Source organism: Halorussus litoreus (genome assembly GCF_003382685.1).
GTDB lineage: Archaea > Halobacteriota > Halobacteria > Halobacteriales > Haladaptataceae > Halorussus > Halorussus litoreus.
In genome coordinates this window covers 1-55298 of record NZ_QLVG01000017.1, presented here as the reverse complement: position 1 = coordinate 55298, position 55298 = coordinate 1, and the positions used below count along the sequence as shown (strand labels likewise).

53 protein-coding genes and 2 pseudogenes (1 of these 55 running past the window's edge) are annotated in these 55298 nt (G+C 67.5%); 27 read left to right on the top strand and 28 right to left on the bottom strand.

From position 1 onward, the window contains the following. Window positions 1–89: the end of a DUF2391 domain-containing protein gene (locus tag DPQ64_RS10755; protein ID WP_232820558.1), read on the top strand. 508 nt of this gene lie to the left of the window's left edge; the window shows 89 of its 597 coding nt (coding positions 509–597); the start codon falls outside the window, past its left edge; the stop codon is at window positions 87–89. A gap of 385 nt (window positions 90–474) precedes the next feature. Here DPQ64_RS10755 and DPQ64_RS10750 read toward each other — a convergent pair whose 3' ends face one another. From DPQ64_RS10750 to DPQ64_RS10725, 6 genes are all read right to left on the bottom strand, one after another. Then, window positions 475–900: an RNA-binding protein gene (locus DPQ64_RS10750; protein WP_115864348.1), complete on the bottom strand. Its 426-nt coding sequence runs from the start codon at window positions 898–900 to the stop codon at window positions 475–477. A gap of 744 nt (window positions 901–1644) precedes the next feature. After that, on the bottom strand, window positions 1645–2712 hold the full coding sequence (locus DPQ64_RS10745) for a methionine synthase (protein WP_115864347.1): 1068 nt from the start codon (window positions 2710–2712) through the stop codon (window positions 1645–1647). Next, window positions 2709–3719 carry a 5-methyltetrahydropteroyltriglutamate--homocysteine methyltransferase gene (locus DPQ64_RS10740; RefSeq protein ID WP_115864346.1) on the bottom strand — a complete coding sequence of 337 codons (1011 nt, stop codon included), beginning with the start codon at window positions 3717–3719 and terminating at the stop codon, window positions 2709–2711. The genes DPQ64_RS10745 and DPQ64_RS10740 overlap by 4 nt, the downstream gene beginning before the upstream one ends. A 126-nt stretch (window positions 3720–3845) precedes the next feature. Beyond that, on the bottom strand, window positions 3846–4427 hold the full coding sequence (locus tag DPQ64_RS10735; RefSeq protein WP_115864345.1) for a HemK2/MTQ2 family protein methyltransferase: 582 nt from the start codon (window positions 4425–4427) through the stop codon (window positions 3846–3848). Further along, window positions 4424–5626 carry a mechanosensitive ion channel family protein gene (locus DPQ64_RS10730; protein ID WP_115864344.1) on the bottom strand — a complete coding sequence of 401 codons (1203 nt, stop codon included), beginning with the start codon at window positions 5624–5626 and terminating at the stop codon, window positions 4424–4426. The genes DPQ64_RS10735 and DPQ64_RS10730 overlap by 4 nt, the downstream gene beginning before the upstream one ends. Continuing rightward, window positions 5623–6576 carry a 16S ribosomal RNA methyltransferase A gene (locus DPQ64_RS10725; RefSeq protein ID WP_115864343.1) on the bottom strand — a complete coding sequence of 318 codons (954 nt, stop codon included), beginning with the start codon at window positions 6574–6576 and terminating at the stop codon, window positions 5623–5625. Before DPQ64_RS10725 ends, DPQ64_RS10730 begins: the two co-directional genes overlap by 4 nt. A 334-nt stretch (window positions 6577–6910) precedes the next feature. On the opposite strand from DPQ64_RS10725, the gene DPQ64_RS10720 reads away from it, so the two are divergent. Then, window positions 6911–7105 carry a zf-TFIIB domain-containing protein gene (locus DPQ64_RS10720; RefSeq protein ID WP_115864342.1) on the top strand — a complete coding sequence of 65 codons (195 nt, stop codon included), beginning with the start codon at window positions 6911–6913 and terminating at the stop codon, window positions 7103–7105. Window positions 7106–7205: 100 nt separating this feature from the next. Here the strand turns inward: DPQ64_RS10720 and DPQ64_RS10715 are convergent, their stop codons facing one another. From DPQ64_RS10715 to DPQ64_RS10700, 4 genes are all read right to left on the bottom strand, one after another. After that, window positions 7206–8333, bottom strand: a complete 1128-nt coding sequence (locus DPQ64_RS10715) for a DUF63 family protein (RefSeq protein ID WP_115864341.1) — start codon at window positions 8331–8333, stop codon at window positions 7206–7208. Window positions 8334–8514: 181 nt separating this feature from the next. Beyond that, window positions 8515–8979, bottom strand: coding sequence for an Lrp/AsnC family transcriptional regulator (locus tag DPQ64_RS10710; RefSeq protein WP_115864340.1), 465 nt, complete (start codon window positions 8977–8979; stop codon window positions 8515–8517). A gap of 93 nt (window positions 8980–9072) precedes the next feature. Next, window positions 9073–9876: an inositol monophosphatase family protein gene (locus DPQ64_RS10705; RefSeq protein ID WP_115864339.1), complete on the bottom strand. Its 804-nt coding sequence runs from the start codon at window positions 9874–9876 to the stop codon at window positions 9073–9075. A 436-nt stretch (window positions 9877–10312) separates the two neighbouring features. After that, window positions 10313–12037 (bottom strand): glutamate--tRNA ligase, encoded by a 1725-nt coding sequence (locus DPQ64_RS10700; protein ID WP_115864338.1) that lies wholly within the window; start codon window positions 12035–12037, stop codon window positions 10313–10315. Between the two features lie 145 nt (window positions 12038–12182). Here DPQ64_RS10700 and DPQ64_RS10695 point away from each other — a divergent pair, with 145 nt between their 5' ends. From DPQ64_RS10695 to DPQ64_RS10685, 3 genes are all read left to right on the top strand, one after another. Further along, entirely contained in the window at window positions 12183–14255 is a 2073-nt protein-coding gene (locus DPQ64_RS10695) for a bacterio-opsin activator domain-containing protein (protein ID WP_115864337.1), read from the top strand. Between the two features lie 148 nt (window positions 14256–14403). Continuing rightward, on the top strand, window positions 14404–14805 hold the full coding sequence (locus tag DPQ64_RS10690) for a DUF7344 domain-containing protein (RefSeq protein WP_198662095.1): 402 nt from the start codon (window positions 14404–14406) through the stop codon (window positions 14803–14805). A gap of 275 nt (window positions 14806–15080) precedes the next feature. Beyond that, window positions 15081–16646, top strand: coding sequence for an MBL fold metallo-hydrolase (locus DPQ64_RS10685; protein WP_115864336.1), 1566 nt, complete (start codon window positions 15081–15083; stop codon window positions 16644–16646). Between the two features lie 451 nt (window positions 16647–17097). On the opposite strand, the gene DPQ64_RS19240 is transcribed toward DPQ64_RS10685, so the two are convergent. The 3 genes and pseudogenes from DPQ64_RS19240 to DPQ64_RS18775 all read right to left on the bottom strand — a co-directional run bounded on the left by DPQ64_RS19240 (window position 17098) and on the right by DPQ64_RS18775 (window position 20268). Further along, window positions 17098–17259: a hypothetical protein gene (locus tag DPQ64_RS19240; protein WP_198662094.1), complete on the bottom strand. Its 162-nt coding sequence runs from the start codon at window positions 17257–17259 to the stop codon at window positions 17098–17100. 70 nt (window positions 17260–17329) lie between these two features. After that, window positions 17330–19802, bottom strand: a pseudogene (gene tmcA / locus DPQ64_RS10680) (tRNA(Met) cytidine acetyltransferase TmcA). 52 nt (window positions 19803–19854) lie between these two features. Beyond that, window positions 19855–20268, bottom strand: coding sequence for a hypothetical protein (locus DPQ64_RS18775; protein ID WP_157971668.1), 414 nt, complete (start codon window positions 20266–20268; stop codon window positions 19855–19857). A gap of 57 nt (window positions 20269–20325) precedes the next feature. Here DPQ64_RS18775 and pyrB point away from each other — a divergent pair, with 57 nt between their 5' ends. From pyrB to DPQ64_RS10655, 4 genes are all read left to right on the top strand, one after another. Next, entirely contained in the window at window positions 20326–21240 is a 915-nt protein-coding gene (pyrB, locus tag DPQ64_RS10670; protein ID WP_115864333.1) for an aspartate carbamoyltransferase, read from the top strand. Beyond that, on the top strand, window positions 21237–21698 hold the full coding sequence (gene pyrI, locus DPQ64_RS10665) for an aspartate carbamoyltransferase regulatory subunit (protein WP_115864332.1): 462 nt from the start codon (window positions 21237–21239) through the stop codon (window positions 21696–21698). Before pyrB ends, pyrI begins: the two co-directional genes overlap by 4 nt. A 122-nt stretch (window positions 21699–21820) precedes the next feature. After that, window positions 21821–22555: a hypothetical protein gene (locus DPQ64_RS10660; RefSeq protein WP_115864331.1), complete on the top strand. Its 735-nt coding sequence runs from the start codon at window positions 21821–21823 to the stop codon at window positions 22553–22555. Window positions 22556–22619: 64 nt separating this feature from the next. Then, complete coding sequence (locus DPQ64_RS10655; RefSeq protein WP_115864330.1) at window positions 22620–23441, top strand: hypothetical protein; 822 nt, start codon at window positions 22620–22622, stop codon at window positions 23439–23441. Between the two features lie 444 nt (window positions 23442–23885). Here DPQ64_RS10655 and DPQ64_RS10645 read toward each other — a convergent pair whose 3' ends face one another. After that, the gene (locus tag DPQ64_RS10645) at window positions 23886–24449 is read right to left on the bottom strand and encodes an NUDIX domain-containing protein (protein WP_115864329.1); all 564 of its coding nucleotides are present in this window, start codon (window positions 24447–24449) and stop codon (window positions 23886–23888) included. A gap of 247 nt (window positions 24450–24696) precedes the next feature. Here DPQ64_RS10645 and DPQ64_RS10640 point away from each other — a divergent pair, with 247 nt between their 5' ends. Further along, a complete protein-coding gene (locus DPQ64_RS10640) occupies window positions 24697–24918 on the top strand; it encodes a DUF1918 domain-containing protein (protein ID WP_115864328.1) in 222 nt (73 codons plus the stop codon). 114 nt (window positions 24919–25032) lie between these two features. Here the strand turns inward: DPQ64_RS10640 and DPQ64_RS10635 are convergent, their stop codons facing one another. From DPQ64_RS10635 to DPQ64_RS10625, 3 genes are read right to left on the bottom strand one after another with little or no spacing between them, the layout of a single operon-like run. Further along, window positions 25033–25614, bottom strand: coding sequence for a DUF655 domain-containing protein (locus DPQ64_RS10635; RefSeq protein WP_115864327.1), 582 nt, complete (start codon window positions 25612–25614; stop codon window positions 25033–25035). A 58-nt stretch (window positions 25615–25672) separates the two neighbouring features. Then, window positions 25673–26029, bottom strand: a complete 357-nt coding sequence (locus DPQ64_RS10630; RefSeq protein ID WP_115864326.1) for an RNA polymerase Rpb4 family protein — start codon at window positions 26027–26029, stop codon at window positions 25673–25675. 1 nt (window position 26030) lies between these two features. Beyond that, window positions 26031–26321 carry a 50S ribosomal protein L21e gene (locus DPQ64_RS10625; protein WP_115864325.1) on the bottom strand — a complete coding sequence of 97 codons (291 nt, stop codon included), beginning with the start codon at window positions 26319–26321 and terminating at the stop codon, window positions 26031–26033. Window positions 26322–26463: 142 nt separating this feature from the next. Between DPQ64_RS10625 and DPQ64_RS10620 the strand changes: the two genes are divergently transcribed. Both DPQ64_RS10620 and DPQ64_RS10615 read left to right on the top strand, forming a co-directional pair. Next, complete coding sequence (locus tag DPQ64_RS10620; protein ID WP_115864324.1) at window positions 26464–27024, top strand: metal-dependent hydrolase; 561 nt, start codon at window positions 26464–26466, stop codon at window positions 27022–27024. A gap of 107 nt (window positions 27025–27131) precedes the next feature. Further along, the gene (locus DPQ64_RS10615) at window positions 27132–28328 is read left to right on the top strand and encodes a cystathionine gamma-synthase (protein ID WP_115864323.1); all 1197 of its coding nucleotides are present in this window, start codon (window positions 27132–27134) and stop codon (window positions 28326–28328) included. A gap of 26 nt (window positions 28329–28354) precedes the next feature. Here the strand turns inward: DPQ64_RS10615 and DPQ64_RS10610 are convergent, their stop codons facing one another. Further along, on the bottom strand, window positions 28355–28648 hold the full coding sequence (locus tag DPQ64_RS10610; RefSeq protein WP_115864322.1) for a hypothetical protein: 294 nt from the start codon (window positions 28646–28648) through the stop codon (window positions 28355–28357). A 136-nt stretch (window positions 28649–28784) separates the two neighbouring features. Here DPQ64_RS10610 and DPQ64_RS10605 point away from each other — a divergent pair, with 136 nt between their 5' ends. Continuing rightward, window positions 28785–29414, top strand: a complete 630-nt coding sequence (locus DPQ64_RS10605) for a VOC family protein (protein ID WP_115864321.1) — start codon at window positions 28785–28787, stop codon at window positions 29412–29414. Between the two features lie 337 nt (window positions 29415–29751). On the opposite strand, the gene DPQ64_RS10600 is transcribed toward DPQ64_RS10605, so the two are convergent. Then, the gene (locus DPQ64_RS10600) at window positions 29752–30081 is read right to left on the bottom strand and encodes a hypothetical protein (RefSeq protein ID WP_115864320.1); all 330 of its coding nucleotides are present in this window, start codon (window positions 30079–30081) and stop codon (window positions 29752–29754) included. Window positions 30082–30597: 516 nt separating this feature from the next. On the opposite strand from DPQ64_RS10600, the gene DPQ64_RS10595 reads away from it, so the two are divergent. Continuing rightward, window positions 30598–31761 (top strand): thiolase C-terminal domain-containing protein, encoded by a 1164-nt coding sequence (locus tag DPQ64_RS10595; RefSeq protein WP_115864319.1) that lies wholly within the window; start codon window positions 30598–30600, stop codon window positions 31759–31761. Next, window positions 31758–32174, top strand: coding sequence for a Zn-ribbon domain-containing OB-fold protein (locus DPQ64_RS10590; protein WP_115864318.1), 417 nt, complete (start codon window positions 31758–31760; stop codon window positions 32172–32174). The genes DPQ64_RS10595 and DPQ64_RS10590 overlap by 4 nt, the downstream gene beginning before the upstream one ends. 96 nt (window positions 32175–32270) lie before the next feature. Here DPQ64_RS10590 and DPQ64_RS10585 read toward each other — a convergent pair whose 3' ends face one another. Continuing rightward, complete coding sequence (locus DPQ64_RS10585; protein WP_157971667.1) at window positions 32271–33581, bottom strand: aspartate aminotransferase family protein; 1311 nt, start codon at window positions 33579–33581, stop codon at window positions 32271–32273. A 217-nt stretch (window positions 33582–33798) separates the two neighbouring features. Here DPQ64_RS10585 and DPQ64_RS10580 point away from each other — a divergent pair, with 217 nt between their 5' ends. The 6 genes from DPQ64_RS10580 (at window position 33799) to DPQ64_RS10555 (ending at window position 40903) form a co-directional block, all read left to right on the top strand. Continuing rightward, window positions 33799–34911 carry an ABC transporter ATP-binding protein gene (locus DPQ64_RS10580; RefSeq protein ID WP_115864316.1) on the top strand — a complete coding sequence of 371 codons (1113 nt, stop codon included), beginning with the start codon at window positions 33799–33801 and terminating at the stop codon, window positions 34909–34911. A 4-nt stretch (window positions 34912–34915) separates the two neighbouring features. Next, window positions 34916–35824 carry an ABC transporter permease gene (locus tag DPQ64_RS10575; protein WP_157971666.1) on the top strand — a complete coding sequence of 303 codons (909 nt, stop codon included), beginning with the start codon at window positions 34916–34918 and terminating at the stop codon, window positions 35822–35824. Next, complete coding sequence (locus tag DPQ64_RS10570; protein ID WP_115864314.1) at window positions 35824–36624, top strand: ABC transporter permease; 801 nt, start codon at window positions 35824–35826, stop codon at window positions 36622–36624. Before DPQ64_RS10575 ends, DPQ64_RS10570 begins: the two co-directional genes overlap by 1 nt. Before the next feature lie 210 nt (window positions 36625–36834). Next, window positions 36835–38106: an ABC transporter substrate-binding protein gene (locus DPQ64_RS10565; protein ID WP_157971665.1), complete on the top strand. Its 1272-nt coding sequence runs from the start codon at window positions 36835–36837 to the stop codon at window positions 38104–38106. A 183-nt stretch (window positions 38107–38289) separates the two neighbouring features. Beyond that, window positions 38290–39261 (top strand): DUF6885 family protein, encoded by a 972-nt coding sequence (locus tag DPQ64_RS10560; protein WP_115864312.1) that lies wholly within the window; start codon window positions 38290–38292, stop codon window positions 39259–39261. A gap of 76 nt (window positions 39262–39337) precedes the next feature. Beyond that, a complete protein-coding gene (locus DPQ64_RS10555; RefSeq protein ID WP_115864311.1) occupies window positions 39338–40903 on the top strand; it encodes a M20 family metallopeptidase in 1566 nt (521 codons plus the stop codon). A gap of 48 nt (window positions 40904–40951) precedes the next feature. On the opposite strand, the gene DPQ64_RS10550 is transcribed toward DPQ64_RS10555, so the two are convergent. Then, on the bottom strand, window positions 40952–42064 hold the full coding sequence (locus DPQ64_RS10550; protein ID WP_115864310.1) for an amidohydrolase family protein: 1113 nt from the start codon (window positions 42062–42064) through the stop codon (window positions 40952–40954). An 86-nt stretch (window positions 42065–42150) separates the two neighbouring features. On the opposite strand from DPQ64_RS10550, the gene DPQ64_RS10545 reads away from it, so the two are divergent. Next, a complete protein-coding gene (locus DPQ64_RS10545) occupies window positions 42151–42927 on the top strand; it encodes a M14 family metallopeptidase (protein WP_115864309.1) in 777 nt (258 codons plus the stop codon). A 39-nt stretch (window positions 42928–42966) separates the two neighbouring features. On the opposite strand, the gene glnA2 is transcribed toward DPQ64_RS10545, so the two are convergent. Then, entirely contained in the window at window positions 42967–44316 is a 1350-nt protein-coding gene (gene glnA2, locus DPQ64_RS10540; protein WP_115864308.1) for a gamma-glutamylputrescine synthetase, read from the bottom strand. Window positions 44317–44583: 267 nt separating this feature from the next. On the opposite strand from glnA2, the gene DPQ64_RS19235 reads away from it, so the two are divergent. Together DPQ64_RS19235 and DPQ64_RS10530 are read left to right on the top strand one after the other, a co-directional pair. Then, window positions 44584–45318 carry a DUF7344 domain-containing protein gene (locus DPQ64_RS19235; RefSeq protein ID WP_198662093.1) on the top strand — a complete coding sequence of 245 codons (735 nt, stop codon included), beginning with the start codon at window positions 44584–44586 and terminating at the stop codon, window positions 45316–45318. A gap of 67 nt (window positions 45319–45385) precedes the next feature. Continuing rightward, the gene (locus DPQ64_RS10530) at window positions 45386–46183 is read left to right on the top strand and encodes a M14 family metallopeptidase (RefSeq protein WP_115864307.1); all 798 of its coding nucleotides are present in this window, start codon (window positions 45386–45388) and stop codon (window positions 46181–46183) included. Between the two features lie 661 nt (window positions 46184–46844). Here DPQ64_RS10530 and psmA read toward each other — a convergent pair. The 5 genes from psmA to DPQ64_RS10505 form a co-directional block, all read right to left on the bottom strand. Next, window positions 46845–47609, bottom strand: coding sequence for an archaeal proteasome endopeptidase complex subunit alpha (psmA, locus tag DPQ64_RS10525; RefSeq protein ID WP_115864306.1), 765 nt, complete (start codon window positions 47607–47609; stop codon window positions 46845–46847). A 4-nt stretch (window positions 47610–47613) separates the two neighbouring features. Next, the gene (locus tag DPQ64_RS10520) at window positions 47614–48093 is read right to left on the bottom strand and encodes an Rpp14/Pop5 family protein (protein WP_115864305.1); all 480 of its coding nucleotides are present in this window, start codon (window positions 48091–48093) and stop codon (window positions 47614–47616) included. A gap of 76 nt (window positions 48094–48169) precedes the next feature. Then, a complete protein-coding gene (gene purM, locus DPQ64_RS10515) occupies window positions 48170–49141 on the bottom strand; it encodes a phosphoribosylformylglycinamidine cyclo-ligase (protein WP_115864304.1) in 972 nt (323 codons plus the stop codon). A 587-nt stretch (window positions 49142–49728) separates the two neighbouring features. Continuing rightward, a complete protein-coding gene (locus DPQ64_RS10510; protein ID WP_115864303.1) occupies window positions 49729–51264 on the bottom strand; it encodes an RtcB family protein in 1536 nt (511 codons plus the stop codon). A 94-nt stretch (window positions 51265–51358) separates the two neighbouring features. Next, window positions 51359–51796, bottom strand: a complete 438-nt coding sequence (locus DPQ64_RS10505) for an archease (protein WP_115864302.1) — start codon at window positions 51794–51796, stop codon at window positions 51359–51361. Window positions 51797–51937: 141 nt separating this feature from the next. On the opposite strand from DPQ64_RS10505, the gene DPQ64_RS10500 reads away from it, so the two are divergent. After that, on the top strand, window positions 51938–52441 hold the full coding sequence (locus DPQ64_RS10500) for a GNAT family N-acetyltransferase (protein WP_115864301.1): 504 nt from the start codon (window positions 51938–51940) through the stop codon (window positions 52439–52441). Window positions 52442–52531: 90 nt separating this feature from the next. Here DPQ64_RS10500 and DPQ64_RS10495 read toward each other — a convergent pair whose 3' ends face one another. Further along, on the bottom strand, window positions 52532–53287 hold the full coding sequence (locus DPQ64_RS10495) for a CPBP family intramembrane glutamic endopeptidase (protein WP_157971664.1): 756 nt from the start codon (window positions 53285–53287) through the stop codon (window positions 52532–52534). A 131-nt stretch (window positions 53288–53418) separates the two neighbouring features. On the opposite strand from DPQ64_RS10495, the gene priS reads away from it, so the two are divergent. Next, window positions 53419–54576: a DNA primase small subunit PriS gene (priS, locus tag DPQ64_RS10490; RefSeq protein WP_115864299.1), complete on the top strand. Its 1158-nt coding sequence runs from the start codon at window positions 53419–53421 to the stop codon at window positions 54574–54576. Between the two features lie 43 nt (window positions 54577–54619). Beyond that, window positions 54620–55298: pseudogene (locus tag DPQ64_RS19590) on the top strand (hypothetical protein); the annotation flags it as partial.

Sequence of the window (55298 nt, the reverse complement as noted above, 5' to 3'; positions counted from 1 at the left end):
ACCCGTGGCTGGCGCTCTGCCAGATATCGGTGACGTTCGCGGCGATGTCGCTCGGAGCCGCTCTCGGGGACATCCTTCCAGGGTCGTGAGGGGCCAGCGGCAACGATTTCGAGACGCCCCAGAACTCTACTCGGGGCAATCGTGTAGGAAATAATATTTTAGAGCACAAAGTATATGCGTGTAGTGCGGGTAATGATAGCTGTTGTCACGGAACGTCCGGTGAGAGCTATGATAGAATGTCCACATTGCGGTTCAGATCTGGATCGACGAACGAGTTCTCAGGTGCAGCGCAACGGCGACCCGCTCGGCGGCAAGTCCACCGGCTCGGAGATGGTCGCGTGTCCGGACTGCGACGAGGTAATCGACGGCTTCACCGCCCACTGACCGGCCCAAGTCCTCCAGAACCGATCCGGCTTCGGAATTGACCTGTCTCGTTTTCGTCGGCGACGAAGCAGTTTCAGAGCCGTGCGACGCTCAGAGTCCCGACAGCGCCTCGCGGGCGTTCTCGACCGCCTTCGGCTTCTTCGAGGGGTAGGCCTCGACCTTCGCGCGGAAGGTGATGCCGTCGCCGAGCGCGACTTCGCCGCGGGTGGCCGCCTGCTTGTCGAACCGGAGGAACAGCGAGCAGTTGTCGTCGACGCGCTCGTCGAGTTCGTCTACCAACCGGTCGACGTCCGGGAGTTCGGCCACCTGCGAGAGCACGTGGCGCATCTCGTCGGCGTTCTCGACTCGGGCGGACAGCACCAAAATGCGATTGCCGAAGTGGCCCTCGCTCTCGGCGCGCTCGATCTCGAACTCCTCGGGGAGGAACGTGCGGAGCGCGTCCTCGACGCGCTTGTCGTCCTCGGTCGCGTAGCAGAACGCCCGCAGGTCGATGTAATGGAACGGAACCTCGGCCATTTGCCGGGAGTACGGGCCGGGAACGGAAAACCCGTTTCGTTCGGACCGGGCGAGTAATTACGAATCGAGACGAACAGCGGGATTCTCGGACTGGCGGGTTTTCCGATCTTTCGACAGTGACTGACCATCCCCGTATCGCTGTCTCGTCGTTCTCCCTCTGCGCGCGGGTCGTCCTTCAGCGGGCGCGCGATGATTTACCCTTCTGCCCGGCGCGCGTTTGGGCGCGGCGCGTTCGCGCGCCGCGCCCTAGCGCGCGAGGGAGCCGACCGCTTTCATGCGGTCGGCGAGGCTGGGGAGGGCTGAGAGGCTCTCGCGGTCGCGGTGCAGTTGCTGTGCGGTATCTCCGAGGCTCAAGCAGTAGGTCGCGTTTAGATAAGCCAGTCGAACTTCGAGAAATCCTCGAAAGCCCTCGGGCGGTTCGGCTCCCGCGACTCGCTGCGCACTCCGCTCCCTGCGGTCGCTGCAGTGCTTGTGTCGTCGGGGTTCGCCGAACCGCCCTCGCCCTTTCAGTCCGCCAGGATTGTGGATCGATTCACTGCTCGAAACGGGGAGTTAGTTGCACTTATTTGAACTCTACCGGAACTTCACGCAAAGATTCAAATACGAGAGCGGGACGAAACCGGCCCGTGACGTGAGCAGGGCCGGAACGCGTCCGCGGTTGTGCGGCGCGCAGCGTTTCGGTTGCGAGTTAGCGCGCCGCCTGTCAGCCCTTCCGACGAGCGCCAGTACTGGGATTTCGTCCGGTCAGTCGTCGGCGGTCGCGGCCGACCGGTCGACCTCGATCTCGCCTGCGTCCAGTTCCTGCTCGACCTCGCGGGCGGCGCGCACGAGGTTCGCCATCTTCTCGTAGGCCACCTCGCGCGGGAGGAGCTTCACGCCGCAGTCCGGGCTGACCGTCAACTGCTCGGGCGGCACGACTTCGAGGCCCTTCCGAATGTTCGTCTTGATTTGCTCGACCGACTCCACGTCGGCGTCGTGGGCGTCGACCACGCCGAGCGCGAGGTCCGCGGTGAACTCCGGCTCCGTGAACACGTCGAGCTGGTCGTAGTCGCCGTTCGCGAGTTCGAGGTCGAACTCGTCGACCGGGAATTCCAGGATCTCCGGGTAGATGCGCGAGTAGTCGCCGTAGCAGACGTGGAGCCCGATGCGAACGTCCTCGGGAATCCCGTCCGCGATGCGCTCCAGACAGTCGCCCACGATAGCGTGGTCGTCGGGTGTGGTCGCCAGCGCGGGCTCGTCGATCTGGACGTAGCGCGCGCCGGCCTCGACCAGCTTCTCGACCTCGGTGTTGACCAGATCCGCGAGGTCGTGGGACAGCGACTCGGTGTCGTCGTACGCCTCGTTGAAGCTCCAGTTCGCCAGCGTGTACGGCCCCGTGATGGGTACCTTGACCGGTCGGTCCGTCACACTCGCGGTGAACTCGTACTCGTCGACCAGCCACGTCTCGTCGTATTCGACGTCCGAGACGACCGACGGCTTGTCGAAGGTGTTGTGACCCCACACCTTCACTGGCCCGTTGAACTCGTAGCCGTCGATGCGGTGGGCGAAGTACTCGACCATCTCGTTGCGTCGCATCTCGCCGTCGACCACCACGTCGAGGCCGGCTCGCTCGTGCTCCCCGGTGATGAGCCGCGCGGCGTCGTCCTTGGCCTCCTGCCACGCCGCGTCGTCGAAATCTGCCTCGTCGTCCTCGTACAGATCCCGAGCCCGGTCGACCCACTTCGGCTTCGGATACGAGCCGACTACCGTCGTCAGCAGGAAGTGGTCGTTCGGGTGTCCTTCGGGTCGGAACTGCTCGCGATTCCGACTCACGCTTTCACCTCCGCGATCTCGGTGGCCTCACCCAGCGCGGCGAGCTTCTGCTCGAACGTCGAGTACGGTAGGTAGAACAGCTCGGTGTTCGTCGTCAGGTAGATCGACTCGAAGTCGGCCGCGGGCGTGTTCTCCTCCAGCCAGTCGGCGCGCTCGGCGATCTGCCCGGCGTCCTCGACCAGCGTGTTCTGCCCGTCGACGACCCCGGCCGCGATGGACTCCTTGGTGCCGTACTCGTTGATGTTGTAGAGGTTGTCCTCGTGGTTCGCCACGAAGTCGTACCCCAGCGCATCGAAGTCGGCGTCGAGCAGGTGAGCGTGGACCTTCTCGTCCAGCGCGCCCCAGTAGGTGTGGACGACGACGTCAGTCTCCGCGACAGCAGCGCTCGCAACGGTGTCGATGGCTTCGCTGGCGCGCTCGTCCTCGCCGTCCGCGGGCGGGTTCTCCACTAGCGAGGGTTCGAGGACGAACAGCGTCTCGACCTCGGGGAACGCCTCGACTTCGCCCGCGAGGAACTCCGCGATGGCGTCGAGGAACGCGTCGTCGTCGCCGTAGTACTCGTCGGTGGCGAGGTCCGCGAGCGAGTACGGCCCGGGGACGACCGCCTGAAGCTCGTCGGCGTCGTCCACCAGTTCGCTCGCGGCGTCGAGTTCGGTCGCCACGTCGCCGTCGAACGCGAGGTCGCCGGTCACGACGGGCTCACGGTAGAAGTTGTTGTTGTCGTAGTACCGGACGATGCCCCGCGTCTCGACCGAATCGTGGACCGCCAGCGGGTGGGCCAGCATGTCGTCCCAACGGAGCTGGCCCTCCACGACGCGGTCGAGACCCGCGTTCTGCTGGCGGTCGAGTACCTCGGCACGAGCCTCCTCGTACACGGCCGTGGTCTCCTCGCCCTCGTCGCCGTCGACGAGGTCGTGCTTCTGATGGCCTTTCAGGTCGGCGAGGTCCCCCTTCGCCCAGTCCGGGAGCGGGTAGACCCCCGGCGTCGTCGCGATGCGCTCGGTCATGTGTCACGACCTACGGAATGCTGAGGCTTAATATTTTCTTCTTAGGAAATTACTCGCATTCATGGCGGTGTGGTGTCACACCCCACGAAATCGAGTGATGGAACCCCGAGATGTAGCGACAGGCCGCTAGCGGACGAGTTTCAGCACGGTCAGCGTCTCGAACGGGAACGACTCGTCGCGGAGCGCGACCGCCGAGAATCCCCGAGCGGCCGCGCGCTCGACTACTTCGTCGACATCCGCGAGGCTGCTGACCAGCAGGTAGACGACCCCCTCGGGCGTCAGCACCCGACCGACCGCGTCGAGGAACGGCTCCACGACCGCGAGTCCGTCCTCGCCGCCCGAGAGCGCGACCTCCATCCAGTCGTCGCGCTCGACTTCGGGGTCGGTCGGCAGATAGGGCGGGTTGAACAGCACCGCGTCGAAGACCCCATCGCGGAACGGCGTGACGAGGTCGGCCCTGACGGCTTCGACGCCGCGCTCGCGGGCCTGCGCGCAGGCGTGGGGGTTCACGTCCGACCCAAGCACGCGCGCGCCGGTCTCCTCGGCGACGCGGTCGGCGACGTAGCCCGACCCGGTGCCGACCTCCAGCGCGAGTTCGACGGAGTCCCGTTTCATGTCCGCTATCGCGGCGTCGGCGAGCAGGCCGGAGTCCTCCGCGGGCTGGTACACCGCCGTTTCGGCGTCCCGGCGGTCTGCGAGATCGGTCACTCTTCGACGACCTCCTCGCTAATCCCGTCGCTACCACCTTCGCCAACCCCCTCGCTCTTCGAGCGCGGCCCGTCACCCGTCGGCGCGGGCGCGGCCGACTCCTCGGTGAGGTGGAAACCGCCCGACTCCTCGCGGCCGGTGAGTTCGCGCTGCGGGAAGGGGATCTTGATGCCTTCGCTGTCGAATGCGGCCTTGACCGATCCGATGACCGCGGTGCGGGCCCGCCACTGTCGACGGGCGCTCGGCTTGTCGATCCACACCCGGAGGCCCAGCGTCACCGCGGAGTCGCCGAACTCCTTGAGCACGACCTTCGGGGTCGGCACCTTCATGATCTCGTCGAGGTCCTTGGTCGCGGCCTTGGCGACCTCGGCGGCGCGCTCGACGTCCGACTCGTAGTCGACGCCCACCTCTATTTCGAGGCGGAGACGCCCCTTCCGGCTCTTGTTGACGATCTTGCGCCCGCTCACGATGTCGTTGGGGATCATCACGTACTCGCCGTCGAACGTCTGGATGCGGGTGTTGACGATGGAGATGTCGGTCACGATTCCCTCCTCGTCGTCGATCTGCACCCAGTCGCCGATCTCGAACGGCCGGGAGAACATCAACACGAACCCCGCGAGCAGCGACCCGAGCGTCTGGCGGGCGGCCATCCCGACCACGATGCCGAGGAACCCCGCGCCGACGAGCAGGCCGCTGAGGTCGACGTCCCACATCCCGAGGATGACCGCGACGGCCGCGACGTACACCGTCAGCTGGCAGACCCGGTAGACGATCTCGCTCTGGTGTTCCGTGATGGTGTCGTGGTCGTCGGCGAACCTGTCGATGGCGCGCTTGACGACCCCGTTCGCGACGTACGCGATTCCGAGGACGCTCAGCGCGAGCGCGACCGTGACCCCCTTGCTAATCGGGCCGCTGAACTCAGCCAGCACCTGCGACACGTCGTCACCGACGCCCCAGAGGACGAGAAGCGCGAGCACCCCGGCCGTCAGAACGAGGCCGACCGTAGCGGTGTACGCCACGTCCGCGACGTTGTCGTGGAACCGCTCGCGAAGGCGAAGTCGCACTCGGCGAGCGACGACGACGCTTCCCGCCCCGAGGAGGACGACGAACGCCGTCACGGCGAGCCGTAGGTCGGTCTCGGTGAACCCCGCGAGCCGGTCCACGATGGAGGCGAGCACGGCGAGGATCTCGCCGATCACCGATTCACACCTCCGCCGTACTCTGCCGCCGCGCTCGCCAGCGCCGCGAACGTCTCGGGGGCGACGTTGCCAGCGCGTTTGCCTAGCACGTCCGGGTCGAGGGGCGTCTCTCCCGCCGCGATGGCGTCGACCGCGGCGTCGGCGTCCGCCAGCCCGGAGATGTGGGCGGTGTTCCGGATGGCGTTCCGAATGGTCTTGCGCCGCTGGGTGAACACGGCTTTCACGAACCCGAGGAAGAACTCCTCGTCGTCGACCTCGTAGTCGGGGTCGCGCGGGACGGTCCGGACCACCGCGCTCTCGACCGCGGGCGGCGGCGAGAACGCCTCCTTCGGCACCGGTTCGACCACCTCCACGTCGGCGTAGTGCTGGGCGCTCACCGAGAGCCGGCCGTAGTCGTCGGTCCCCGGCTCGGCGGCCATCCGCTCGGCGAACTCCCGTTGGAACATGAGCACGGTCGGGCGCTTCCGGGGGAGCAGCCGGAACGCGATCTCGCTTGAGACGCCGTACGGCAGGTTCGAGATGGAGGCCGTAAAGTCGGGGAGGTCGACGTCGAGCGCGTCACCCTCGACGACGGTCAGGCGGTCCGCGGCGATCTCGTCGGCGAACTCCTCGCGGAGGAACGCCGCGAGGTCCGGGTCGCGCTCGATCGCGGTCACGTGGTCGCCGACCGCGAGCAGGCGGTCGGTCAGCGCGCCGGTTCCGGGCCCGATTTCGAGGACGTGCGAGAGGTCGGCGTCGTCTCGCGGCGCTGCCGCTCGACTATCCGAGGCCCGTTGGGCCTCGCTTTTCGCGTACCCCGGCAGCCTGTCGAGCACCCGGTCGTCCACGAGGAAGTGCTGGTCCCTGTCGGGGTTCCCGCGGACGCCAGCCCGTCGGAGCAGCGCGTCGGGGTCCCTCTTCGGCGCGTGGGAGTCCCTGTCGGCATCCCCGGAACGGCGCGAGTCGGTCATCTTGACTCGGGGTAGCCACCGGAGGTGCCTAAAGCCACCGAGTCGGTTTGCGGTGTCCGAACATCGCTCCCTCGCCCGTCAGTGTTGTTCAGAGACTGCTGCTCATCCTCTCAGGTTCGACTGGTGAACCAGTCGGCCACCCCTGGCATCTGTGCGAGCGGATGCGAGCACAGGCCCGGCGGACGCTGGTTGTCCGCCGGCGGACTGAACGGGCGAGGCGGGGTCGCGTTCATTTCAGTCTTCTCTCCGTCGACCGAGCGAGGTTTTATGCCGAACCCCGACCTACTTGCTACCGTATGTCACGGTCTATTAGGCAGTACTGTGGGGTGTGTGCGTGACTTCCGAGTACGACCTCGGCTGTGCGAACTGCGGCGGGTCGCTCGCGCGGCGCGAAGTTCCGCCGGAGGCGCTGGCGTTCCCGGTGAGTGAATCGGTCGAGGTCGCGGAGTGCCCGAACTGCGGCGGTCGGTACGTGCCGGAAGCTACGCTGGAGCGAGTCGGTGGGGACGGATTCGGCCGGCAGACGTGAACTTCGGCTGTCGGCTGTGAATTTCGGTCGGGGGCGGTGCACTTCGGCCGGCGGATACCCCTGAACGCCGCAGAAAAAGCCTGAACTTCGGCGGTCGATTCTACACGCCGAACGTCGCCCGGAGCATGTCCCGTGTACCGGGGCCGAGACCGACCGCGACGATGGCGACGAGCAACAGGATGGCGTAGCGCGGGCTCTCGTCGAAGATCTGCTCGTCGAACACCCAGATGACGAACGTCGCGGCCGCGACCTTCACGACGAGGAACGGCCACGCGGTGCCGAGGAAGTGCTGTATCGTCTCGGGGAACAGCTCGCCGACTTCGATGAGCGCGGCGTTGACCGGATGCTTGGGAACGAGGTCCTGCGGGAGACCGAGCTCCTTCGCCCAGTCGATGCCGACGACGTTCGCGACGCCGTCGACCGAGTGGGCCCAGAGCACGACGATCCCCATCCGGCGAGTCCCCGCGTTGATCTCGGGGGCGTAGCGGCCGATACCGATCCAGGCGAGCCACGTCACGAGGGTAGCTCCGCCGAGGACGACCGCGGTGATCTGGGGGTAGAACTCGACGTACTCGGTGGTGGCCGCGAGGAACCCGAGGTAGCCGACCGAAATCGCGAGTAGAGCGGAACCGACGCCCGCGACGGCGTACTGGTAGTCGGGCATGAACTCGCGATCGGCGAGTCCGACGCTCCCCACCAGCGCGACGAGGGTGATCCCGAACATCGTGAAGTAGATGACCGGGCTGATGATGAGGGTGTTCCACGGGAACGAGATGGCGGCCTCCGCGGCCGAGAGCCCGTCGAACGCGTCCTCGACCACGCGGAGCGCCCCGCCGAGCAGCATGTACGGGAACAGCGCGTAGAACAGGGTCCGGTCGCGCCCGATGTCGAGTCGCTTGAGCAGGAAGACGACCCCGATGAGCGCGAGCAGCATCGTGAGCGCGTAGCCGACCTCCGAGACCAGCGTGTACCCGGGATAGGCGACCGGTTCGGCCGCCGCGGCGCAGGCCCCGCTGTCGTAGAGGTACGAGACGGAGCCGCCGTCGTACGCGGCACACACCGCGCTCTTGGCGTCGGCCTCCACCGGCCCCCAGAAGTAGTGCCAGATGAAGCCGTAGTACACTCGCTCGGGGAACGCGAGTGCGCCGCCCACGAGCGCGGCGAGGAGGGCCGTAACCGTGCCGCCCCACAGGCGTTCCGTGTCGATGTCCTCCGTTGCGGTGCTCATGTTTGCCAAGGGGAAAGCTGACGGTTTTACGGTTCCGGTCTCGCGACGGTCGCGTCGCGGTTGGTTGGCGCGTCCCGGTGGGGTAGCACACCGGTACTGGCGTTCGAGACAGCAAGCGCTCCGCGTGACTGACGGCCGTCGTCACGGAAGTCGGTACCCGAAGGTCGTCGCGCGAGACAGGTCACTTCTCGGTCGCGTCGATGGGCAGCTCCTCGCTCTCGTACGGCGTGCCGAGAACGACCATGGTCTGCGAGCGGGCGAAGCCCTCCATCTGGGCGATGTTCTCGAACATGAGCTCGCGGAGTCGGTCGGCGTCCTCGGCGTACACGCGCATCAGCACGTCCCACGAGCCGGTCGTGAGGTGGACCTGCTGGACGCCCGGGATGCTCTCGAGTCGGTCGAGGGTGTCCTGCTCCTGGCCCTGCTCGACCTGTAGACCCACGACGGCCGAGATGCCGTAGTCGAGCGCTTTGGGGTCGACCTTCGCGTGATAGCCTTCGATGACGCCAGCTTCCTCCATCCGGTTCACGCGGTCGTGGACCGTCGCGCTCGACATGTCGATGCGGCGCGCGATCTCGCTGAACGGCGTTCTCGCGTCCTGCTGCAGCGCTTCGAGGATCGCTCGGTCGGTATCATCGAGTTCCATGCCTTACACCAGATTCTTTCATACTATATATCCTTACAATTCCACTCGACGGAACGGAGTTATTCTGTTCTCCTCTCGGCAACGTATCATTTTTCAGTCGACGTTCTCCAGCGCCGCCAGCAGTTCGTCGTGGGCCTCGCCGTTCGAGGCCACGAGGCTCTCGCTGTCGTGACGCCAGCGGTCGCCGTGGCGGTCGGTCACGGTTCCGCCGGCCTGCCGGACCATGTGGACGCCAGCCACGGTGTCCCACGGGTTCGGGTCGACGTTCGTCATCGTCCCCTCCAGCGAGCCCGCCGCGACCATGCCGAGCGTGACCTGCGCGGACCCGAACCGCCGGATGTCGGCGAATCGCTCGACCAGCTCCGTGCAGATCGCGCCGTACTCGTCGCGCCGGTCGAACCCCCACCAGATGGTGGGCGTGACCGCGAATCGCTCGGGGTCGGTGCGGTCACTGACCGACACCGGTTCGCCGTTTCGGTGAATGTGGTCGGCTCCGTCCTGTGCCGCGACGTAGGTGTCCCCGAGCGCGGGGCAGTGGTTGACTGCCGCGACGGGTTCGCCGTCCCGCACCGCGGCCACGCTGGTCGTCCAGACGGGGATCGATCGGACGTAGTTATTCGTCCCGTCGATAGGGTCGATCACCCACGCGTCGCCGCGGTCGGGAACCTCCTTGAGTTCGTCCTCCTCCTCCCCGACGATGGCGTCTTCGAGGTACTCCTCGCGGACGACCTCGATGACTCGCCGCTGGGCCGCCCGGTCGGCCTCGGTCACGACGTCGGTCTTCTCGGACTTGGTCTCGACTTCGATCCCCTGCCGGAAGTTCCGAGCCGCGACCTCACCGCCCGCCCGCGCGGCGCGCTCGGCCACCGCGAGCCGATCTTCGACTTCGCCTGTCATGTTCACGTGGTCGGTCGTCCCGGAGAAACCCTTGTCGGTTCGTCGTTTCTCGGCTTCGGGGAGTAATTGAGGGGAGGACTCCGATTTTCGGATTCAGCCCAGTGAGCACCGTGGGAGGTCGAGTTCTGGGTTCGTGGGTACGAGGGCCGAGGTTCCGAGGCGTGTTCGTTTCCGAAAGCCCCCGCCCGCTCGCGGTCGCTCAGCGACATATCCTCGGCTCACTGCGTTCCCCTCGGATAGGGGCCGCTGAGACGACTACAGTGAACGCGAGCGGGCGGCCCCTTTCAGTCCCACCCGGTGGCTGGTGTCACCAAGTGAAATCTCGGTGAAAGTGGCACCGAGCGCGTTGTGGTGGATGGTCCACCGAGCGCGATCTGCACCACCAGCGAGGGAACACCGAAACGCGGAGGAAGCACCGGCCAACGAGAAACGCGGACTACTTGTGCGCGAAGTACACCACCGTCTCGTCGTCGGCCTCCTGACGGTCGACCCGCGCGAAGCCGACGCGCTCGAACTGCACCATCTCGTCCGGCTCGGCCTCGCGGAAGCCCGGTTCGGCGTAACCCACCACGTCACCCTCCTTCTTCCGCATCTGGGTCAGCGTGGCCGAGTCGGCGGGCACCCAGTGGATCACGTCCACGCCCTCCTCGCGGACCGCGGTGATGTCGTCGCCCGCGTAGTCGAGTTTGGTGCCGTCTCTGCGGAAGCAGCCGAAGCCCTTGAGCCAGATGCGCTCGCCGTCCTCGGGCACGTCGGCCTCCTCGATGCGGACGCGGCTGCCGGGGTCGATGTCCCGCGTCCCGCGCTCCTCGTGGTCGGGGTGGACCGGCGGATGGGCGGCGTCCGGCGCGTTACCCGTCACGGTGAAGTCCTCGTGGGGCTCGCGCACGAAGAAGTAGCGGTCGGCCCCGTCGTCGATCAGTTCGCGGTTGTTGGCGTACACCGAACTCATCGCGAGGTCGACGTTGCTCGTGGAGGTGCCGAGCTGGACCATCGCGTCGACGAGCGCTTCGCCGCGGATTCCTCGCCGGCGGACGCTCGGAATCGTCGGCGCGCGCGGGTCGTCCCAGCCGTCGAGTTCGCCCGCTTCGATGAGTTCCCGGATGGTCGAGGTCGACATCTTCACGTCGTACTCGTCGACCTGTACGTGGCCCCAGTGGACCACTTCGGGGTACTCCCAGTCGAAGTAGTCGTAGACGAACTGCTGGCGCTTGGCCGAGTCCTGGAGGTCGATGCCCCGGATGATGTGGGTGACGCCGGTGAGGTGGTCGTCGACGCCCGACTGGAAGTCGAGCATGGGCCAGCACCGGTACTGATCGGCCGCCTCACGCGGATGGGGCGTGTCGATGATGCGGAACGCGACCCAGTCCCGGAGCGCGGGGTTCTTGTGCTCGATGTCGGTCTTCACGCGCAGGACCTTCTCACCGGACTCGTACTCGCCGTCGACCATCGCTTCGAACTCCGAGAGCGTCGTCTCGGGGTCCTTGTCTCGGTGCGGGCACGGCTCGGCGTCGTTCTTCAGCTCCGAGAACGTCTCGCCCGAACACGAGCAGGTGTACGCCCCGCCCTTCTCGATGAGGTCGCGCGCGTGGTCGTAGTAGGTTTCGAGTCGGTCGCTGGCCTTGTACACCTCCGCAGGCTCGAACCCGAGGTACTCGACCTCGTCGAGGATCTCGTCGTAGGCCCACAGCAGCGGTCGCTTCGTCTCGGGGTCTGTGTCGTCGAACCGGACGATGAACTCGCCGTCGTACTCCTCGGCGTAGGTGCCGATGACCGCGGGCATCCGGGCGTGGCCGATGTGCCACGGGCCGTTGGGGTTCGGGGCGAGGCGCATCCGAACATCGTCGGTATCCTCGGCGTTCGGGAGGTCTGGCAGGACGGTGTCGTCTTCCTCGTCCTCGCTCTCCAACTCTTCGAGGCGGTCGGGCGCGAGTTCGGCGAGGCGGTCGCGGCGCTCGCTCTCGTCGAGCCCGTTCACCCGCGAGACCACGCCGCCGACCACGCCCGGGATCTCGTCGCCGTGCTCGCGAAAGTCGGGGTTCTCACCCATCAGTGGCCCCATGATCGCGCCCACGTCGGCGTCGCTGCCGTGCTTGACCGCGTTGACGAGGGCGTGCTTCTCGGCCTCCGTCTCGACCCGTTCACGGAGTTCGTCGTTCATTAGTGACCGATTGGAGCGTCCCGGGGAAAACTGGTCCGGATTCGAAGCGGCGGTCGGGCTGAACAGCTCCGCCGACTGACGGGGGAACGTCTCGTCCAAGTGACCGGGACGCTTACGTGCGTGGGCACGTACATCGTTGCAGAGCGTGACTTCGGAACAGAAGATCGGGTCGGGAGCCTCGGAAACGGACGGCTCGGCTGTGGAGCCGACCGCCCTCCGTGTCCTCTACGTCGACGGGGCCGACCCGCCACCGGCGCTGTCGGCGGCCGACGGCGTGTCGGTCTCGATGGTTCCCACGGCCGCGGCAGCGCGCGAACGCCTCGCGACTCCGGGACCCATCGACTGCGTCGTCAGCGAGTACGACCTGCCCGAGTCCGACGGAATCGCGCTGCTCGAAGCCGTCCGCGACGACCACCCGAACCTCCCGTTCGTGCTCTATACCGGCTCGGGGAACGAGGCCGTCGCAAGCGAGGCCGTCGGCAAGGGGGTCACCGACTACCTGCCGAAGGAATTCGGGGGAGAGCGGCTCCGCGAGCGGGTCGACCGCGCGGTCGCGGCGACCAGCGTCGAGGCCGAGTCGGGCGTCACCGGCGAGCGACTACGGGAGCTGACCACCGCCTTCCCGGACGTGGCGTTCCTGGTAGACGCGACCGGCCGGTATCTGGAGGTGCTGTCCGGCCCGGATGCCGGGGACCTCGAAACGGTCGAGCAGGAGCGACTCGTCGGCAAGCGGTTCCACGACGCGTTCCCCGACGAGAAGGCCGACCGGTTCCTCGACCACGTCCGGACGACCCTGGAGACCGGCGCGGTCGAGACGATAGAGTACCGGGTCGAGACCACCGACGGTGGGCGGTGGTACGAGGGCCGGACCGCGCCGCTGGGCGACAGCATCGGCGGCCGCGAGGCGGTGGTCTGGGTCGCCCGCGACGTCACCGAGCGCAGGCGCGACCGGCGCGAACTCGCCGAGAGCCGCGACGAACTCACCCGGCTGACCCGCATCAACGGGCTCATCTACACCATCGTCGGGTCGCTGGTGGGGTCGGCCAGCCGCGAGGAGATCGAACGCACCGTCTGCGAAGGGCTGGCGAACTCGGAGTTCTACCAGTTCGCGTGGATCGGCGGGTCGTGGGTCAGCGACGAGCGCACGAACCCCAGCGTGGTCGAGGGCGTCGACCGGGCGGCGGTCGAGCGGCTCGTCCAGGCCACGAGCACACGGTGCGGCACCGAGAACTCGTTCGCGCGGGTCGTCGCCGAGGACGAGTCGGTGGTCGTCCGTGACGTGGCCGACGACGACGAGATCCTCTCGGACCGCGAGCGCGACATCATGCTCGACATCGGGATGTGTTCGGCGGTGCTCGTCCCGCTATCCTACGGTACGACGAACTACGGGGTCCTCGGCATCAGCGGAGAGCATCCCGGAACGTTCAGCGAGCGGGAGCTGACCGCCCTGGAGACGCTCGGCGGACTCGTCTCGTTCGCCATCGACGCGGTCAAGAATCGGAATCTGCTCCTGTCGGACACCGCGGTCGAACTAGAGTTCCGGGTCGCCAGCGGTCGCTCGCGATTCGCCCGGCTCTCGGCCGAACTCGACGCGCGGTTCCAACTGGAAGGCGTAGTTCCCGTCTCCGACGACCGGCTGCTCGAGTACGTCACGGTCGAAGGGGCGTCTGCCGAGACGGTGGCAGACAGACTCGGCGACGGAGGCCATAGCGAAGCCGCGAAAGGGAACGCGGTCGAAGCCGAGGAAGCTATCGAAGGCGCAAACCACCGGATCGTGACCGAGGACGACGTGAGCCTGCTCGAGATCGAACTCGCCAGTTCGGCCGTCAACAAACTCCTCAAGGCCGGCGCGGTCGTCAAGTCCGCCGAGGCGACGGACGGCGTGGTGCGCTACGTCGCTGAGGCGTCGGCCGACGCGAACGTCCGGTCGATCGTCGACACCTTCCGGACGGCGTTCCCCGACTCGGAACTCGTCGGCAAGCAGGAGGTCGACCGGCCGGTCCACACCGCCACGGAGTTCCGTCGTACCCTCGACGCCGACCTGACCGACAAACAGCGGACCGCGTTACAGACCGCCTACTTCGGGGGCTACTACGAGTATCCCCGCACGAGCACCGGCGAGGAGGTCGCCGACTCGCTGGGGGTGTCCTCACCCACCCTCCACCAGCATCTCCGGGCGGCCCAGCGCAAGCTCGTCCGAACGTATCTCGACCAGTGAGTCGGCGGCGAGCGTGAGCAGATTCGACGCGCCCGACCCCTCAAACGCGTGATATTCGCCGTTTGACACGCTCTCGCGGAGGGCCTAACTATTGAGGCATGGGTTTGTTGTCCCCTGTGGTGGAACCTATGGGTGGAGGTCACCCGCGATGGACAACGATTCAGTACGGTCGAACGGCGAGGGCGACCACGCCCTCCGGAACGGTCGCGCAGTCAGGACGCCCTCGTTCGACTCGCTGTTCGACCTCCTCTCAGAGCGCCGCCGCCGCTACGCGCTGTACGTCCTCGTCGGCACCGACGACGGGCTCGCCGACGTGGAGACGCTGGCGGACGAGGTGGCGATGTGGGAAGCCCGTGCGAACGACGCGACGGTCACCGACTCCCTCCGCACGACGGTCGCCGAAGAACTCCGGAACGTCCACCTTCCGCGTCTGGCCGACGCCGATGTCGTGGAGTACGACGCCCGGAGCGACGTCGTCCGCTACTGGCACCAACCCACGCTAGAGGAGTATCTCGAACACACCCACTACAAGGAACGCCCGGACGAGTAATCCCGCCGAGGAGCCCCAGCGACCGCTCGGTCGGTCGGCACATCGAGGCCGAATCCCCCGCTGGCGCACGCGCTCTCCTGCTTTCGCATTCACCTCGCTTGCGCACTCACTATCCCGCCGGCACGCGCGCACCCAACTTGGGAGACGTGGTCGTGCTTATCCAACTACAGGAACGCCCTGTAGTCGACTACAGGGCCATCTAACGGCGCGTAAACGCCATCGAACGCCGCGTAGGTCGCGTATAGTAAAGGTCGAATGCGTGGACCCGAGTCCACATGGAGGTCACGTATCTCGAATCTGCGGCGGTCCTCGTCGAGACCGAGGAGACGAGCGTGCTCTGCGACCCGTGGCTGGTCGACGGGGCGTACTACGGCTCGTGGTGTCACTACCCCGAGCCCGACTTCGAGCCGGAGGATTTCGATCACGTCGATTACATCTACGTCTCGCACATCCACCCCGACCACTTCGACCCGGCCACGTTGAAGCGGCTGGACGACGACATCCCGGTGCTCGTCCACGACTACCGGTGGGACTACCTGACGGAGGCGGTCGAAGACCTGGGATTCGAAGCGGTCGAACTCCCCCACGGCGAGCGCACCCACCTCGGCGGCGACACGCACATCAATGTCCTCGCGGCCGACGGCTGCGACCCGGAACTCTGTGGCAACTTCTTCGGCTGCTCGTGGTACGACGAGCAGGCCGACGAGACCGGCTCCACGCAGGTCGACTCCATGGCGGTCATCGACGACGGCACCCACACCGTGGTCAACACCAACGACTGTCCGTACCCCATCGCCGAGTCGAGCTGTCGGAAGATCGCCGACGAGTACGGCGACGTCGACTTGCTCTGCCACCAGTACAGCGCGGCCCAGTTCTACCCGCAGGCGGTGACCAACTACGACCACGAGGAGAAACTGGCCGAGCGCGACCGGGTGATCCAGGAGAAACACGAACTCGCGCTCAACTTCCTCGACCTGTTCGAGCCCGACTACTACATGCCGTTCGCTGGCGAGTACGTCCTAGCCGGCGATCTGGCGCACCTCAACCAGTACACCGCGAACCCGCCGCGCGAGCGCGCGAAGGAGTTCTTCGAAAAGTACGCGCCCGACGACAGCGAGTGCGTGTTCCTCAACTCCGGGGAGCACGTCGACGTCGCGACCGGCGAGCGGTCGGCACCGTTCCAGCCGGTCGATCAGGACGAGAAGCGCGAGTACGTCGAGAACGTGCTGGCCGAGCGCGAGTTCACCTACGAGGCCGACCCGATGCCCACCCTCGGCGAACTCCAGTCGTACGTCCCGTACGCCTACGAGAATCTGGAGGGCAAGCGCGACCAGATCGGCTACAGCACCGACACCACCGTCCTGCTCGACCTCGTCGGCAGGGTCACCCTCGAACTGTCGATGGACGGGAGCGGCTACCGCTTCGTCGCGGACGCCGACACCGACCACTACGACGATTGGGTCAGACTGGAGGTCGACCCGCGCCTGCTCCGTCGGCTGTTCGAGGGCCCCCACGAGGCGTACTGGGCCGACGCGAAGATCGGCTCGCACGTCGGCATCAGCAAGGAGCCCGACATCTACGAGCGCGGGCTGTACAACTGCCTCGGCTCGTTCCACGCCCACGGGTACGACGTGGAGGAGACCGACTCGATCCGAATCGAGGCGGACGCGGAGGGCGAGCCAACGACCTGCGCGGACTGCGGAACGTCGCTCGACGACGCGGACCGGCACATTCGCGCGTCGCACGCCGATCCTGACGGTCGAACTGCCAAGGACGGCGGCGAGGTCGTCTTCTGCATCGACTGCGGGCTCGCGACGCTCAACGACGAGGTGGCGTTTTAGCAACAGGAGACGGTGGTTCGAAGTGCGCCCTGGCGTTCTACTCACGCGCTTACTCGTCCGTTCTCCATCGGCGCGTGCTGGCGCGGCCTCGTGCCGCGCCCTAACGCGCGAGGGACGAGTAGCGCAGGTCGGAGTGGAACGGAGACCGAGGCTTGCGAGATCCCTGCGGCGTCTCGCTGCTCTGCGAACTGCGTTCGCAGACAACGCAGGAGGCTGGGGGGGTCTGCGGCCCGTGCTGTCGCGGTGCGGTTGCGATGCTGTGCGGTCGCGGTCACGCCGAGGCTCAAGCAGAAGCTAGCTCGACTGCTCTCGAAACAGCAGAGAACCACACTGCGAAGTTGACCATCGCTTGAGCCTAGGAGAAACAGCACCACAACCGCAAAGCTCGCAACAGCACGGCACAACACAGCACCGCAACCGCTTCCACGTCTCACTCTCGACAAGATACGTTTCAGGGCCACTCCTCGCCGTCGCCGATTGGGTCCGCGACGACGCCGTCCTGTCGGCCGAGCACTCGCGCATGGGCCGCACAGACCTCGCGGTTCTCGTCCCACGGGATGTGCAACCGCACGGTCGCGGGGGCCGAACAGTCCTCCTCGGAGCACTCCGGCATCGATTCTCCCTACTCACTCACGCCTAATCGGTGTACCGCTCCGAGACCTGCTCACTGACCACCCCGTGACCTACTCGCTGTACCGCTCGGCCTCCTGGCGGGCCGCCTCGTCGCCGTACCGGTCGACCAGCGGTTCGTAGGCGTCGCCGAGCGCGCGCATACACTGGCCCGACGAGTGGAACCCGAGTTCGTCGGCCACCTCGGACCACGGGTGGCCCTGCAACACCTTCCGGACCAGCAGGCGCTCCTCGCGGGCGGACAGCAGGTCGGCCTCGTCCTCGCGCCCGGCGTCCACGAAGTACCGGAGCGCAAGCCGACGGAACGGTCGCGGGGCGGCGTCGTACAGCCCTGGCCCGTACGCGCTGGCTGCGACGGCCCGCCAGTCCCACGCCGAGAGGTCGAGTTCGACCGAAGCCTCGACCGTCCGAAGGAGCGCCCGCACCACGTCGGCGTCGGCGTCCCGGAGCGGGTCGGCCAGCATCGACGCGATTCTGGATGCGAACCACCGGGCGTGGCGGTCGTGAAGGGCCGCGCCAGCCGCGGAGAGCGGGTCGAGCATGAGCGCCGAGTACTCCCCGCTGGCGTCGTTGCGCGTGGTCGAGAGCTGGACGGTGCGATAGCCGTTCGCGCGCCAGAATCGCAGCAGGTCCGGCGTCGCGCCGAACCCGGTCCCGAGCCAGTCGAGGTCGTCGGCGAACTCCTCGCGGATCTCCGAGAGCAGGCGCGAGCTCAGGCCCCGCGACCTGACCGCGTGGTGGGTGGCGATGCGGACCACGCGCATCCCCGCGGGAACCCCCGCTTCCTCGTCCCGAAGCTGGGAGGTCAGCACGTCCGGGAGCATGTTGCCCCGTACGCGACCACCCTCGTACATGTGCTCGCGCAGGTCCGCGGGCAGGTCGCCCTCGCGGGCCAGCAGCGCCACCGCGACGACGTGGCCCGACCGCGCCGGGGACTCGCTGTCGGCCACGAGCGCGCGGACCGAGAGGTTCGGCGCGTCGAGCAGGCGCGCGAGGTCGTCGGGCTCGGTCCGGTAGTGAGCCAGCACGAGCAGGCCGAACACCTCCCGGAGTAGCGTCTCGTCGGCCAGCAGTTCCGCCGGTGAGAGGCGGCGATACTCGACCGACTCCGAGGCGGCCTCGACCCCGGCCACCACCTCCTCGACCGGCGGTCGGGCGTCGAGCAACAGCGCGTGGAACGCCCACGCCTCTACGGGATCGCCCGCGGCGTAGCGGATGGGGTCGGCGAGTCGCGTCTCGACGACGGCGTGGTCGCTCTCGGCGAGTCGGTCGCGGAACCGAACCGAGAACCCCCGGCCTGCGCCCTCGTAGCCGTGGACGGTCGTGGTGAACGCGACGGTCGGAGCCGCGAGGAACCGTTCGAGCAGGCGGACCGACAGCGCCGCGGCCTCGTCCACGAAGACGGCGTCGGGGGCCGCGTTGCCATCAGACTCGTCGAGCAGGTCGGCAGCGTCGGTCGGCTCGGCGAATCTGACCCGGCCACCGCTGGCGCATTCGCCACCTACGACGCGGATGTCTCGCGGCGGGTCGTGATCGGTCTCGAACTCACGACCGAGCGACTCCAGCAGTGCCGCCGCGCGGACGAACACCTCGCGCGCGCTCCGATACTCTGGAGCCGTCACGAGCACGTCGCTGCCCGCCGCGGCGAGCGCTCCGGCCGCGATGCCCGCCGCGCTGGACTTGCCCCGCCCGCGGTCGGCCTCGACTACGACCGCGGTCGGGTCCGACGACGGCGACGCCGACGCGGACGCGTCGCCGTCGTCGGATCCACCGCGTCCCAATGCTTCGAGTTCTCGGACGACCGACCGCTGGTCGCCTGTGAGACAGGCCTCGTAGGCCTCGTCGGGGAACGTCCTGTCGGCGGGGAAGTCTTCGGATTCCGCTGACTGGTCGGCGGTCGAGAGCCGCGGGGCAGGGTGTGTCACCCCGTCCGATTCGACGACTTCCGGGATGGCGTCGCGGTCGTCGGCGTCGGTGCTGTCCCGGGACGCCCCCGCGGCGGGGGGGGGGGGGAGGGTGGGGGGGGCGGGGCGGCCGGCCCCCCCCCCCCCCCCCCCCCCCCCCCCCGCCGGGGTGGTCGCGCAGGGTCGCGGCGAACCGCTCGCGGAAGTGGCCGGTCACGTCGCCGAGGTCGAACGGCGGGACTGCAAGACTCCGGTCGAAGTCGGTCCGGTGATCTGGCCAGTCGTCGAGCGCGGGCATCAGCAGGACGAACAGGCCGCCGCCGTCGACCGCGCCGACGATCCGGCCGACGGCGTTCGGCCGGAAGTCGGCGTGGGCGTCGTACACCACGCAGTCGCGGGTGGTCCCGAGCAAGCGGTCGGCGCGCGATGGGTCGACGCGTTCGCAGCCCAACTCGCCGGTGCCGACAAGCGTGGTCGCCTCGCGGTCGATTCCGGCGGCGTCGAGCGCCCGGTCGGCCGCCGCGTAGCCGGCGTCCCGGTCGCCAGCGAGCACGAGCAGGCGGCGCTCGTCCGTGGCTCGGGCTTCTTCCCGGAGCTGGGCGGCGACCTCTGCGAGGGTCATGTCCGTGGGTTGGCGGGAGGTAGGTTTGGGTGTTGTGCATCTGTGCGGGTCTTCACATCCGCCCCGTTTCCGTCCAATCGTCTGCGTGGACGAGCAACTCGCGCGAGGTCGTCGGGTACGAACGTGACCGAACGCTCATCGGGAACGAACGTGACCGAACGCTCGTCGGGGCAAGCTCCGACGGTGCTATGCGGTACTCGGGGGGCGAGCGATAGATCGCCTCTCGTGGCTTCGACGAATACGTCGAGACTGCCCCAACGGCGACCGCAACCGCCACCGCGACCGCAACCGCCACCGCGACCACTACTACCCTTGAGCATGTGAAATCCGCATCCGAACCGCCGACCGCTACAGCATCCACACCGCCGACCGCCACAGCATCCGAACCGCCGACCGCTACAGCATCCACACCGCCGACCGCTACAGCATCCACACCGGCGACCGCTACAGCATCCGCACTCCTCACCCTGACCGCGACCCGGTACCGAGAGATTCAAGAACACGCCGCCGCCCATACCAACCAATGCGGCACGACCAGCTCCTGACGACGAAACAACTCTCCCGCGAGGACATCGAGACGGTCCTCGAACGGGCGGCCGAGATGGACGCCGACCCGGCCTCGTTCGGTGACTGCCACGGCGACGCGGTGCTGGGGCTGCTGTTCTTCGAGCCGAGCACCCGGACCAAGATGAGCTTCGAGACCGCAATCAAGCGCCTCGGCGGCGACGCGGTCGACATGGGCAGCGTCGATTCGTCGTCGGTGAAGAAAGGCGAGAGCCTCGCCGACACCGCGCGGGTCGTCGAGGGGTACGCCGACGCGCTCGTGCTCCGCCATCCGAGTCAGGGCGCGGCCCGGATGGTGAGCGAGTTCGTAGACGTGCCACTGCTCAACGCCGGTGACGGCGCGGGCCACCATCCGACCCAGACCCTGCTCGACCTGTACACCATCCGGGAGAACGCCGGGCTCGACGACCTCACGGTCGGGATCATGGGCGACCTGAAGTACGGCCGGACGGTCCACTCGCTGGCCCACGCGCTCACGAACTTCGACGCGGACCAGCACTTCGTGAGTCCCGAGAGCCTGAAGCTTCCGCGGAGTGTCCGCTACGACCTCCACGAGTCGGGCGCGAACGTCCGCGAGCACACCGAACTCGACGCGGTGCTGCCCGAACTCGACGTGCTGTACGTCACGCGCATCCAGCGCGAGCGCTTCCCAGACGAGAACGAGTACCAGCAGGTCGCGGGCGAGTACGGCATCGACCTCGAAACACTGGAGTCGGCCAAAGACGACCTGACCGTGATGCACCCCCTGCCGCGGGTCGACGAGATCGCGCCCGAGGTCGACGACTCCGACTACGCGAGCTACTTCGAGCAGGCCCACAACGGCGTGCCGGTCAGGATGGCGCTGCTCGATCTCATGCTGGAGGGAGACAGATGAGCGACCACGAACTCCGCGTCAGCAAGATCGCCAGAGGCACCGTCATCGACCACATCCGTGGCGGGCAAGCGCTCAACGTCCTCGCCATCCTCGGCATCGACGGCGCGGGCGGCGAGACGGTCAGCGTCGGCATGAACATCCCGAGCGACCGGATGGGCAAGAAGGACATCGTGAAGGTCGAGGACCGCGAGCTGAGTCAGGACGAGGTCGACGTGCTGTCGCTCATCGCGCCAGAAGCGACCATCAACATCGTCCGGGAGTACGAAGTGGTCGAGAAGCAGTATCTCGACCGACCGGAGCGCGTGATCGGCGTGCTATCGTGTCCGAACCACGAGTGCATCACCAACGCCGACGAGCCAGTCGCCACCGAATTCGAGGTACTCGACGACGGGGTGCGGTGTGCCTACTGCGAGACCATCCTGCGGGAGGACCTCGCTTCCCACATCGCCGCGGAGTAGCGACGGGCTGAACTTCCAGTCAGATAAGCGACCGCTACCCCGGCCGAAACGCGCCGTTACGCCGGAAAACGGTCAGAACGGTCGCGCTCGTTTATCCTTCGTCTCGGAGTACCGTCGGAGACATGAGTACACGAGGAGTCCTCGCAGTCGGACTCTCCCTGGCGATGCTGTTGGCCGGCGTCGTCCCCGTCGCCGGTGTGAGCCCGGACGCGCCGCGAGCGACCGTGGACGCACCGCAAGCCGCCGCGGACGTTGCGAACGCGAACGCCATACCGAACGCGAACGCGACTCAGTACAAGGTGTCGCTCGACAACGTGACGGTCCGGACGTGGCTGCTGCGCAACGCCACCGTCCTGAACGCGACGGTCGAGGAGGTGGTCGTCGAGAACGTGTCGACGCCCGACGGGGGCCGGGAGAACGTCACCATCACGAACGCGACCCTCGGCCGGTTCGACGTCGAGCGGGGCCGCCTGCTCAACGTGACCGCGACGCGGTTGATCGTCCGAAATCGGTCGGTGCTCGACGTGCCGGGCGGTGACCTGTTCGACCCGAACGTCCAGAACCGGACGCTCGACCGCCAGTGGACCCGCAACACCACCGTCGCTGGCGTGGTCATCGACCGGATAGCCGTCGATGCGGCCGTCCTCTGCGAGAACGCCTCGCTCGGCCAGCAGGCCGACGACCCATCGGCGTTCGATCCGACGGCCGACGACCAGCCGCCGGCGATCACCGTGCAGAACGGCTCGGCCGAGGAGGCGCTCATCATGCGCGGGCAGGCCGCGAACTGGTCGGTCGAGTCGGTGGACGAACCGTCGGCCACGAACGCCTCGCTCCCGCAGGCGTGCAACCGCGGGTAGATAGGCGGTAGGTCTGGCTCCTCGGAGCGAACGACTTACCCCGCGCGGTCGCCAACCGACTCGTATGTTCGGCGTCGTCACGCGAAACGAGGAGGAGTTGGAGTGGGCGGAGTTCGATGTGGGCTTTTACGAGGTCAAGGACGTGACCGGCCGGTCGGCAGAACCGCTGGCCGACGGGGTGAACATGGTGTCGTGTTTCGGCGACAACGCCGCGGTCGAGGCCGAGCCGGATCTCGCGGCCGTGAGCGACGCGGGCGAGCGCGCGACCCGCGAGCGACCGTACTTCGACTGGGCGTACGTCTGCCCGACCCGCGAGGACTACCGCGAGGGCGTGCTGGAGATCATCTCCGACTGCGCCGAGGTGAATCCCGACGTGCGCCTCGACGACGTTGGGTTCCCCCGAGCGGAGTACTGCCACTGCGAGCGGTGCGACGAGCAGTTCGAATCGAGCGAGTTCGACGACCGGTTTGCGTGGCGCGCGGACGTCATCACGGAGTTCGTGGCGGAGGCCGCCGACCGGATTCCGGGCAAGACCTACTTCACGCTGTACCCCGACCCGTACCCCGGCCACCTCTACGAGCGCGCCGGCCTCGACCTCGACGCGCTCGCCGAGTACGTCGACGAGTTCGTGGTCCCGCTGTACGACATGGCCTACACCACGACCTACTGGCTGGAGACCATCGCCAGCGGGTTCGCTGACGCGCTGGACCGGCCGTTCAGCGTGGAGCTGTACGCTGTCGACGTGGACGTGGACAACCTCATCCACGCCGCGGAGGTCGCCGAGGCGTACGGCGAGAACGTGCTGTTCGGCTACGACGCGAGCAACGCCCGGGCCGCGCTCCGCCGGATGAAAGCCGAGTCGCAGGACGGGGTTTCGCACGGATAGGACCGGAGCGGTCCGCGTCCAGATAGGACCGGAGCGGTCCACGTCCAGATCGGACGGGAGCGGTCCACGTTGCGGTCGCGGTGGCGGGCACGAGGGTGGCGGGCACAAGGGCGGTCAGCACGAGGGCGGCGGGGGGGGGGGGGGGGGGGGGGGGGGGGGGGGCGGGGCCGCCGCCCGCGGGGGGGGGGGGGGGGGGGGGGGGGGGCGGGGGGGGGGGGGGCCCCGGGGGGGCCCGCGGGGGGGGGGGGGGGGGGGGGGGGGGGGCCCCCCCCCCCCCCCGCCGCGGCTGGAGGGTGTGAGGCCTGCCGTCGCGGTGCGGTGGCAGTCGCGATGCGGTCTCTCCGATGTCTCGGCAATAGCTAGCTTCTCTCCATTCGAACTATCAGTACTTGCCGGGGGCTTCTCGACACGCCGACCGATACGATCTGGAGATCCCTCCCTACTTTACTCCAGCGCGTACTCGCGCCACGTCAGCAGGTCGTCCCGGTCGCGGGTGTTCTCCGGCAGATCGTCGAACCACTGCGCATCGGTGATCTCGCCGTCCGGGTCCGCGGGCTCCGGAGTCGCGTCGTCCTCGACCCGGGCTGCGAACAGCGGGAGCACGCCCCACGTCGAGTAGTCGTCACAGCGCACGTCGACCCGGACGTTCATCGCCAGTCCGTCGTAGCTCGCCGTCACGCCAGCCTCCTCGGCGAGTTCGCGCTCGGCGGCCTCCCGGAACGACTCGCTGGGCTCGGGCTCGCCGCCGGGGACGACCCACATGTCGACGCCCTCGTGCCAGACGAGCAGGAGCTCGCCCGATGGACGGTACGCCACCGAGTGCGCGCCGAAGGGCCCGCCGCAGTCGGCGATGCGGTCGGCCAGCGTGCGGAATCGCGAGCGGGACACCCGCCGGGAGTGACAGTGTTCGAGGAACCCTTCGTGGTCGTCGACCAGTCGGTGGTGGGCCTGCTCGGCGCGCTGTTCGGCCCGCGTGGCGAGATACCAGAGGTCGTCGACGGTCGTCATCGCGACGGCGAATGCGTACGGACGGCTCGAAACGGTCGCGACGGCGGAACGGAGCGCGTGCGGCGAGCGGTCATAACGTGACAGTTCGTGAGGCGGTCCGAATAAGTCTTCGGTCGCCGGAAAGCCGCGCCGACTGTCGGGGGACAGTTGCGGGCGTTCGGACAACCGTCGGCGTCTCTCCGCGGCCAATCGTCCCGAGCCGCGCCGAACCGGGTCGCTTTTATCGGCCGCGGGGCTATCTCGTGGCATGAGCTTCGAGGAAGACGACCGCGTCGTCCTGCACGACGAGCACAGCGACTACGACGGCGAGGAGGGACAGGTCACGCAGGTGATGGAGACGATGTTCGGCGACAGCACCTACACCGTCAGCTTCGAGGACGGGCAGGAGACGGGCATCCCCGAGGACTCGCTGAAGGCGGCCGAGGGCGACGAGGACGAAGACGCCGAGGACGAAGACGCCGAGGAGTAGCGACCGGGATTTTCTTCGAGTCGATTTCGGGCGTGTGACGACGTCGAGACGTATCTGTCTGCTCTACTTGCTTCGAGACCGTCCGAACGACGAAACGCGACCGAAGCGGAAGTCCTACTGCTGTTGTTCCTCGACCCGCACGAACGTCCGGTACTTCAGGTCGTCCTCGCGGAGCTCCTCCTGCACGCGCTCGACGAGCACCTCCTTGGGCTTGTGGAGCCCCGACACCCGCTCTTCGAGGTCCTCGAAGCTCTCGTACGGCTTGCGCTTGCGCTGTTCGAGGATGTTGTTCCGGAGCTTCTTGCCGATGCCCGGCAGGAGGTTGAGCTGGTGGAGCCGGAGCGTGATGGGCTGGGCGTCGTTGTAGAAGTTCACGAACCGCTCCTCGTCGGACTCGACCACCGCCCGGATGGCGTGTTCGAGTTCCGACTGGGCCGCGCCCGACAGGTCCTCGAAATCGACCTCGCGGACGCTTGCCACGACGTCGCTCGACCGGTCTGCGTCGAACCGGTCGGTGATGGTGAGGCTCACGTCCTCCTCGAGCGTGACCTCGAACAGCCGGAACTCCTCGACGCCGAGCGCGTACGCTATCGGCTGTTTGCGATGCTGTGGTCTGTCGTCGTCCGCCCGACCGCGAGGGAGGTAGTCGAGGACGACCGCGGGAACCCCTTCCTCCGCCTGATGCTGTTCGCTCATTGTCACTGGGTACGCCGACGAGATACTTAAAGCGTTGGTGGACGGAGCGGGGAACTGTTCAGCTGTACTTCGCCACGACGTTCAGGATGTCGTCGAGCTCCTCGCCCGAAAGCGTGTAGCGCTCCTGAGCGTACAGCGAGCGGAGCTCGTCGCGGTCCTGCGGGAGAACGTCCGTGATCTTGTACGCGGTCGGCTCGTCGACCTTGTCGAGTTCGACCAGCTCGGCGACCAGTTCGCGCGACTCCTCGGGTTCGAGCACGGCGAACCGGTTGACGTGGTCGATGGCCCGCGCGACCTCGTAGGGGAGCTCGCGGTCCTCGTCGAGGGCCCGATCCTGCTCGACGTCGGCGAGGAGATCCTTGGCCTCCGCGGTCGTAAGGTACTCCTCCTCGACCTTCTCCTTGAATATCGTCATGCTACTCCTGAGCCGTCAGGTGCGCCGGGGTGACGATGAGGGTCTTTTCCTTGCCGCCGTCGGTGACGCGGATCTTGTACGCCCGGCCCTGCTCGCCGACGATCTCGCCGGTCTGACCGCCGAATCGCGGGTGGAACCGACCTTTCTCGACGCTCGGGTCGATCTTGAGGTGGACCTTCTGGCCCTCCTCGAACTGCTGGACGGCGCGCTGGGGCGGGGAGGTACCGCTCTCGCGGGGGCTGTTCGAGAGTTTGTCGCGAGTGCTGTGGTAGGGTCCATTCGAGCTCGGCATAGTCGTATGACCCTGTTAGCCTGTCGGCGTTATAAATGGTGCGTTCCTCGCCTGTCTGCGTCACGACGGGTCGAGCGACGGTCGCTGTCGGCGCGGCGTGGACAGCCATCAGTCCCTTCCGACCGGCGACGGTAACCCGGCTATGGTCGACGTACTGGGTCACCTCGGCATGGCGCTGCTCTGGCTCGCGCCCGCGTGGTACTTCATCGACCGCCGGGACACCGCGGCAGTGTACGTCGTTTCGAGTTTCTGGTTCGGGATGTTGCCGGACGTGGATCTGTACCTCTCGAATCTCCAGGGCATCCACCACCACGGTGTCTTCCACACGGTGCTGGCAGTCACCGTGATGGCGATGGTTTTCGGGCCGCTGCTCGGCTGGGCGTTCACGAAGATCGACGACCGGACCGACTGGTTCTCGGACCGCGGTGCCCGAAACGCATACGAGATGGGCGTCATCGCGGTCTGGGTCACCGGGCTCGCACACCTGTTCGCGGACATGCTGTCGGCACCCGACGTCTCGACGCGCATCGAACCGCTCTGGCCGCTCGTGAAGGGCCCCATCGTGTACATGGACGTGCTCTGGTTTCAGTCGTGGTGGGCGACGTGGGGGCTGTTCATCCTCGGCGTCGCGGCCAACGTCGGCGCGTGGTTCTGGAAGCGCGAGAGTCAGGAGTCGCGCGGGTCGGTCGTCGCCTCGGAATGACGCAGTCGGCAGTCGTTCCGGAGTACCAGGACAGCCGTCGTTTCGGAGTGACGGCCGAACGCGCCGAAAGGACAAGAGTAACCTGCCGTCCGCGCGACGCATCTCCCATGAGCGACCAGACGAACGAGTCACATGGGGATAACGAGAGCGACCAGTTCCGCTTCGAGACGCGCTCGATCCACGCCGGGCAGGAGCCCGACGAGGAGACGGGCGCGCTGATGACTCCGATCCACGCCAACTCGACCTACGAGCAGGACGCGCCGGGCGACCACCGCGGCTACGAGTACTCCCGGACCGGCAACCCGACCCGGACCGACCTCGAAGCCAACGTCGCCGACCTCGAAGGCGGCGAGTACGGCCGGGCGTTCTCCAGCGGGATGGGAGCCATCAACACCGTCCTGAACCTGCTCGAATCGGGCGATCACGTGGTCGCCAGCGAGGACGTGTACGGCGGCACTCACCGCATCTTCACGCAGGTGTACGAGCAGTACGACCTCGAGTTCGACTTCGTGGACATGACCGACGTGGCCGAAACCGAGGCCGCCATGCGCGAGGCGACCGAACTCGTCTGGGTCGAGACGCCGACCAACCCGCTGCTCAACGTGGTCGACATCGAAGCGACCGCCGACCTCGCCGACGAGTACGGCGCGCTCTCGGTCGTGGACAACACCTTCGCGACGCCGTACCTCCAGCGCCCGCTCGAACTGGGTGCCGACGCCGTCTGTCACTCCCTGACGAAGTACATGGGCGGCCACTCCGACGTGGTCGGCGGGGCCTTGGTGACGAACGACGAGGACCTCGACGAGCGCTTCGGCTTCTACCAGAACAGCGTCGGCGCGACCCCCGGCCCGCACGAGTGCTTCCTCGTGCTCCGCGGGACGAAGACCTTGCCCGTTCGGATGGACCGCCACTGCGAGAACGCCCGCACGCTCGCCGACTGGCTCCAGAGCCACGACGCGGTCAACCGGGTGTACTACCCGGGCCTCGACTCGCACCCCGATCACGACCTCGCGAGCGAGCAGATGGACGACTTCGGCGGGATGGTCAGCTTCGAACTGGACGCCAGCCTCGAAGAGACGGCCGAGGTAGTCAGCGAGACGGACGTCTTCACCCTCGCGGAGAGTCTGGGCGGCGTCGAGAGCCTCATCGAACAGCCCGCGACGATGACCCACGCCGCGATTCCGGCCGAGGAGCGCGAGGCCGCGGGCCTGCGGGACGGCCTCATCCGGGCGAGCGTCGGCATCGAGCACGTCGAGGACCTGCAGGCAGACCTCCAGCAGGCGTTCGAGGCGGGGCTGAACTGACGATTACTCCGCTCCTGGACTGAGGCTCACTCGACCGACGAGATCGTCCAGTCCAACTCCCCGCTCCCGGAGACCGAGACGGTGAGAACGCGACCCGACTGCGCCATCGGCTGGTACTCGATCTGTTCGGTCTCGCCGTCAACGGTCACCTCGACCACGTACGTTCCGGTGTCGACGAGGAACTCCTCGTACACCTTCCGACCGTCGGACTCGACCGAGAACGTTCCGCTGAGGCCCTGCTCGACCGCGTGAGACGTGTCGGGACCGTCGACGACGGCGAGGTCGAGCACGTGCGGGAGCGAGTGGTCGTTCTCGACCACGAGCGCGCCCGCAATTTTGTGTCCGGTATTAAATTATTCTATGGAATTTTGTGTAAATAATATGGTCGAGGAGCCGCGATACCGGTGACGTGAGTGTTACCTGAAGCCTATTACTGCCGGGCGACTACGGACTCACATGTCCAACGGACGACGGTCGGCCGACGACTACGAGATCACGCCTGACCTGCCCGACAGCGCGCTCCACACCACGGGCACCGACCACATCACCCTCATCGGGAGCAACGCCGAGGACACCATCGAGTTCTACCGCGACGTGCTCGGAATGCCCCTCGTCCTGCGCCAGCCGAACCTCGACGACCCCTCTCAGACCCATCTCTTCTTCGACTCGGGCGACGGCGGCATCGTCACGTTCTTCGTGAACGAGGACCGCGACTCGGACCCGCGTCCCCAGCGCACGGGCATCGGCGCGGTCCACCACATCTCCTTCAGCATCGACCCCGAGCGATTCGTGGAGATCAAGGAGTCGCTTGACGCCATCGGTCACGGCTACAACGAGTTCGACCGCGGCATCTTCCACTCGCTGTACACCCGCGACCACAACGGGCTGACCATCGAACTCTCGACCGACAAGTGGGCGATCCCGGACGACCGCCGCGGCGAGGTGCTGGCGACCGCCCAGCGACTCCGCGAGGAGGAGGGCGTCGACTTCGCCGAGGAGCGACACGTCGACGCCGCGCTGGAGGAGCTGGGAATCGACGCCGACAAGTACGAACTCCCGGACGCGCCGACCGGAGCGGGGATCTGAACGCGCTAGGTGCTACTCAGTTTGCAACGAACGTGAACCATCGAACGTGTAGAGACACTCAATTGAGTGCCGACTTCGACCGGCCAGTCGAGCAACGTCCTGGTGGACTGAAAGGGCGAGGCGGGCTCGCGCACCGCTTGGTCGTCTGGCCGACCCCTATCCGAGCGAGCGACAGCGAGCGAGGCTATGTCGGCCAGCGACCGCGAGCCCGCCGAGGGCTTTCGAGGCTATATCTTCGATTTCTCAGTAGTCGAGCGCGCCGAGGGCGTTCGATATCCCATTCTCTCTTCGCGTAGCACTTCGAACACGGTCCAAAAAACATCAGAAAATATTCAGTTCACAGCGGTAGCGCGGCCCTGACCCGTTCGATGACACCTGGCGTCCGGGAGTTGCGGTAGCGCTCGAACACCGGATGGAGCGCGTTCAGGAACTCCTGTTCGTTCTCGAACCGGTCGCGGTCGAGCTCCGAGACCGCTTCCGAGAGCGCCACCGCGTGGCCCTTCACGTCGTACTTGATGCGCGGGTCCGAGAGCCGGTCGACAACCTCCTCGCCGGTCGCCGGAAAGGAGACCGTTGCGCCGTCGAGTTCGGCCGCCACCACTGCGATGCCGAACTCGATGACCTCCGGTCCGTCGTCGTCGTTCGTAGGTGGTGGCCTCACGCCCATGCAGTGGGATACTCACTCCCCGAATGAAAAACTCACTCCTCGGATTTCCAAGGAGAGATAGTGATGGAGAATTCGATTTTGTCGGATTGATGATTGAGACGAGGGTAGTTCCAGGGGCGACCGGTTAGAAAGCCCCCGCCCGCTCGCGGTCGCTCCGGCGGATATTCTCGCGCCTCGTTTCGCTCGGCGCTCCGAATAGGGCCGCCGGAGACGACCACGGGCCTTCGGCCCGCGAGCGGGCGGCCCCTTTCAGTCCCACCCGAGAGTCTGCGTCACCGAGCGCGACTTCGTGGAATGTTTTGCCGGGTGCGGCCACGTGGGTTGTCCCACCGGGCGCTTTCTGGTGGACTGTTGCACCGAGCGCATCCTCGGCGGATGATCCACCGAGCGCGATCCCGTGGTCTGTCGAGCCGAGCGCATTCCGGTGGTGGTTTCAGCCAGTGACGCGCCGCCGGAAACCGACGCCCGACGGGGAGAACGATGCCTTTCTTAACTGTCCATACCGTAGGTACGGGCATGACAGGCGTACGAGTCGCGGGGGTCGGCCTCACGCACTTCGGCGAGCATCCCGAGCGGACGGGCCGAGACCTCTTCGCGGAGGCGAGCGAGCGCGCGTTCGCCGACGCGGGCGTGCCTCGCGAGGACATCGAGCAGTTGAACTACGGCAACTTCATGGGCGCGCTGAGCGAGCATCAGGGCCATCAGGGCCCGCTGATGGCCGAGGCCGCCGGGCTGAATGCACCGGCCACGCGCTACGAGAGCGCATGTGCGTCCTCGGGCGTGGCCGTCCGCGAGGCCGTCAAGGACCTTCGAAACGGCGAAGCCGACGCGGTGCTCGTCGGCGGGGCCGAGCGCATGAACAACCTCGGCACCGCGGGGTCGACCGAAGGGCTCGCCATCGCGGCCGACGACCTCTACGAGGTCCGCGCTGGCATGACGTTCCCCGCAGCGTACGCGCTGATGGCAAGAGCGTACTTCGACCAGTACGGCGGGACGCAGGAGGACCTCGCCGAGATCGCGGTCAAGAACCACGACAACGCGCTCGGCAACGAGTACGCCCAGTACCAGTCAGCCATCACCGTCGAGGACGCGCTCGACGCGCCGACCATCGCCGAACCGCTGGGGCTGTTCGACGCCTGCCCCATCACTGACGGCGCGAGCGCGGCCGTCCTCGTCAGCGAGGAGTACGCCGAGGCGAACGAACTCGACGCGCCGGTCGCGGTGACCGGCACCGGACAGGGCGGCGACAAGATGGCGCTCCAGGACCGCGAGTTCCTCGCACGCACGCCCGCCGCCGAGCGCGCCGCCGAGGAGGCCTACGCCGACGCCGGCATCGATACGAATGACGTCGCGGTCGCGGAGGTCCACGATTGTTTCACTATCGCGGAAGTACTCGCGCTCGAAGCGCTCGACTTCTACGCGCCCGGCGAGGCCATCGGCGCGGCGGCCCGCGGCGAGACCACCCGCGACGGCGACCGGCCCATCAACCTCTCGGGCGGCCTGAAGGCGAAGGGCCACCCTGTCGGCGCGACCGGCACGAGTCAGGTCGTGGAGATGACCCGACTGCTCCGGGGCGACCACCCCAACAGCGACGCGGTCGGCGGGAAAGTCGGCGTGACCCACAACGCGGGCGGCACGGTCGCGAGTACCACGGTCCACGTGCTGGAGGTGGACGTATGAGCGGCGACGCCGGCGGTGCGAGCGGCGGATCCGAGCGCGTCCGTGACGAGGGGTACGACGACTTCCTCGACGCCATCGCGGCGGACGAGGGGTTCTACCTCGAATGCCCCGAGGGCCACGGCTCGCTCCCGCCACGGCGGGTCTGTCCGCACTGCGGCGCGACCGAACTGACGGAGGTCCCCCTGCCAGCGCGCGGCGAAGTCGAGACGTTCACGACGGTCCACGTCGCCGCGCCCTCGTTCGCCGACGACGCGCCGTACGTCACCGCGGTCGCTGACTTCGGCGGCGTGCGGTTGACCGGCGTCGTCCGAGGCGTCGACCCCGAAACTGTCGAGGGCGGGACCGAGGTCACCGCCGACGTGGGTAAGACCGACACCGCGGGCGAGCGCGTGCTTGTCCTGCGAGCGGTGTAATCGGCTGCGAGCGGAGTGACTGCGGGCGAGCGGGCGCTGATTTTCGGGGTGACGTAATTCCGGGCGACGTGATTGCGTGGTCGCGCCGTCGACGTGCTACCAACCGGCGTACTGTTCGAGTAGCGCCTCGGCCGGTGGTCCTGACCTGCTGTCCTCGATGGCGGCCGCGAGCCGGGCACACCCCTCGTCGAGCGTCGACTTCGAGATGGTCAGCGGCGGGGTGATCTCCAGAACGTTCGACTCCGTGCCGACGTAGAACTGTACCAGCCCGTGTTCGCGCGCCCAGAGCGAGATCGTGGCGGTGAGGGTCGGCGCGGGGTCGAGTCCGTCCTCGGTCACGATTTCGAGGCCGTGCATCAGGCCGCGACCGCGGACGTCGCCGACTACCGGTGAGTCCGCCGCGACGTCGCGGAGGCGCTCGGCGAGCCTGTCCCCGAGGCGTGCAGCGCGACGCGGAAGCTCCTCCCGCTCGATCACGTCGAGGGTCCCCAGCGCGGCCGCGACCGGCAGCGGGCTCGCCGCGGTCGTCATCATGTGGCCCGCGGGCTCGAAGTCGACCAGTTCCGCGCGGCCGACGACCGCGCTGATGGGGAGCCCGCTCCCGAGCGGTTTGCCCAGCATGATCGCGTCCGGCACGACGTCGGCGTGCTCGAACGCGAACAGTTCGCCGGTCCGGCCGAGCCCCGCCTTCACCTCGTCGACGACGAAGTAGGCGTCGTGGTCCGCACAGAGGTCGGCCAGCCCGTCGAGGAACCCCGGCGGCGGGACGAGGACGCCGCCGTCGCTCTGGAGCGGTTCGGTGATGAGCCCCGCGACGTCGTTCGCCTCGAACGCCTCGGAGACGCGGTCGAGCGCTCTCTCGGTCAGCTCCCCCGGCGAGCAGTCCGCCCGGAACCGGTTCGGGAACGGGAGGGTGACGACGTCCTCGGACGCGAATCCGTCGAGGGCCCCGTGGCCGGATATCGACGCCGCGCCTGCCGTGATGCCGTGGTACGATCCCTCGAACGTGACGACGGTGTCGCCGTCGCCTTTCGCGGGGATCGCCTTCGAGAGCAGGTCGCCGGCCTCCGACCCCGAGTGGCCGAACCACACCTTCGTCGGGAACTCCATCGGCGTCAGGTCCCGCAACCGTTCGGCCAGTCGGACCACCGGCTCCTGTGGGATCGAGAGCGGCGAGTTCGCCGTCGCCTCCCGAAGCTGGTTTTCGACGCGCTCGCGGACGACGGGATGGCGGTACCCGGTGTTCGCGACCGCCCACGACGCGTTGAAGTCGATGAGTTCCTCGCCGTCGACGCCCGTCAGCGTACTTCCGTCCTGCGAGGCCATCCCGAACGGGAAGAACCGGATCTTCATCGCGTCGGAGATGACCGCGTCGTCGCGCTCCAGTAGCTCCGATTCCGAGGTCATACGTGTCGCATACAACGGTACCACGATAAAACGAACGGGGTCGCCGATCACCGTCGAGCCCGTAAATGTAAGTAGCATTGAAATTCGAAAATGAAACTAATTTTCCGACGATTAGTGTGCATAGACCGGATTAAAGTATGGATATTTGTCCCATCTACTGGAAATTGGAATAAAGCGAAGACACTTATGTGTCTGTTGTCGAAATGGGTTCCATAGGATGACAACCTCAAGCACGCGGAGCGAACCCGCGACCGAGACGGCGTCGGACGTCGCCGTAGCGGTGGACGGCCTTCGGAAGGAGTTCGGCCAACTGACCGCGGTCGACGGCGTCTCGTTCACCATCAGGGACGGCGAGTTCTTCACGCTCGTCGGCCCGTCAGGCTGCGGGAAGACGACGCTCCTCCGGATGCTCGCGGGACTGGAGGACGAGACCGATGGCTCGATCAGCATCGACGGGGCAGACATGACCGCGGTCCCCGCCGAGAAGCGCCCGACAAGCATGGTGTTCCAGGATCTGGCGCTGTTCCCGTTCAAGAACGTCTTCGAGAACCTGACCTTCGGGCTGAAGATGCAGGGCGAATCCAAGTCCGTCCGCCGCGAGCGCGCCGAGGAGATGCTCGACGTGCTGGACCTCCAGGGGTACGCCGACAACGAGATCGAGGAGCTGTCGGGCGGCGAGCAGCAGCGGATCGCGCTCGGTCGGTCGTTGCTGACCGAGCCCGACCTCCTGCTGCTGGACGAGCCGCTGTCCTCGCTGGACGTGAAGCTCCGCAAGGAGATGCAGCTCGAACTGCGGCGCATCCACGACGACCTCGAGTCGACGTTCTTCTACGTGACCCACGACCAGGAGGTCGCGCTGACCGCCAGCGACCGCATCGGCGTGATGAACGACGGCAAGCTCGTCCAGGTGGGGACGCCACGCGAGGTGTACGAGGAGCCCGCAACGCCGTTCGTCGCGGAGTTCATCGGCGACACGAACCTGTTCGAGGGAGAGATCGACGAGGCGGACGGAACGACCGTCGAGACCGACAGCGGACTCGAGATCGTCGCCGCTGACAGGGACGATATCCCCGACTCCGGCAGGGGATTCGTCTCGGTGCGTCCCGAGCGCATCACCGTCTCGGAGTCGTCCGTCGACGCCGACAACAGCTTCGAGGGGACGGTCGCCGACCGGATCTACCAGGGCGACGACATCACCTACGAGGTGACCGTCGGGGATGTGCGGTTGCAGGCCGAACAGCCCGCCGCGGACGGCGACGACCTGCTCGCCCGCGGCGACACGGTCGGCGTCGGGTTCGACCGCGAGAGCGCGTACGTCATCACGGAGTGATTCGATGGGCGTCAACACAGAAACCGGCGGCGAAGCGACCGGGTTCTCCCAGCGTCTGCGCTCGGTCTCCAAGCGGACGAGGGGCGCGCTCGTCGCGCTTCCGCCGGTCGCGTACCTCACGCTGTTCTTCGCGATACCGATCCTGACCATCCTCAGCTTCAGTGTGCGCGTCCAGCAGAACCTGCAGATGACCAACGAGCTCACGCTCGACCACTACGCGACCGTTCTGACCAGCGAGACGTTCCGCGGGGCGCTGTTCTACAGCGTTCGGGTCGCGGTCATCACGACCGCCATCGCGCTCGTGGTGGGACTCCCCGTGAGCTACTACCTCGCGCTGAAGGCCGACGACCGGTTCCGGAACATGCTGCTGTTCCTCGTCATCGCGCCGCTGTGGATCAACTTCTTCGTGCGCTCGTACGCCATGATCCAACTCGGGAGCCCGCAGGGGTTCATCAACGGGTTCCTGCTGTCCCTCGGCGTGATCGGGGAACCGCTCCGGTGGCTGGTCTACAGCCAGCCCGCAGTCATCTTCGGGCTCGCGAGCCTCTACCTCCCGCTGATGGTGCTGCCGCTGTACGCGATGCTGCGACAGCTCGACGAGGCGTGGCTCGAAGCCGCACAGGACCTCGGCGCGGGACCGCTCCGGGTCCACCGCGAGGTGACGCTGTCGGCGGCGCTCCCCGGGATGATCCTCGGTGGGCTGTTCGTCTTCCTGCTGTCGCTCGGTAATCAAGCCGTCCCGCGCATCCTCGGGGGTGCGAAGAACACCACCTACTCCGAGTCGATACTGCTACAACTCGAAGGGTCGGTGGCGTGGGGCACCGCAGCCGCCGCGTCGGGCGTGATGATGGCGTTCGTCGTGCTCGTGCTGGTGGGCGTGTTCTACGTCTTCGACATGGAGGAGTTGTTCTGATGACTGGAAACGTCACTCGCCGGCTGCTCGGCTACGGTCTCAGGGCGTGGGTGCTCGCGGTGTACGTGGTGCTGTTCACGCCCATCGTGGTGATGGTGCTGTTCTCGTTCGACGGGAGCCCCATCCCGATCTACCCGCTGGACAACCTCACGACCGATTGGTACACGCAACTGTTCGGCCCGTACTACGGCGACTACATCGACCCGCTGTTGAACTCGCTCCAGGTCGCGCTGATCACGAGCGTCGTCGCCACCGCCCTGGGCGGGATGGGCGGGTTCGCCATCTCCCGGTACGAGTTCACCGGGAGTTCGGTGTACCCGTTCGTGCTGGCGACGCCCGCGATGATCCCGCCGCTCATCTCCGGATTCGGGATGCTGGCGTTCTTCCAGCAGACGCTCGGGCTCGAAATGTCGAAGTTCACCGTCGTGTTCGGTCACGTCGCACTCACGATGCCGTTCGCGGCGTTCATCGTGGCCGGGAAACTCGGCCCGGAGGAGGAGCTCGAACGGGCCGCCCGCGACCTCGGGGCCAGCTACGTTCAGGTCATCCGCGAGGTGACCGTTCCGGTGCTCGGCCCCGCACTGGTCGCCAGCCTGCTGCTCACGTTCACCATCTCGTTCGGCGAGTCCGCGATGGTTTTCATCCTGTCGGGCGGCGACACGCTACTGCCCGTCGCGCTCCAGCAGCGGTTCCGGGCCGGTATCAGCCCCCGCTACAACGCGATTTCGACCATCGTGGTCGTCATCACCTTCGGGCTGTTCACGGTCGCCGAACTGGTCCGCCAGTACTTCGGGGAGTAACGGACCCGACCCCGTCCCCGTCTGGCGGCGGGCGCTCGCCGTCGATCCCTCTCTGCGACGGCGACTGCCCTCGCGCCGTTCGCGAGCGACCACATTTTAATAGAATTCCATCAATTTATGCGGATTTACAATAATGACCGATAAATAGTAATCAACTGTAGGCCGAACAATTCCGTGATTATTATATCGTAATCTGAGTAATGTTTGGGTGTGACAAGGGAAGAACTCTCACGGATCGAACGGCGCAGACTACTGAAGGGACTCGGCGCGGCCGGCATGGCGGGACTGGCCGGCTGTACGGGTGGTGGACAGGACGACGAAACGACTACGGAGGAGGACACGACCGAGGCCGGCGACGAGACGACGGCCGCCGGTGGCGACACGACGACCGAAGCGGGCCCGCAGCACTTCGGCGTGAACGGCCCGTTCGCCGACAGCATCCAGGGGTTGACGTGGAGCGGCTGGGACGTCCCGTCGGTCACCGGCCGGTTCCAGAACCAGACCGGCCTGTCAGTCTCGACGGAGTTCATCGGCTCGGACCTGCAGGGGTTCCAGCAGATCCAGTCTGGCTCGGACTACCAGTTCATCGTCCCCGACACCGTGTGGGTCCAGCGCCTCGCGGAGGCCGGGCTCGCCCAACCGATCGACGAAGAGCTGTTCGCCGACGAGCTCGAAGCGATACCCGAGCGGGTCCGGAACCACCGCGCGATGTTCTACGAGGACGAGCGGTACGGGATTCCGCCGCGGTGGGGCATCAACGGTCTCATCTATAACTCCGACTACGTCTCCGAGGAGGAGGTCCAGTCGTGGAGCGTCCTCTGGGACGACCAGTATCAGGACCGCTACGAGATCTTCAACCTGCCGCTGTGGGGCGGCCCGAAGGTCGCGCTGTACCTCATCGAGGAGGGCGAGATCTCCATCGACGGCGAGGTGACCGCCGAGAAGGTGTACGGGCTCCCGGAGGAGGACATGCAGAAGGTCCAGGACGCGGCTGCGGACCTGTTCTCGAACGCCCAGCTGCTGGCGGGCTCCGCGAACGAGGCGAACCGGCCACTCATCAACGAGACGGTGTACATGTTCGACGGCTTCCTGTTCAACTACGCGCAGCTCAAGACCGTCGAGCAGGACCTCGGTACCGACAAGTTCCGGTTCATGCCCAACCCCGGGCTCGGCGGGCTGTTCTGGGTCGAGGGCATGACGATGACCACGCAGGCCGAGACCGACGCCCAGCAGAACACCACCGAGGCGTTCATGAAGTGGTCGCTGTCGAAGGAGGGACAGGCCAACATCGCGTGGACGGAACTCCGCAAGTCGCCCCCGGCGAACTATGCCGCCCGAGAGCTACTCTCGGAGAACCAGCAGGAGATCCTGCACCTCGACGACCTCGACAAGATCGCCGACAACTCCATCGACTACTACCCCAGCGAGGAGGAGAAGTGGACGGAGATGTGGGAGGCCGCCAGACAGCAGGCCGGCAACTGACGCCGTAACCCGACCACTTTTCGACGTTCGACCGAACCACTTTGACATGCTACCGAATACCAGCGATTCCCTCGACGCTGCCCGACAGTCGCCACGTCGTCGCGAGGGCTGGCGGCCGCGCCGCGCGCGGCGCGACCGCCAGCCGTCTGCCGACCGCCGCAAAAACGGGACGGGGGTCGAATCGTGACCGACCTCGTCGGCGGAGACGATGGGGGCGACCCGCCGTACCCGTTCTTCCCGGCCGAACAGTTCTCGCTCGACGTCGCCCCGGGGTTCCCGGCGGTCCACCGACAGTACCGGCGGCTGACCGACCAGAAGGACATGGTCTGCGGCGCGTACGCGCTGGCGTACCTGCTGCGGGCGTACGGCTTCACCGAACGCGACGGCGTGGACGTGACCGTCGACAGCGTCGCCGCGGTCGCCGGGACAGCGCTCGAATCGCACAACGCCGAGTGGCTCGCCGCGGTCCGCGAGGCGGTCGCCGACGGCGAGGTCTCGCCCGAGCGGGCGGCCGACTGGTTCCCGCACGACCACTACGACTACGATCTGGCCGAGTCCGAGGTCGGCGGCACCAGCACCGAGGGCCTCGTCCGCGCGTGCGAGGCAATCTCCGACGGCGAACTGAGCGCGATCCCGATTCCGTCGACGGTCGACGGCGAGGTCCAGTTGACAGACGCTGGCTTCGACACGGTGCTGTCGGTCGCGCTCGACGGCGAGTTCGACGCTCAGTTGATCTGCAACTACAACCTGACCCACACGCTGGCCCCCGCGAGCCTGTTGGGCCACAAGTACGGGCTTCCCGCGCTGCTCGCGAGGTGGGACGCCCCCGACTACTTCCGGACGCTCGACTGGGACGTCGGCCACTTCACCACGGTCGCCGCCCGCGCGTCGAGACGCGACAGCGACGTCCGGTACCTGCTCGTCCGCGACTCGTACAAGACGTTCGGCTGGGGGGGCTACCACCTCCAGCCCGAGTCGTTCATCCGGCGGGGCCTCGTCCGGGCCGACGACGACAGGGACGGCGGCGTCCTGCTCGTGGTCCCGACGAGCGACCGCGACGCGGTCGAACAACTGCTGTCCGCGGCCGACCTCCAGACGGGGACGTGGGACAACGGCAGCCCGTACCTGCCCCAGTCGACGCCGTTCGAGGACTGACCGAGACCGCTCCGTTCGCCGAGATGCGAGGCTCCGCGACGAACGATGCTCACCGACGACTGACCCTCTCCGACGAATGACGCTCACCGAACGAGAACGCGCCGTCGTCGCCGACGGCTCCGACTGGATCGACGCGCACGCCGACGAACTGTTCGACCTCCTCGACGAGCTGGTCGCCCGCTCGGCGCTCTCCGGCGAGGAGGGCGTTCACACCGACCCGGACTCGCCGACGGGCTACCTCTGGGAGTTCCTCGACGAGCGCGGCGACGCCATCGAGGTGGACGTGCAGCCGATAGCAGACGACTACGTCGACGCGCCACGCGAGAACGTGTACGCGACCCTCGGACCGAGCCGGGACGATCACAGGGACGGGCTGGGTGATGCCGAGGGAGGCCTCGTCTGTGCGAGCCACACGGACGTCGTCCCGGCGGGCGAGCACGCCGACTGGCCGGGCGGCAACCCGTTCTCGGTGACCGAAGGGCGGGTTCGGCACCTCGACGGAACCACCGTCGAACTCGACGTCGGCGGGAAGGTCCACGAGCGCGAGATACGCGACAAGATGGCTCGGGTGTGGAACAAGCGGGCGTTCGACGAGACAGAGGCGCTGGTCGGGCGCGGCGTGTTCGACAACAAGGCGTCGAGCGCGTGTCTGGTCGGCTCGCTGCTGGCGCTCGACGCCGCGCTGGCCGGTCGGAGTATCGACCTCCGCGGTCACCTCGTCCACGGTCACCTCGTCGACGAGGAGGTGTACCAGACCGGCGTGAAGCGCATGGTCGGCTGGAACGGCGGCGACGACTGGTTCGGCGACCGGTACGACCCCGACGGGTTCGCCGGCGTCGTCCTCGAAGGCTCCTACGGGTTCGTGCCGGTCGTCGGCCACCGGGGGCTGCTCTGGGTCGAACTCGAGGCGACCGGCGAGTCTGCCCACGCGTCGACGCCGGAGCTGGGCCGGAACGCGGTGACGGGTCTCTCGGAGGCGCTCGCGGCCGCCGGGGACGGCGGTGCGGCCGAGGAACTCGGGGAGCTGTTCGTCACCGACGACTACCTCGGCGATCTGACAACCGCGCCGGGGACGACGGTCGTCGGCGGCGGGGTGGAGTCGGTCGACCCGGAGACCCGGACGGTCGAGCGCAGCGGCCTCAATTCGATCCCCGACTGGGCGGAGGCCACCTTTGACCTCCGAGTCCCGCGCTGGCAGGAGTTCCCCGATGGTGCTGCGGAGATAACCGACCGCGTCTGCGAGCGCGTCGAAGCAATGGCCGCCGACGCGGCTCCGGAGGTGGAGTTCGAGGCGCGGGTGCCCGAGCGGAACTACTTCCCGCCCGCGGCGCTCGGGGACGGGCTGGACGAAGCGCGGGAACACCCCCTCGTCGAGACCGCGCGGGCGGTCACCCGCTCGACGTTCGGCTACGAGCCCGGCGTCGAGATCGCGCCCGGCGTCACCGACGCCGCGTTCCTCTACCACGGCACGCGCATGCCGACGCTCGTGGAGTACGGCCCGGCCGGCGGGCTCTCCCACGAGGCCCTCGAATACGTGGAGCGCGACCAGATCGTCGAGGGGGCGAAGGCGATGCTCGAACTCGCGGTCCGGCAGGTCGGCGTCGGGCCGGGCGAAGCGACCGAGGAGTCCGGAGACGACTGAGTCGGACGGCGAGCCCAAAATCGGTGTCGCGCTCGCGCGGCGGCGACCTCACTCGGCGAGGTCGTACAGCTCCATCGCGTTCTCCCGGAGGATCATCCGCGCCACGTCCTTGGCGTAGTCGGTGGTGTAGTAGCCGTCGTCGACGAGTTCTTCGAGGACACTTGCGAGGTCCTCGCGGGCCCGCTCGGCCGCCAACACGTACAGCTCGGGGATCGTGAACGCGTCGCTGCCGTACAGCAGCTTGGTCACGGGGACCGCCTCCATCGCCTGCCGGAACATCGGCTCGACGCCGTGCTGGACGAACGGGTTCGCCAGCGAGAGGTCGAGGTAGGCGTTCGGGAACGTCGAGGTGACGTACCCCGCCGCGCGGACGTACGGGTAGCCGGCGTGGAGCAGGACCACGGCGGTGTCGAGGTGGGCGTCGAGGTAGTCGGCGAGATACGTCGGGTCGACGTACCGCGGGTGGGCGTCGCGGTCGCCGAACCCGGTGTGGAGCTGCACCGGAACGTCGTAGTCGGCGGCCACGTCGGTGGCTCTGTGGAGGCAGTGCTCGATGACGCTCGCGTCGGCGAGTCGGCCGTCGAACGCCGCCCGAACGTCGTCGTACGCCGAGCGAGCGGTCGCGGCCGCCTCGTCCGGCGGGGCCACGTCGAGGCCGCTCCGGTACGCGGCGATTGACTTCAGGCCGACGTAGCCGCCGTCGAGCGCCGTCTCGACGCGCTCCTCGAACGCGTCGACGAGCGAGTCGAGGTCCTCGTGGTCGGGGACGAGCTCCTCGACGACGGGTTCGAGCCGGAGCAGCGGTTCGACCCTCGCGTCGGTGTACGCCTCGAACTCCTCGGGCGTGGTCTCGGGGAACCCGTCGTCGGCGAGGATGACACCGGTGCCGGTCTCGCCGATGAGGTCCTGCGAGTAGTCTTCCAGGTCCACGTCGGCGCGAGAAGCGAGGAGTTCGGCTTCGGTCTCGCCGTCGAGGCGGTCGTCCAATAGCCGGAGCGCCCGCCGGTAGTGGACCGTGTGGCGGGCGTCCTCTGCCGGGAGGTCGCCCTCCGTGAAGAACGTCGGGAACTCCTCGGTTATCTTCTCTCGGGGGAGCTCCATCACCGGGTGGGCGTGGTTGTCCACGAGCTCGATCTCCGCCACCATCTCGCGTATGGTCATACCGACCAATCGATTTCGACGTTCCTTTACTGTTTATCCTATCCAGTGACACGACCGTTTATGAACCCGGGGATCCCGGTGACAGTATGAAGATCAGGACGCGCGGAACCGGCGATCCCGAGGTGGCGGTAGTCGGCGCGGTCCACGGCGACGAACCCTGCGGCGCTCGCGCAATCGAGCGACTGCTCGCGTCGGACGTCGAGTTCGAGCGGCCGACGAAGTTCGTCGTCGCCAACGAGGAAGCTCTGGAGCGCGGGGTCCGCTTCGTGGACGTGGACCTCAACCGCGTGCTTCCCGGCGACCCCGACGCGGAGGAGCACGAGCGGCGACTGGCGGCCCGACTCGTCCGGGAGGTCGAGGGCTGTTTCGCGCTGGGCGTCCACTCGACGCGATCGTTCGACGAACCGTTCGGCGTGCTGGCGAACCCGACCGACCGCAAGCGCGAGGCGTTCCGGCGCACGGCGGTCGAACGGGTCGTCGACACGACCGGGCTTTCGCAGGGCCGGTGTGTCGACCAACCCGAATTCATCGACGTGGAGGTCGGCCCGCAGGGGACCGAGCAAGCCGTCGAACAGGCCGAGCGCTGCGTCCGGTCGTTCCTCGCTGCCGTGGGCGCGATTCCCGGCGACGCACGGCCGACGCCCACCGACTACTACGAGGTCACCGAGATCGAGGAGAAACGGCCCGACGGCGAGTACCAGTTCCTCGCGCGAAACTTCTCGAAGGTCGAAGGGGGCGAGACGTACGCCCGGCGCGACGGCGAGGACCTCGTCGCCGACGAACCGTTCTGGCCCGTCCTCGCGTCGGCCGACGGCCACGACACGATTCTGGGCTACCGAGCTCGGCTGGTCGGCGAACTTTGAGACATCGATAACGGAGAGAGGGGTCGACTTCTGGCGAGCTCAGAACGGGCCGCGCAGGTTCTCCAGTTCCCAATCGGTCACCGAGCCGTTGAAGTCCTCCCACTGGGCGCGCTTGATCGCGACGAACGACTCGAACAGCGGCTCGCCGAGTGCGTCGCAGAGCACCTCGTCGGCTTCGAGGGCGTCGAGCGCCTCCGACAGCGTCTCGGGGTAGCGCTCGATGCCCCGCTCGCTGCGCTCGGCCGCCGACAGCGACTCGGGGTCCTGGCGGACCGGCTCCCCCGGGTCGAGTTCGCGCTCGACGCCGTCCATCCCGGCCGCGAGGATTCCCAGCATCGCGAGGTAGGGGTTGGCCGTGTTGTCGATGGCCTTGAACTCCACGCGCGTGGAGGCCGACCGGTTCTCGGCTGACGAGGACGGCACCCGGACCATCGCCTCGCGGTTGTCCTCGCCCCAGCAGGTGAACGCCGACGCCCACATGTGGGGTTTGAGCCGCTTGTACGACACCACCGTCGGCGCGGTCAGCGCGACCAGCGCACGGCCGTGCTCCAGCAGTCCGGCGACGAACTGGCGGGCCGTCTCCGAGAGGCCGTACCGGGAGTCGGTCTCCGGGTCGAAGAAGGCGTTCTCGTCGCCGTCCCACAGCGAGACGTGGACGTGACAGCCGCTCCCGGGCTTGCCCGCGAACGGCTTCGGGAGGAAGCTCGCCTCGGCGCCGTGGTCGCTCGCGACGCTCTTGATGGTCTGCTTGTACAGCGCGTGGTTGTCGGCGGGCGCGATGCCGTCGTCGTGCTTGATCACCAGCTCGTGCTGGCCCGGCCCGTACTCGGGGTAGTACACCGCGAACTCCATCCCCTGCGCTTCGAGCGCGTCGATCATGTCGGTCACGACGCCGTGGGCCGACTGCATCCCGTCGGCGGCGAAACAGCCGCTCTCGTCCAGCGGGGTGAATTCGCCCTCCTCGTCGCGGTCCGCGAGGTAGAACTCGCTTTCGAACGCCGCCGCGGGCGCGTACTCGCTGTCCGCGAGGAACTCCCGGAGCTGGGCTCGCGGGCCGAACGCCCACGGTTCGCCGTCGAGGGTCTCGAACGTACCCAGCATCGCTGCGGTCCGCTCGGCGTAGGGGAGCACGGTGAACGACTCGGGGTCCGGGACGAGCCGAACCTCGCCGACCGGCCCCGAGATGTCCGTCCCCGGCACAGGGAAGTCGAGCGACGTGAACGCCTGCTGGACCTGCGCGAAGTTGATTCCCTCGTTCAGGACGGTCTCGATGTCTCCTGCCGGCACCATCCGACCGCGAGTGATACCGCCGCTGTCGACGTAGAAGATGCGGACGAAGTCCACGTCGTCCTCGCGACATCGGTCGATTACCGCGTCTGTGGTCGTCATATCGGCTACGACACCTTACCGGGTATTCAATCTTTTCCAGCCGGATAATGACGAGAACGTAGGCTAATTCCCGAATACGCCTGCAGGTATTAATTGGTGACTAGTCGCGAATCGGCAGCGGTCGTCGGTCGACGTGTGACCGACACCGTAGTTTATTCCCGCACGCTTACACGTAAACAAGTCGAATCGACAACTTATATAGTTCTCACGTTCATTTCAGAGTCGAGTGGTCCCGCCCTTCGCGCGAGCCACCACGGAGGTCACGACATGACGACTACGGAATCCACGTTCGACGCGAACTCGGAGGCGACGTCACGGGGCTCCGAGCGCGAGTCGCGACTCGACGCGGTGTTCGACGCGCTCGCCAGCCCCGCGTGTCGGGTCGTGCTGGCCCGCCTCGCCACCGCCGACGACGCCCTGGACGTGGCCGACCTCGCGGAAGAACTGGACGAACTCGGCGAGCGCCGGGACGAGCTCGCGGCGCGACAGGACGAGGAGTTCGATTCTACGGACCCCGCTCGGGCGACGCTCGCGCGCCTCCATCACACCTATCTGCCGAAGCTCGACGACGTCGGGCTGGTGGCCTACGACGCCGACCGGGAGGTCGTCGATTCGACCCCGAGCGCCGAATCCGGGGAACTCCGGGCTGCCGTCGAGGACGTCGCGGCCGCCGACCTACCCGTCGAACTCGACGCGCTGTTCGAACTGCTGTCGAACGCCCGGCGTCGGCATGCGTTCCGGACGCTGCTGGCCCACGAGGAGGCGTCGCTGGCCGACCTCGCTGACGACGTGGCGGTTGCCGAGCGCAACCGGCGGCTCTCGCGCATCGATCCCGACGACGTGTTGGAAGTGTACCTGTCGCTGTACCACACCCATGTCCCGAAGCTGACCGGAATCGGGGTCGCGAGGTACGATCAGGAACTGGACCTCGTGGCGCTGACCGACGAAGGACGCCGACTGGAGTCGGTGGTTCAGGAACTCTACGAGGCCGTCGACGCGTAGGCCGACGGAAAATTCATACGGGTGAAGTCGAAACCCTCAAGGCCGAGCCTTCCGCGTGTTCTGCCGAATGCGAATCGAACAGCTGGGCGAAGGCACGCCCGAGGTGGCCGTGGTCGCGGCCATCCACGGCGACGAGCCCTGCGGCGTCCGCGCCGTCGAGCGCGTGCTCGACGACCCGCCGGCGGTCGACCGGCCGGTGAAGTTCGTCGTCGCCAACGAGACGGCGCTTGCGAAGGGGGTCCGGTACGTCGACGAGGACCTCAACCGGGCGTTCCCCGGCGACCCCGACGCCGACACTCACGAGGGCCGGCTGGCGGCCGCCCTCGCCGAGGAACTCCGGGACTGCACGACGCTGTCGCTGCACTCCACGCAGTCGTACGCCGAACCGTTCGCGCTGGTGGACGCGGTCGACGAGATCGCGCGCTCGGTCTGCCCGTACCTGCCGGTGTCGGTGCTGGTCGAGACGGGCGGCCAGAGCGAGGGCCGGCTCATCGAGTACCCCCACGTGATCGAGGTCGAGTGCGGACTACAGGGGTCGGCAGCCGCGGCGGACAACGGGGTCGACCTGATCCGAGGCTTTCTCACCGCGACCGGCGCGCTCGCGGACGACGAGCCGGTCGCCGGGGAGGACGCCGACCCGGTTGTCGTCTACCGGCTCGGACCGTCGGTTCCGAAGTCGGTGGCCGAGGAGTACGAGGTGTTCGCCCACAATTTCGAGGAGGTCGCAGCGGGCGAGTCGTTCGCCGCGGCCGACGGCGACGAACTCGTGGCCGACGAGGCGTTCTACCCGGTGCTGATGTCGCCGTACGGCTACGAGGACGTGTTCGGCTACCGCGCCGAGCGCGTCGGTGTTCTGGACGGGTGAGACTCCGAGTCGAGGATTTTGGCGGAAGTGAGGTAGTAAGTTGACACTGCTTCGCTTGCTGGTCTTCTACCGGGCGCGTGCTGGTTTGTCCAACTCCCCGGCCCGTGCTGGCGCGGTCGTTTATGACCGCGCCAAATCGCGCGAGGGCTGAGTAGCGTGGTTCGAGAGAGCGAAGCTCTCTCGTCATCCCGAAAATCACCGATTTTCGGAGACAACGAAGCGAGCAACGCAAGCGGCTGGGGAGGACGAGGTGCGGTCGCGGTGCGGTTGCGGTGACTCCTAGGCTCAAGCAATAGCTAGCTTCACCGCAACAGACCTGAAGATCGGAAGATCGGTGAAGCTAGCTACTGCCTCGACATATGAGAACCGCAACCGCTACCGCGAGCCTCACGCCTCCCCAGCCTCCTCACTCCCTCACACCGGCAGACGGTCCTGCTCGTCGCGTTGCTCCTGCGCGGGCTGCGACTGCCGAGCCTGCGCTCGCGTCGCTCGCGCAGACTCCGTTCGGTCGTTCGTCCCTCGAGCGCGTTGCTCGCGCGCGAGCCGGGTTTCGAAGTTTATCATATCTCAGGAGCTAATCGAATCCAGCGTAATCGAACAAACAGAAATTCCCCAAAGCAGTCACTCACTACCGATAGAAAACCGCGGAAGGAGAAGCCGATTACTCCTCGTCGGATTCCTCGTCCTCGGTGCCGTCACCGAGCAGGCCGAACTCCGAGAGGTACTCCTCGGTCTCGCCGTTCGAGAGTTCGAGGAACTGCTCGGACTCGACGTCGATGGTCGCCACGCCCACGCCCTCGGGCGTGAGCGAACCGTCGTTGACCGACGCGAGCGCGCTGAGGGCGAGTTCGATGCCGCCTTCGAGGTCCGCGGTCTCGTTGTAGTTGTCCTCGAGGTACTCCTGGAGTTCACCGCGGTCCGCGCCGACCGCGAGCGCGCGCCACTCGTAGGGCGTGCCCGACGGGTCGGTCTCGTAGAGGCGGGGCTCGCCGTTCTCGATGCCGCCGATGATGAGCGCGACGCCGAACGGGCGCGCGCCACCGACCTGCGTGTACTGCTGGATGTGGTCGGTGACCTCCTTCGTCAGCGTCTCGACGCCGATGGGCTCGCCGTAGCGGAGGCGGTTGACCTGCGCCTGCTGGCGCGCGAAGTCGATGAGCTGGCGAGCGTCGGCGACGTGGCCCGCGCTCGCGATGCCGACGTGGTCGTCGGCCTTGTGGATCTTCTCGACGCTGGTCCGCTCCATCAGCTCCGAACGGATGCGCTTGTCGACGGCCAGCACGACGCCGCCTTCGGTGCGGACGCCGATGCTCGCCGTCCCTCGCTTGACGGCCTCGCGGGCGTACTCGACCTGGTAGAGGCGTCCGTCCGGGGAGAAGATCGTGATTCCGCGGTCGTAAGCCTGCTGTTGGGATTGTCCCTGCATAGTATCACTCGAAATCGAGTTCCGTCGCGCCCGCGAACGCGCCGTCGGCCCGCACGTCGAGGCGCTTGCCTCGGACGACTGCCGACCGCTGTGCGTCCCCGAACACGACTTTTCTCTCGGCCGAAAATTGGCCGCCTCGCCGTAAATACTTTTCTTCACAGGCACGGACCGTACCGCTTATACCGCTGACGCGAACGCCGACCGGATCGCCCTCGATTGCGTCCACGCAGGCCAGCGCGGCCCGCGCCTCGTCGGCGTGTCCGTGCCGCGCCCGGACGATGGCCGCGCCGGTGCCGTCCCCGAAGTCGAACTGGAGGACCGTCAGGTCGGCGTCGGCGCTCCCGGCGTCGCCGAGCAGGTTCTGGGCTGCGAACCAGAGGCTCCGCTGGAAGCTCCGGCGGTCGAGGTCGGCGTCGGGCCACGCCTCGATTGCGACCGCGAGGTAGCGCCAGCGCGGCCGGAGATGCTTGGGGAGGTGTTTCATCGCTGGTAACTCGAGCGGTAGTTGGCGGTGCGGTGGCTTGAAAGATGGGTTCTTCGGAGGTAGCTCACTCGTGGCCCTACAGCTCCAGCCCGCGGATCGCCACCTCGTCGCCCTCCTGGACCTCGCCGATGACCCTGCCATCGGTCGCCTCGACCAGACCCTCAGCCTCGTCCGCGGGCAGCGCGACCACGAACCCGGTGCCCATGTTGAACGTCCGGTGCATCTCCTCGTCGTCCACGTTGCCCTCGCGCTGGACGAACTCGAACACCGGCTGGGCGTCGAAGGGGTCGGTAACCTCGTACCGGAACGCGCCCATCCGCGAGAGGTTGGTCCAGCCGCCGCCGGTGACGTGGGCCGCGGCGTGGACCGCGCGCTCGCGGAGCGCCGGGAGCAGGGAGGTGTAGATGCGCGTGGGTTCGAGTAGCACCTCGCCGATGGAGCGGTTGGGCTCGGGAGGGAAGGCATCCTCGTACTCGTGGTCGCGGGTCACGGCTTCGCGCGCGAGCGTGAGCCCGTTCGAGTGGATGCCGCTGGAGGGGAAGCCGACCAGCGCGTCGCCGACCTCGGCCTCGCCGGGGAACACCGCGTCCTTCGGCGCGAGGCCGACGCAGGCACCAGCGAGGTCCAGTCCCTTGACGACCTCGGGCATCACCGCCGTCTCGCCGCCGACGAGCGCGAGGTTTGCTTCCTCCGCCCCGGCGGCCAGCCCCTCGCCGACCTGCTCGGAGAACGCCTCGCTGGGCTCGTCGACCGCGAGGTAGTCCACGAACGCGACGGGTTCGACCCCCGCGGCGACGAGGTCGTTGGCGTTCATCGCGATGCAGTCGATGCCGACCGTCGAGTAGTCGCCCAGCGCCTCGGCCACCAGCAGCTTCGTGCCGACGCCGTCGGTCGCCAGCGCGAGGTACCGGTCGCCGATGTCGAGTAGCCCGGCGTACTCGCTGTCGTCGATGTCCCCGACTGCGCCGACCAGCGCCGCGGTCGCCGCTTCGCTCGCGTCGATGTCCACCCCGGCCTCGGCGTAGGTGAGTTCCTCGTCTTCGGTCATGGTGGGATTGGAGCGCGCTGCGAGTAAAGTTCCACCGTTTGCGCTCGGTTTGGAGGTGGGTCGGTGGTGTCAATTGGAGGTCGTGGTTTGGGACGTGAGTGGCGATCTGACCTTGATTGGACCGGTTCGGTTTTCCACCCCGGCGCGTGCTGGCGCGCCCTCCGTGGCGCGCCAAAACGCGCGAGGGACGAGCATCGCAGGGCGAAGCCCGAGAAGCGCAGGCGGCTGGGGAGGTCCGAGGCCCGCGGTCGCGGTGCTGTGCCGGTGCTGTGCGGTTGCGGTCACGCCTAGGCTCAAGCAGAAGCTAGCTTCGATCTGTCCTTCACTCAAAGAATCACGGAGCTAGCTACTGCCTCGACATAGGAGACGCCGCAACCTCGTCCTCCCCAGCCTCCTCGTTCGCTCCCGCTGGTCGCTCACTCGTCCCTCGCGCGCGCGTTCCTCGCGCGCGCCGAGTCTCGAAATCGAGTGCTTACTAGAGCCCGAAAATCGAGAAGAGACGAACGAAGTGGTCCTACCCCAGCAATCTGTCACAGAAATCTGCTACAGCTATCTGTCACAGCAACGATCCCGCTACCGTTTCTCGACTACCCTTTGATATTACAAACGGGGTAGGTCCGCGCGACCTTGTCGCCGATGCCGAGCGCGTCCGACACCCGGACCACCTCGTCGACGTCCTTGTAGACGCCCGGGGCTTCCTCGGCGACCGTGGCCCCGCTCTGGGCCTTGACGTAGATGTGCTCTTGCTCCAGTTCGTCCTGCACGTCGCCGCCCCAGTAGTCCTGCTTGGCCTGCGTGCGGCTCATGGTCCGGCCCGCGCCGTGGGCGGTCGAGCCGAACGACAGGTCCATCGACTCTTCGCCGCCTCGCAAGACGTAGCTGCCCGCGCCCATGCTCCCGGGGATGATGATCGGCTGGCCCACGTCGAGGTACGCGCCCGGGACCTCCGAGTGGCCCGCGGGGAAGGCTCTGGTCGCGCCCTTCCGGTGGACGTACAGCTCGCGCTCTTCCCCGTTCTCCACAGTGTGGGTCTCCTTCTTGGCGATGTTGTGGGCCACGTCGTACAGCAGGTCCATCCCCAGCGTCTCCCAGTCCGTGCCGAACACCTTCTCGAACACCTGCCGAGTGCGGTGCATGATGAGCTGGCGGTTCACCCACGCGAAGTTGATGGCCGCGCACATCGCGCCGTAGTAGTCCTCGGCGAGCTGGCTGCCCGCGGGCGCGGCCGCGAGTTCCTTGTCCGGGAGCTGGCCGAGCAGCCCGGCGTGGGCCTTCTCGATGTCCCGCAGGTACTCCGTGCAGACCTGATGGCCGAGCCCTCGGCTCCCGCAGTGGATGAGCACGACGATCTGGTCTTCCTCCAGTCCGTATGCGTCGGCCACGTCCGAGAGGTACGTGTCGGTCACGCGCTGGACTTCGAGGAAGTGGTTGCCCGATCCCAGACTGCCGATCTGGTTCTTCCCCCTGTCTTTGGCCTTCTGGGGCACCTTCGAGGGCTGGCTGTCGTGGCGCACGCCCTCGTCCTCGCAGTGGGCCAGGTCCTCCTCGACGGCCCAGCCCTCTTCGAGCGCCCACTCCATCCCGCGGTCCAGAATCGCCTCGATGGCGTCGATGTCGCCCTCGACGATGCCGCCGCCGCCGAGCCCCGACGGGACGTTCGCGAAGAGGGCGTCCACGAGCTCCTCCTCGCGACCCTGCACGTCCTCGTACGTGAGGTTCGTCTTCACCATCCGAACGCCGCAGTTGATGTCGTAGCCGATTGCGCCGGGCGAGATGCAGCCGTCTTCGGCGTCGATGCCGGCCACGCCGCCGACCGGGAAGCCGTACCCCTGATGGCCGTCGGGCATGCAGAGGTTGTACTTCCGGACGCCAGGCAGATGGGTCGAGTTCTGCAACTGCTGGAGCGTCTTGTCGTCGGCGATCTGGTCGAGTAGCTGCTCGCTGGCGAGCACTCGCGCAGGAACGCGCATGTCGCCCTCCTTGGGAATCTCCCAGACGTGCTCGCGGACCTTGCGGAGCGTCACCTCGCCCGCGTCGTAGGTCGTGGCGTCTCCACCCTCGACCGTGGCGTCACCGTGGTCGGTACCGCCGTCCGCCTCGGAACTGGTGTCGTCAGTGGTCATACCCGGTCGTAAGGCGTCCGACCGGAATACGTTTCGCCATCGACTTCGGTGCGTGATACGTCGACACGGGTTCGCTCGCGGAAAGAACCGCCGCTCACACGTCGAAGACGACGTACGCGCGCCAGCCGTCGTCGGTCTCGCGCAGGTCCATCTCGGAGTAGGTGACCGCCTTGAGGTCGCGCGCGCCGAGGCCCGCGAGCGGGACGCCGCGGGCGGCCCCCGTCAGCGTCCACTCGCCGTCGTCCCCGGCTGGCTCCCGGACGTCGGACTCTCGAACGGCGGCCTCGTTGTCGACCGGGAGGACGCCGCGCACGTCGCGCTGGTAGATGAGTTCGTCGAGGTAGTCGAACAACAGCGCCTCCCGGCTCTCGGCCCGGACCTCGACCGGGAAGCGCTCGCCGCCCGACTCGGGGATCACGTCGCACATCGCGGCGGCCATCCCGTCGGCCGCGGCCGCGAACGTCGCCCCGAGCGTGGGGCCGGTCGCCTCGACCGCTACGTCGGCGGTGTGATCCCGGAGCTCGTAGCCCATACCCGGCGAAACGGTCCGGAGCCCGAAAGGCTTCGCTATTCGCGTCCGGGGAGGATTCGACCCCTCGGACGCCGGGCGAGGTTCCGGAGAGCCGTCGGCGGGGCGGTGGAATTATATTGACCACGGGCCTACGGCGAAGTAGTGAGCGTCAACGTCGATGTAGAGATCGCCCACCCCGGCGACGAGAGCTACGTCGAGGAGGCGTGGCAGCTCAAAGAGCGCATCGAGCGCGAAGACGGGGTGCTGAAACAGCGAAAGGGTTTCTTCACGGACGCGTACCGCCGGTCGACGGTCCACCTGTTCGTCACGAGCGACGGCCGTACCGCGGGCGAGGACGACGAGCGCGTGATGGGTTTCTGTGCGGTCCGGCGCGACGGCTACATCCTCTTTCTCGCCGTCTCACCGGAGTTCCGCGGGGAGGGCGTCGGCAAGCGACTCGTCGGCCGCGTCGCCGAGAACCACGACACCGTCACCTGCCACGCCCGCGCGAGCAACGAGCACGCGTTGGGCTTCTACGAACATCTCGGATTCGAGGTCGAGCGCCACATCGCCAACTACTACGAGGACGGCGGCGACGCCTACTACCTCAAGCTCGGCAGGCAGGGCGGCCTCGCCGAGAAGCTCTCTGATTTCATGCGCGGGTGAGGCGACCGGCAGAACCCGTCCTGCCGGTCACCTCCCCCGCGCGACTGATTGGTGGGCAGTCGCTCCATACGGACAAGAACGATCGTACAGTCACGACGCCAGCGCGAGGCCCACCGTCCAGAGCCCCGCGTGAGCCACGGCGGGAACGACCAGATTGTCGGTTCGCTCGTACGCCGCGCCGAACACCAGCCCGCTGGCGAACGTCTCGACGCCGTTTGCGGCGATGGCTCCCGATCCGTCTCCGGTGAGGAACCCGAGAAGGAGATGCGCGAGCGCGAAGCACGCCGCGGCGAGCGCGACCGCGCCCGCGGCGTCGAACGTCTCCCGGAGTCGACCCTGGATCACGCCCCGGAACAGCAGCTCCTCGCCCGGCGCGGCGACGAGGAACCACGCGACGGCGACCACCGGCCAGAGCGCCGGCCGCGCGAGAACGTCGACCGGGAAGCCGTTCGCGCTGGCCCCCGACGGGGTGAATCCGACCGCGGCCAACACCGGGTCGAAGACGGCGCTGAGCAGGGCGAGCGCGAGCGGAATCGCGACGATCCAGCCCGCGTCGCGCCGGGTGGGAGGGCGGAGCTTAACGTACCGCCGCGGAGTCCCGTGGACGGCGACGTAGCCGAGCGCGAACGCGAGAAAGCCGATCTGGAGATACCGGACCTGCACGACGACGAGCGCGTCCGAGCGGACCGGGCCCGCGAGTTCGAAGACCAGAAAGCCGAGACAGAGCGCGGCAAGCACGCCGACGGCGAGCCCGCCGACTGTCAGTCCGAGCGCTCCGGCTACGGCGACCGCCATCGCTCGCGCTCGTCGCACGTCCGACCGCCTCTCCGCCTCACCGCCAGCCATACTTCCGACTGTCGGCCTTCCGGAAAAAGGATTCCGGGACGGGGCGTCGAACGCGGTGGAACGGCGGGCGCGGTGGAGCGACGCTTCCCGATAGGCAACGTTAAAACCGCGGCCCGAACATACACCTGACGATGGAAGAGCGCACCCGAGCGTACCTCCGGGGTCGGTTCCGCGACCACTACCGCCGGACCGACCTGTCATCGCCGCCCGCGCCCGAGACGCGCGAGTGGGGGTACATCCCGTGGACCGCGGGGTCGACCCGGATGGTCCGCCACCAGTCGCTGCTGGAGCTCGGCGAGCTCGGCGACTTCCTCCGGCGCGAGCGCCCGCGCCACGTCTACTTCTCGGCCGGGCGCTACGACGACCCCGGCGCGGACGACATGGACGCGAAGGGGTGGCGCGGCGCGGACCTCGTGTTCGACATCGACGCCGACCACCTGCCGGGCGTCGACCCTCAGCGCGACCCGTACGGCGAGATGCTCGCGCGCGGGAAAGCGGAACTCGTCGACCTGCTCGACTTCCTCGAAGGCGACTTCGGCTTCGAGGACCTGACGGTCGTGTTCTCCGGCGGTCGGGGGTACCACGTCCACGTGCGCGACGAGCGCGTCCGCGACCTCGGCCGGGACGCCCGCCGGGAGATCGTCGACTACGTTCGGGGCGAGGGCGTGGAGCTCGACGACCTCCAGCGCACCGAGATGTCGACCACCGCGACCCGGCGCGTGCTCGCGACCGAGGGCGGCTGGGGTCACCGGGTCCACCGCGCGATGCTGGAGCTTGCCGACGAGCTGCTCGAACTACCCGAGGAGGAGGCCCTCGAACGCCTGCAGGAGTTCGACCGCATCGGCGAGAGCCGGGCGGGCACCATCCTCGGCGCGGTGTCCGAAGACTACGAGACGCTGGCGGCCGGCAACCTCGAACGCGGCGGGCCGGGCATCCGCCAGCTCGCGAAGGTGACGACCGCCCGGGTCGTGGCCGACCAATCGGCCGCCATCGACGAGCCGGTCACCACCGACCTCCGGCGGCTCATCCGGTTGCCGGGGAGCCTCCACGGCGGCAGCGGCCTCGAAGTCACTCGCATCCCGAGAGACGGGATCGAGGCGTTCGACCCGCTCACGGACGCGATTCCGGAGTCGTTCGTGGGCCACGACGTGACGGTCGAGGTGAGCGAGCCCGGCACGATTGCACTGAACGACGAAAGCTTTACCCTCCCGGACGGTGACGTATCGGTTCCGGAATACGTCGGCGTGTTCCTGATGGCCCGCGGCCGGGCCGAGAAGGGGCGCGAGTGACAGGCCCGCGAGCGAGCGACCCGACCACGACATCGACCACATCATGAATCTCGACGAACTCCGCACGGTGCAGAGCAAGGAGCGCTCGAAGGACAGCCTCCAGCACCTGCGCGAATCCTTCTACGCAGACGTGGCCGACTACGTGGCCGACCTCCGCGACCGACGCGACGCCCGCGCCGAGCAGGCCGACGACCCGTTCGCCGACCCGGAGGTAACCCGGCTGACAGACGAGATCCAGACTGCCGAGGAGGTAGTCGAGGGCATCTACGAGCGCCGGGTCGGCAAGGTGGTCAAGCGCGCCAGCCTCGCCGCGATGGGCGTCGCGGCCGACTCGGAAGGCCTGACGACCGAGGAGCAGGAGCTGTTCGAGCAGTTGGTCGAGCGCATCGAGACGAACAAGCAGTCGGTCCTCGACGTGCTCGCGGAGGGCGAGTCCGTCTCGGTCGGCGCGGTGGACGCCACCGACGGGACGCCGACCCCCGGCGGTTACTCGGGGACCGACGACGCAGCACCGACCACCGACGACTCCGAACCAAGCTCTGGCGACGCCGCGGGGGACAAAGGTGTGAGTGCCGCCGACGTGATGGGCGGCGAGAGCGCGCGGGACCCAGCGAGCGCGACGAGCACCGCGACCGACGCGGAGTCGTCCGGCTCCGACACCCATGACTCCGAACCCCAGAGCGACCCCGGGCGGGCGTCGGCCGCGCCCGAGGACTCGGGCG

What these genes read in the sequence shown, in the direction of transcription:
- DPQ64_RS10605 (WP_115864321.1), top strand. Translation starts at nt 28,785, where the DNA reads ATGTCCAACGGACGACGGTCGGCCGACGACTACGAGATCACGCCTGAC.
- priS (WP_115864299.1), top strand. Translation starts at nt 53,419, where the DNA reads ATGGAAGAGCGCACCCGAGCGTACCTCCGGGGTCGGTTCCGCGACCAC.
- purM (WP_115864304.1), bottom strand. Translation starts at nt 49,141, where the DNA reads ATGACCGAAGACGAGGAACTCACCTACGCCGAGGCCGGGGTGGACATC.
- glnA2 (WP_115864308.1), bottom strand. Translation starts at nt 44,316, where the DNA reads ATGACGACCACAGACGCGGTAATCGACCGATGTCGCGAGGACGACGTG.
- DPQ64_RS10660 (WP_115864331.1), top strand. Translation starts at nt 21,821, where the DNA reads ATGAGTACACGAGGAGTCCTCGCAGTCGGACTCTCCCTGGCGATGCTG.
- DPQ64_RS10715 (WP_115864341.1), bottom strand. Translation starts at nt 8,333, where the DNA reads ATGAGCACCGCAACGGAGGACATCGACACGGAACGCCTGTGGGGCGGC.
- DPQ64_RS10700 (WP_115864338.1), bottom strand. Translation starts at nt 12,037, where the DNA reads ATGAACGACGAACTCCGTGAACGGGTCGAGACGGAGGCCGAGAAGCAC.
- DPQ64_RS10495 (WP_157971664.1), bottom strand. Translation starts at nt 53,287, where the DNA reads ATGGCTGGCGGTGAGGCGGAGAGGCGGTCGGACGTGCGACGAGCGCGA.
- DPQ64_RS10690 (WP_198662095.1), top strand. Translation starts at nt 14,404, where the DNA reads ATGGACAACGATTCAGTACGGTCGAACGGCGAGGGCGACCACGCCCTC.
- DPQ64_RS10595 (WP_115864319.1), top strand. Translation starts at nt 30,598, where the DNA reads ATGACAGGCGTACGAGTCGCGGGGGTCGGCCTCACGCACTTCGGCGAG.
- DPQ64_RS10590 (WP_115864318.1), top strand. Translation starts at nt 31,758, where the DNA reads ATGAGCGGCGACGCCGGCGGTGCGAGCGGCGGATCCGAGCGCGTCCGT.
- DPQ64_RS10505 (WP_115864302.1), bottom strand. Translation starts at nt 51,796, where the DNA reads ATGGGCTACGAGCTCCGGGATCACACCGCCGACGTAGCGGTCGAGGCG.
- DPQ64_RS10685 (WP_115864336.1), top strand. Translation starts at nt 15,081, where the DNA reads ATGGAGGTCACGTATCTCGAATCTGCGGCGGTCCTCGTCGAGACCGAG.
- DPQ64_RS10710 (WP_115864340.1), bottom strand. Translation starts at nt 8,979, where the DNA reads ATGGAACTCGATGATACCGACCGAGCGATCCTCGAAGCGCTGCAGCAG.
- DPQ64_RS10575 (WP_157971666.1), top strand. Translation starts at nt 34,916, where the DNA reads ATGGGCGTCAACACAGAAACCGGCGGCGAAGCGACCGGGTTCTCCCAG.
- DPQ64_RS10620 (WP_115864324.1), top strand. Translation starts at nt 26,464, where the DNA reads ATGGTCGACGTACTGGGTCACCTCGGCATGGCGCTGCTCTGGCTCGCG.
- DPQ64_RS10550 (WP_115864310.1), bottom strand. Translation starts at nt 42,064, where the DNA reads ATGACCATACGCGAGATGGTGGCGGAGATCGAGCTCGTGGACAACCAC.
- DPQ64_RS10630 (WP_115864326.1), bottom strand. Translation starts at nt 26,029, where the DNA reads ATGACGATATTCAAGGAGAAGGTCGAGGAGGAGTACCTTACGACCGCG.
- DPQ64_RS10585 (WP_157971667.1), bottom strand. Translation starts at nt 33,581, where the DNA reads ATGACCTCGGAATCGGAGCTACTGGAGCGCGACGACGCGGTCATCTCC.
- DPQ64_RS10570 (WP_115864314.1), top strand. Translation starts at nt 35,824, where the DNA reads ATGACTGGAAACGTCACTCGCCGGCTGCTCGGCTACGGTCTCAGGGCG.
- pyrI (WP_115864332.1), top strand. Translation starts at nt 21,237, where the DNA reads ATGAGCGACCACGAACTCCGCGTCAGCAAGATCGCCAGAGGCACCGTC.
- DPQ64_RS19235 (WP_198662093.1), top strand. Translation starts at nt 44,584, where the DNA reads ATGACGACTACGGAATCCACGTTCGACGCGAACTCGGAGGCGACGTCA.
- DPQ64_RS10600 (WP_115864320.1), bottom strand. Translation starts at nt 30,081, where the DNA reads ATGGGCGTGAGGCCACCACCTACGAACGACGACGACGGACCGGAGGTC.
- DPQ64_RS10725 (WP_115864343.1), bottom strand. Translation starts at nt 6,576, where the DNA reads ATGACCGACTCGCGCCGTTCCGGGGATGCCGACAGGGACTCCCACGCG.
- DPQ64_RS10625 (WP_115864325.1), bottom strand. Translation starts at nt 26,321, where the DNA reads ATGCCGAGCTCGAATGGACCCTACCACAGCACTCGCGACAAACTCTCG.
- DPQ64_RS10655 (WP_115864330.1), top strand. Translation starts at nt 22,620, where the DNA reads ATGTTCGGCGTCGTCACGCGAAACGAGGAGGAGTTGGAGTGGGCGGAG.
- DPQ64_RS10750 (WP_115864348.1), bottom strand. Translation starts at nt 900, where the DNA reads ATGGCCGAGGTTCCGTTCCATTACATCGACCTGCGGGCGTTCTGCTAC.
- DPQ64_RS10580 (WP_115864316.1), top strand. Translation starts at nt 33,799, where the DNA reads ATGACAACCTCAAGCACGCGGAGCGAACCCGCGACCGAGACGGCGTCG.
- DPQ64_RS10510 (WP_115864303.1), bottom strand. Translation starts at nt 51,264, where the DNA reads ATGACCACTGACGACACCAGTTCCGAGGCGGACGGCGGTACCGACCAC.
- DPQ64_RS10520 (WP_115864305.1), bottom strand. Translation starts at nt 48,093, where the DNA reads ATGAAACACCTCCCCAAGCATCTCCGGCCGCGCTGGCGCTACCTCGCG.
- psmA (WP_115864306.1), bottom strand. Translation starts at nt 47,609, where the DNA reads ATGCAGGGACAATCCCAACAGCAGGCTTACGACCGCGGAATCACGATC.
- DPQ64_RS10555 (WP_115864311.1), top strand. Translation starts at nt 39,338, where the DNA reads ATGACGCTCACCGAACGAGAACGCGCCGTCGTCGCCGACGGCTCCGAC.
- DPQ64_RS10740 (WP_115864346.1), bottom strand. Translation starts at nt 3,719, where the DNA reads ATGACCGAGCGCATCGCGACGACGCCGGGGGTCTACCCGCTCCCGGAC.
- DPQ64_RS10640 (WP_115864328.1), top strand. Translation starts at nt 24,697, where the DNA reads ATGAGCTTCGAGGAAGACGACCGCGTCGTCCTGCACGACGAGCACAGC.
- DPQ64_RS10705 (WP_115864339.1), bottom strand. Translation starts at nt 9,876, where the DNA reads ATGACAGGCGAAGTCGAAGATCGGCTCGCGGTGGCCGAGCGCGCCGCG.
- DPQ64_RS10615 (WP_115864323.1), top strand. Translation starts at nt 27,132, where the DNA reads ATGAGCGACCAGACGAACGAGTCACATGGGGATAACGAGAGCGACCAG.
- DPQ64_RS19240 (WP_198662094.1), bottom strand. Translation starts at nt 17,259, where the DNA reads ATGCCGGAGTGCTCCGAGGAGGACTGTTCGGCCCCCGCGACCGTGCGG.
- DPQ64_RS10635 (WP_115864327.1), bottom strand. Translation starts at nt 25,614, where the DNA reads ATGAGCGAACAGCATCAGGCGGAGGAAGGGGTTCCCGCGGTCGTCCTC.
- pyrB (WP_115864333.1), top strand. Translation starts at nt 20,326, where the DNA reads ATGCGGCACGACCAGCTCCTGACGACGAAACAACTCTCCCGCGAGGAC.
- DPQ64_RS10530 (WP_115864307.1), top strand. Translation starts at nt 45,386, where the DNA reads ATGCGAATCGAACAGCTGGGCGAAGGCACGCCCGAGGTGGCCGTGGTC.
- DPQ64_RS10645 (WP_115864329.1), bottom strand. Translation starts at nt 24,449, where the DNA reads ATGACGACCGTCGACGACCTCTGGTATCTCGCCACGCGGGCCGAACAG.
- DPQ64_RS10545 (WP_115864309.1), top strand. Translation starts at nt 42,151, where the DNA reads ATGAAGATCAGGACGCGCGGAACCGGCGATCCCGAGGTGGCGGTAGTC.